Origin of the sequence: Streptomyces zaehneri (assembly GCF_032248645.1) — a bacterium.
Taxonomy (GTDB): Bacteria; Actinomycetota; Actinomycetes; order Streptomycetales; family Streptomycetaceae; genus Streptomyces; species Streptomyces coriariae.
This window is the reverse complement of sequence record NZ_JASTTJ010000003.1, coordinates 225,725-283,395: the sequence shown is the minus strand read 5'-3', so window position 1 is coordinate 283,395 and position 57,671 is coordinate 225,725. Positions and strand designations below refer to the sequence as shown.

Genomic DNA, 57,671 nt, shown 5'->3' with positions numbered 1-57,671 from the left:
CACCAGAGCACGGACGGCACCGGCGGCGGTGAACTGACCGTCCCCATGGCCTGGTTGTATGCCGAGTACATCGCCGACGAACTGCTGCGGACCGGCGATCTCATGCCGCCGACGTCCTTCGAGTTCCGCGCCGGGCGCGACGCCCTCGCGCTCACCATCTTCCTGTCCGACACCGACGGCGAACTGCCCGGCATCCGGGTCGTCACTCAGCTGGAGACGTGGCTTTCGCTCACGGCGTACGACCAGCCGTGGCAGGACTGGGTCGACGAACGTATGTCTCAACTGAGGGCCGAGGCAGCGGGGTCGGACGGACCGGCTCCCGATCTCGACCTGGCGGCCGCCGCCTGGCGCTGGCTGGAGGAGACGGAGCTGCTCGCTCCCGATCTCAACGCGGTTCCCGGCGGTGCGCCGGTGGTCGGCGAGGACGAGGGACCCAAGGTCTGGACACCCGCCTGGCAGCTCGGACTGCCCCTCGGCCACCTGGCGATTCATCTTTTTTAGATTCGCACCAATCCGCGGGCCGGACCGCTCCGAACATCTGGGTCACGATTCGGTACGTGGCTTGAGTGATTCGGCGGCCGGGTGCGTACCGGTGGGAGCAAGGAGTAACCCCACTGGCACTCAAAGGCACGAGGTTTCGGCATGAGGTCCCTGGAAAGGCATCGCGACGTCGGCGCGTACGCGCTCGGCGTGCTGGACGAAGCGGAAGCCTTCCGCTTCGAGGACCACCTCATGGAGTGTCCTCAGTGTGCGGCGCAGGTCACCGAGTTCGGCCCCACCGCACGGCAGATGATGCTCTACCGGCGCGCCACCCCGCGCGCCGTGCACCCCTTCGCCGGGCCCGGCCCGCAGCTGCTGGACCGGCTGCTCGCCGAGGTGGCGGCGCGCCACCGGGCCGTGCGCCGACGGGTGCTGTACGCCGTGGCCGCCTCGGTGGTGGTCGCCCTGGCCGGTCCCGTGATCGCGATGATGGCGGGCACCGCGAGCGGCGAGGGCGAGAGCGCCGTACGGGTCACCGCGACGGACGAGAAGTCCGGGGTGTGGGCGCAGGTCACCACCGAGAACGAGGCGTGGGGCAGCCATGTGGAGCTCGAGGTCAAGGACGGGGCGGGCCCCCGCGCCTGCCGGCTGATCGCCGTCGGCCTCGACGGCTCCGAGCAGACGGTCACCAGCTGGAACGTCCCCAAGCACGACGCCCGCCCCAACACCATGCAGGGCGCCGCGGCCTGGCATCCCGACGAGATCGCCCGCTACGAGCTGCGCACGTCGGCCGGGGAGCACCTGGTGACGCTCGAGGCCCGCTGACGCCGCACCGGAGTGAGTTCAGGTCACTTCGACAGCGGTCGGCGGGACCGGGTCCGGGCACGACAGCCGGACGCGGCACGGGCATGGTCCGGACGGGTCGGGCACAGTACGGGGCTTCCGGCTCCGTTTCCGCCCCAAAATAGTAGAAGTTGATACTTTCCATGTGATTTGCGACGGGGTGGCCGTCGGCGGAAAATGAGGTGAGAACAGGACGCGGAGCCACCGACGGTCCGACTCCGCGCCGCCCCTGCGCGTACGACCGAAAAGGGGCTGACCCGGTGGACAACACCTTGCGCATCCTCGTCACCGAGGACGGCGCGGACCCCGAGGACATCGCGGAACTCACCGGCTATCTGCGCGAGGAACTGCTCCAACTCGACGTGGACGACGTGCGGTCGGTGCCCGGCGAGCCGGCCCCGCCCGGGGCCCGGGTCGTGGAGGTGGCCGCGGTCGGAGCGCTGCTGGTGAGCCTGGGCAGCGCGGTCACCGGGCTCAGCCAGGTGCTGAGGGCGCTCCGTGAGTGGCGCGGACGCTGCCGGGACTCCCGCCCCTCGCTGCGCCTGACGCTGGACGACGACGTGCTGGAGATATCCGAGGCTACCGACGAACAGGTCACGGAGGCCTTCGACCTCTTCGTCCGACGTCATTCGACGGCGGGAGCCGAGCCATGACGGACGCCAGACATGCGCTGATCATCGCCAACGACCGCTACGCCGACCAGGGGCTCAAGAAGCTCAAGGCACCCGCCCAGGACGCCACGGCCCTCGCCGGGGTGTTGCACGACCCGCAGATCGGCGACTTCGAGGTGGACGTCGTGCGCAACGCGTCGGCCGACGCCATGCGCCGCCGCATCCAGGGCTTCTTCAACGACCGCCGTCGCGACGACACCCTCGTGCTGCACTTCTCCTGCCACGGTCTGAAGAGCGAGTCCGGCGAGCTGTACTTCGCCGCCAGCGACACCGAGCCCCGGCTGCTGGACGCCACGGCCATCCCCGCCCACTTCGTCCGCGGGTGCATGTCCCATACCCGGGCCGGCCGGACGGTCCTGTTCCTCGACTGCTGCTACGGCGGCGCCTTCTCCCGGGGCTCGTCGTCCGTGCGCGCTTCCGGGGACGTCGACGTCCTGGAGTCCTTCACGAGCGACAAGCCGCCCGGCGGGCGCGGCTGGGCCGTCATCACGGCGTCCAACTCGATGGAGTTCGCCTTCGAGGGCGACGAACTCGCCGAGAACTCCGCTCCGCGCCCCTCGGTGTTCACCCACGCGGTGGTCGAGGGCCTGGAGACCGGCGAGGCCGACCTCGACGCGGACGGCGAGGTCTCCCTGGACGACCTGTACGACTACGTCTTCGAGCACGTACAGGAGCAGAACCCCCACCAGACGCCGAGCAAGACGGTGGAGATGCAGGGGGAACTGCATCTGGCCCACAGCCGACGCGGGCGCATCAAGATCGCCGCGATCGCTTCGCCGCCCTCCCTGCTGGCCGCCGTCAACAGCGACAACGCCTTCACCCGGCAGGGCGCCGTGCTGGAGCTGCGCTCCCGGCTGCACAACGAGTCCGTGCCGCTCGCGGAGGGTGCACGCCAGGCCCTGGAGGAGGTCGCGCGCAACGACATCCGGCAGATCGCCGACGAGGCGTCCCGCGCCCTGCGCGACATCCGCCTGTCGCCGTCCCCCGACCACCTGGACTTCGGCCCGGTGGTCCGGGGTTCGACCCCTCCCGAGCAGGCCGTGACCATGGGCGGCCCACCGCTGGCCCGTCACTGTGTGGCGCAGCCCGCGCAGTCGTGGCTGCGCGTCGAACCGACGCCGAACGGTCTGCGGGTTCGCGTCGCCGCCACCACCGCGGAAGGGCGCCTGTCCGGTGACATCGCGCTGAAGGGGGTGGCCGACGAGGCGGTGATCCACGTCGAGGCGCTGGTGGTCCCGGCGCACGACACCCCCCGAACGGACGCCACCGACCCCCCGGAGGGATCGCCCCACGACCGGGACACGGTGGTCGTCGGGCCGTCGGGGGACCCCACGAGAGCGATGAAGCCGCCGCGCTCACGCCGGCCCCGGGCAGCCGCGGACGACACCCGCACCGGCCACGCGGGCCCGCACCGGACGGCCGCGCGACAGACCGACGGGGCGCGGACCGGCGACCGCCCCGCGCCCCGGGGGCGGCGTGCCCGGGCCCTGGCCGGCGCCGCCCTCGCTCTCGCCGTCACCGCGGTCATCACGGTGATCGTGGCCCTCCAGGCGGCCGTGGCGGCCGTCTTCGACCGCAGCGGCGACGGGCCGACGGGCAGCATCGAGGAGCGCGTGCACGAGCAGGGAGCGCTCCCGCCGCTCACCGTCGCCCTGATCACCGCCGCCGCGGCGCTCGTCGCCTGCGCGCTCGCCCGGTACGACCTCGGGACACCTCGGGGGCCCGACACCCCCTCCGCGGCGCACGGCACCCGGAGCATGACGGCGGTCGCGAAGGGCATGGCGATCCCGGTCCTGGTGCTGGCCCTGCTCGTGCTCGTCGCCTACCTGGTGGGCAGCGGCCACTGGTGACACCTGGCGGGCCGTGACCACTGGTGACTACTTCAGCAGTCTGGACATCCTCCGGTCCGCCAGCGGCTTGCCGCCGGTCTGGCAGGTGGGGCAGTACTGGAGCGAGGAATCGCTGAAGGACACCTCCCGGACGGTGTCACCGCAGACAAGGCAGGGTTCGCCGGTGCGGCCGTGGACACGCAGACCGCTCTTCTTCTCGGCCTTCAGACGTCCCGCCGCCAGACCCCGTGAGCGCTCGACCGCCTCCGTGAGCGTGCCGCGCAGGGCCTCGTAGAGGGTGTGCGTCTCCTCCGGCGTCAGGGTGGCCGCCAGCTTGAACGGGGACATCCTCGCCACGTGCAGGATCTCGTCGCTGTAGGCGTTGCCGACGCCCGCGATCAGGCTCTGGTCGCGCAGGGCGCCCTTCAACCGGCGTCGCTCACCGGCGAGGAGCGCGGCGAAGCGGGCCTCGTCGAAGGCGGCGGCGAGCGGGTCGGGACCGAGCCGGGCGATGCCGGGGACCTGCTGCGGATCGGGGACGACGTACACCGCGAGCCGCTTCTGGGTGCCGGCCTCCGTCAGGTCGAAGCCCGCCCCCGTCTCCAGGGCGACCCGCAGGGCCAAAGGGCCCTTGCCGGGGCGGGGCGGACCGTCCGGGAGTCTGTCCTTCCAGTGCAGCCAGCCCGCACGGGCGAGGTGCGTGACGAGGTGCGGACCGTCACCGGTCGCCAGGTCGAGGAACTTGCCGTGCCGGTGTACGGCGGTGACCTCGCGGCCCTCGACGGCGGTGACGGGCGGGTCGTACGTCTTCAGCACGCTGACCGCGACGGGCAGCACGCGGACGATCTCGTGGCCGACGAGATGTTCGACCAGGAAGTCCTTGAGCGCTTCGACCTCGGGGAGTTCCGGCATACGTCCAGAGTGCCATCCGCAACCCGAGCGCTCAGGTCCGTTCCGCCACCACGAACTCGCACCACACGCACTTGCCGCCGCCCCGCGCCTCCACGCCCCAGGCTTCGGTGAGCAGGTCCACCAGCAGCAGGCCCCGCCCGGAGACCCCCGACTCGCCCGCCTCACGGCGGCGTGGGAGGGCGCTGGAGGAGTCCTCCACCTCGACGCGCAGCCGGTGTTCGGCTCCGGTGAGCACCCGCAGGGTGACGATCGCGGCGCCCTCGGTGTGCATGAGCGCGTTGGTGATCAGTTCGTCGGCGACCAGTTCGATCTCGTCGGAGCGGTCCCGGGCGCCCCAGGTGCGGACCGCCGCGCGGATCATGTGCCGGGCCTCACGGAGGGCCTCGGGGTCACCGGGGGCCACATGCTGCTGGAGCCGGCTGCCGGCCTGGGGGCCGTCGGGGCCGCGCCGGCGCAGCAGGAGCAGGGCCACGTCGTCGTCCCCACCGCGCTCCTCGGCGACCTCGATGAGCTGGTCGGCCAGTTTCCGGACGTCCGCGGGTCCCGCGGCGATCAGCGCGGCGAGGGCCCGCATGCCGTCGTCGAGGTCCGTGCCGGGCTGCTCGACCAGCCCGTCGGTGCACAGCAGGAGCGTGTGGCCCGGGTCGAGCTCCACGGTGCCGACCGGGTACTCGAGGCTGCCGAACTCGGCGGACAGACCGAGCGGCAGCCCGCCGGGCACCGGGACGCGCCGGCAGGTCCCGTCGAGGCCGCGCAGCAGGGGGTCGATGTGCCCGGCACGGACCACCTGGACGACCCCCGTGGAGAGGTCGGCCTCCGCGTACAGACAGGTGGCGAAGCGGTCGGTGTCGAGCTCGTGCAGGAAGACCGAGGCACGGGCCATCACGGTGGCCGGGGTGTGCCCCTCCGCCGCGTAGGCCTTCAGGACGATGCGCAGCTGGCCCATGACGGCGGCGGCGTGCGTGTCGTGGCCCTGGACGTCGCCGATGACGGCGCCGACCCGGCCACCGGGCAACGGGATCAGGTCGTACCAGTCGCCGCCGATGTCCCGGCCGAGGGAGCCGCCGATGGTGGCGGCGCGGTAGCGGACGGCGACGTCGGCGCCCTGCACGCTGGGGATGGTGCGCGGCAGCATCGCCTGCTGGAGACCCTGCGCGATGTCCTTCTCCTGCTCGTAGAACATCGCGCGCTGAATGCTCTGCGCGATGCTGCTGCCGAGGGCGACGAGTATGTTGCGGTCCTCCTGCGTGAAGCCCCGGCGGTCGCTGTAGAGCAGGCCCATCGCGCCGATCGGGCGGGCCTGCACGATGAGCGGCAGATAGGCCGCCGAGGTGATCTTCAGGTCGGTGAGGTGCGGCCACAGCACGGGGTAGCCGCCCGCGAACTCCTCCGGCGACTCGATGAAGCGCGGGGTGAGGGTGCGCACCACCTCGCTCATCGGATAGGGCTCGTCGAGGCGGGTGACCAGCGTGCCGGGCACGAAGCTGCCCTCCGGGCCCTCGGCGATCAGCCGGATCCGCCCGGCCTCGACCAGCCCCATGACGAGGCTGGTCGCGCCGAGGTGGGTGAGGCCGTGGGTGTCCTTGAGGACGTCGATCACGTCGCGCACGGTGCGGGCGTGCGCCAGGGCCGCGGTGGTCAGCTGGACGACGTTGGTCTGCTCGCGACGCGCGTCGTCGAGGGCCGCCTCGTCGCGGCGGGCGGCCAGGTGGCTGAGCTCGTCGGTCGCGTCCCGCACGATGCCCACGATGCGACGCGGCCGGCCGGTCCCGTCGCGCCGGATGTAGCCCTGGGTGTGGGTCCAGCGCAGGGTGCCGTCGCGCAACCGCATACGGAAGTAGGCGCCGTAGTTCTCGCTGCCGTCCTTGATGGCCTGGGCGACCAGCTCGTCCAGGCGGATGCCCTCGGCCGGCGGGACCCGGACGGCGAGGGTCGCGGGGTCGCCGTCGTACTCGTCGGGCCGCAGGTCGAAGATCTCGTGGGCCCGGGCGTCCATGTGGAACTGCCCCGAGTCCAGGTCCCAGTCGAAACTGCCCATGCGGTTGAGCGCCAGGATCGGATCCGGGTGGGCGGGCCAGTCGTCCGGGAGGGACAGGGCGCTCGCTCCCCGATCAACCATGGGGCCACCTTGCCAGGATTTGCCCGATTCTTCGACCGGGGAACCGAGGCCCGGGACCACCCTCAGCCCATGACCACGTCGAGGGGGCTGCCGAAGATGCTGCCGGTCCGGTCCTGCGCGCCGGACTCGTCGGGCCCGTCGGGGACCAGCCCGCCGCCGTCGGGCAGGTCGGGGACTTCCGGGACGGTCTCGGGGCCGATCTCACCGGGGCCGACCCCGCGGTCGAGGCCGGAGCCGAGGTCCTCGTCGGAGCCGAGGTCCTCGTCGGGACCGGAGCCGGATGCCGCGCCGGGATCGGCGTCGGCGAGGGCGAGGGACGGACCGGAGTCCTGGCCGGCCGCCGGGGTGCCGGCCAAGAGGCCGGTGAACGGGTCGCCGGAGACGACGCGCCCCTCGGCCGCCGGGACGACGCCGTCCGCGCCCGGCATCGTGATCTTCTCCCCCGCACCACCGCGTCCGGCGACGAGGAGCGCCGCCGAGAGCGCGCAGGCGGTGAGGAGAGTGGCAGTGGGTAGTCGCACCACGTTCTCCCGCATCGTCTCGTGCATCGTCCCGATCCCTCACCCGGAGGTGATTCGACCACTATTGTCTGCTTCACCCGCCAGGGTCACGCAACCGGAGGACGCGACCACGCACAGTGACATGGCCCGACCGGAGAGAAGGAGCGCACGGCCGTGGACTGGTTCACCGCACCCGAGTACTGGCTCAGCCGCCTGGTCTTCCAGCGGGCCCTGGCCGGTGTCTACCTGGTCGCGTTCCTGACGGCCGCCCTCCAGTTCCGGGCGCTGCTCGGCGAACGGGGGATGCTGCCGGTGCCCCGCTTCGTCGGGCGCGTCCCCTTCCGGCGGGCGCCGAGCCTGTTCCACTGGCGCTACTCCGACCGCCTGTTCGCGGGCTGCGCCTGGACGGGCTGCGCGGTCTCGGCGGCCCTGCTCGCCGGTCTGGACGCGTCGCTGCCCCTCTGGGCGGCGATGTCACTGTGGCTGGTCCCGTGGGCGCTGTATCTGTCGATCGTCAACGTGGGCCAGACCTGGTACGGGTTCGGCTGGGAGTCCCTGCTGCTGGAGACGGGCTTCCTCGCCGTGTTCCTCGGCAACGACGAGGTGGCCCCGCCGGTGCTCGTGCTCTTCCTGATGCGCTGGATCCTGTTCCGGGTCGAGTTCGGCGCGGGCCTGATCAAGATGCGCGGCGACGCCTGCTGGCGGAAGCTGACGTGTCTCTACCACCACCACGAGACCCAGCCGATGCCGGGTCCGCTGAGCTGGTTCTTCCACCATCTGCCGAGACCGCTGCACCGCGTGGAGGCGGCGGCCAACCACGTCACCCAACTCGTGGTGCCGTTCCTGTTGTTCGCCCCGCAGCCGATCGCGACGGCGGCCGGGTGCCTGATGATCGCGACCCAGCTGTGGCTGGTGCTGTCGGGCAACTTCGCCTGGCTGAACTGGATCACCGTCGTCCTGGCCGTGTCCGCGCTCGAACTGCCCACAGGCCACCGGGCGGCCCCCGCCACCCCGCTCTGGTACGAGATCGTGGTCCTCGCCGTGGCCGCGCTGCTGCTGTTCCTCAGTCATCGCCCGGTGGTCAACATGCTCTCCCGCCGCCAGGTGATGAACCGCTCCTTCGATCCGCTGCACCTGGTCAACACCTACGGCGCGTTCGGCAGCGTGAGCCGGATCCGCTACGAGGTGGTGATCGAGGGCACGCTCGACGAGGTGCCGCGCGAGGGCTCCGACTGGCGGGAGTACGAGTTCAAGGGCAAGCCCGGCGATCCCCGGCACTGGCCGCGCCAGTTCGCGCCGTACCATCTGCGGCTGGACTGGATGATGTGGTTCGCGGCGCTCTCCCCCGCCTATGCCGGGGCGTGGTTCGCCGCCTTCGTGGAACGGCTGCTGGAGAACGACCGCGACACGCTGAGGCTGCTGCGACGCTCCCCGTTCCCGCCCGACGAGCCCCCGCGCCACATCCGCGCCCGCCTCTTCCGCTACCGCTGCACCACATGGCGCGAGCTGCGGGAGACGGGCGCGTACTGGCATCGGAGTTACGTGCGGGAGTATCTGCCGCCGACGCGGCTCGCGGGGTCGGCTCAGAGGTCGTAGACCCGGACGGCCGTGGTCTCGAAGATCTCGGTGTGCGCATCCGGGCCGGTCAACTGCCTTGCGATGTCGAGGACTTCACCGTAGGAAGCGGTGGGTGTGCACACCGGCCAGTCCGAGCCGAACATCAGCCGGGCCGGGCCGAAGGCCTCGAGCACCGTGTCCGCGTAGGGGCGCAGGTCCTCGGTGGTCCAGGACGCGGGGTCGGCCTCGGTGACCATGCCGGAGAGCTTGCAGACCGTGTTGGGCAGCGCCGCGAGGGCCCGGACGTGGGACGCCCAGGGCTCCGGCGCGGCGGAGGCGATCGGCGGCTTGCCCAGGTGGTCGAGGACGAAGGTGAGTCCGGGCAGGGAGGCGGCCGCCTCGACGCAGGCCGGGAGCTGGTGGGGCAGCACCACGAGGTCGTGGACGAGGCCGGCGGCGGCGAGGGCGGCGAGCCCGCGCTGTACGTCCGCCCGCAGCAGCCACCGCGGGTCCGGCTCGCCCTGGACCTGGTGGCGGATGCCCTTGAGGTACCGGCCGCCGGGGAGTTCCCGCAGCCGGGCCAGTTCGTCGGCGACGTCCGCGCGGGTGAGGTCGGTCCAGCCGACGACACCCGCGATCAGGTCGTTCGCGGCCGCCAGGGCGAGCAGCTCGGGGGTCTCCTCGGCCACGGTGACCGTCTGGACGAGGACCGTACGGTCGACGCCGGCCGCGCGGGCCTGCGGCGCCAGGTCGTCGACGGTGAAGTCCCGCCGGAGCGGGCTGCCTTCGGCGATCCAGTCCTGGTCCCGTACCGACAGGTCCCAGAGGTGGTGGTGCGCGTCGACGGTCACGGCAGCTCCCAGACGACGGGCAGGCCGGCGCCCGCTCCCTCGTCGGAGTAGTCGTGCACCACGTCGAGCAGCTCGGCCATCCGGGCCTGCCACACCACGTTGACCGGAAGCTTCTCCAGCTCGGCGAGGAGGCGTGGATAGTCCTCGCATTCCAGGACGTGGAACAGATCGGTGCAGCTGCGCCAGATCGTCCAGGAGGTGGCGCCGGCGGCGCGGATGGCGTCCGTCAGCTCCTTCGGCACCTCCCGGTGCGCGGCCTCGTACGCGGCGACGCGGTCCGCACGGACCCTGGTGTGCAGGGCGACCCTCATGACGGCTCCTCGGGGGGAAGCAGACCCGTGTCCCGCAGCTCCCGCCAGAAGGCGGCGGGCACCCGGGTCGTGAACTGTTCGGCGCAGTCGCGCACTTCGGCCGCCGAGCGGGCGCCGACCAGGACGCTCGCCACGGCCGGGTGGGCGGCGCAGAACGCCAGGGCGGCGGCCCGCAGGGTGATGCCGTGCCGGTCGGCGGTCTCCTTCATCCGCAGGGCCCGGTCCAGCAGCCCGGCCGGCGCCCGCGCGTAGTCGAAGGTGGCGCCGGGCCGGGGGTCGGCCAGCAGACCGGAGTTGAAGGCGCCCCCGACGACGACCGACACGCCACGCTCGACGGCGGCGGGCAGCAGCTCGGCCCCGGCCCGCTGGTCGAGCAGCGTGTAGCGGCCCGCGCACAGCACCACGTCGACGTCCGTGTCCCGGACGAAGCGGGTGAGCATCTCCGCCTGGTTCATGCCGGCGCCGATCGCCCCGACGACGCCCTCCGCGCGCAGTTTCTCCAGCGCCGGGTAGCCCTCCCGGAAGGCCTCTTCGGCGTGGTCGTCGGGGTCGTGCAGGTAGACGACGTCCACACGGTCGAGGCCGAGCCGTTCCAGGCTGGCCTCCAGGGCGCGTCGTACGCCGTCGGCGCTGAAGTCCCAGACGCGGCGGTGCGTGGCGGGGACGGCGAAGCCGTCGGCCAGGTCGTCGCCGCCCCGGTCCGCGGCCTCCAGGCGGCGGCCCACCTTGGTCGAGACCGTGTACCGCGAGCGCGGGTGCTCGCGCAGGGCCGCGCCGAGGCGGCGTTCGGACAGGCCGAGACCGTAGTGCGGCGCCGTGTCGAAGTAGCGGATGCCCTGCTGCCAGGCGGCGGCCACCGCCTCGTGCGCCTGCTCCTCGCCGACCTCGGTGAAGAGGTTGCCGATGACGGCGGCGCCGAAGCCGAGCGGACTGACCGGGACGCCGCTGCGCCCGAGGCTGTTCACCGGCCCGCCGGCCGCAGCCGCAGGCCCTGCATCCCGCCGTCGACGGCGAGTGAGGTGCCGGTGGTCGCGCCGGACAGGGGGCTCGCCAGATAGGCGATGGCGCCCGCGACCTCGTCGGCGCCGACCAGCCGGCCGCTGGGCTGGCGGGCCTCCAGGGCGGCGCGCTCGGCGGCCGGGTCGTCGGCCGCGTCGAGCAGCCGGCCGATCCACGGGGTGTCCGCGGTGCCGGGGTTGACGCAGTTGACGCGGATGCCCTCGCGTACGTGGTCGGCGGCCATGGCGAGGGTCAGCGAGTACACCGCGCCCTTGGTCGCGCTGTAGAGGGCGCGCTGCGGCAGACCGGCGGTGGCGGCGATGGAGCAGGTGTTGACGATCGCCGCGTGCGCGGAGCGCCTCAGGTGGGGCAAGGCGGCTCGGGCCACGCGGACCATGCCGAGGACGTTGACGTCGAGGACCCGGTGCCATTCGGCGTCGTCGTTGTCCTCGACGGTGCCCTGGGCGCCGACACCCGCGTTGTTGACCAGGATGTCCAGCCCCCCGAGATCGGTGACGGCCGCCGCGACCGCCGCCCGCACGGAGGCGTCGTCGGTGACGTCGGCGAGATGACCGAGCAGGGGCTTGCGCACTCCCGACGGGTCCAGGTCGAGGACGGCGACCCGGGCGCCGCGCTCGGCCAGGAGCTCCGCGGTCGCCCGGCCGATGCCGGAGCCGCCCCCCGTCACCAGGGCCGTCAGCCCTTCGAAGTCGCTCACGCCGCCTTCTCCTTCCGGATCACGAGGTCGGCGGCCCGGAAGTCGCCGGCGGGATACGTGCCGAATATTTATCAGACCACTTCCGCTCGCCGACACCCCCCGGGTAGCTTTTTGGCGAGTTGCATGCCCAAGTGGTCCGACCACTCTCGCTGGGGATCGCGGCGCATCGGCGACAGGAGAGGCCACGTGGAAGACACTCCGCGCAGCGGGACCGGCGTCCCGAAGGGCACGGTGACGCAGCGCGCCATCGAGCGGATCAAGGCGATGATCACAGACGGCTCGCTGGAGCCCGGCCAGCGGCTGCCGACCGAGCGCGATCTCGCGGTGGAGCTGGGCATCTCCCGCAGCTCGATGCGCGAGGCGATCCGGGCGCTCACGGTGCTGGGGGTGCTGGAGGCCCGGCACGGTTCCGGGATCTACGTCACCGCGCTGGAGGCGGGGGACCTGCTGGATACGTTCGGGGTGGTGGCGGATCTGTCGCGGGGCCCGCGTCTGGTCGAACTGCTCCAGGTACGCCGGATCCTGGAGTCGACGGCCACCGCACTGGCCGCGGCCCGCATCACCCCGGAGCGGTTGGCCGTCGTGGAGGGGCATCTGGCGGCGATGAACGCGACGGACGACGCGGAGGAGATCCTGGCGCACGACCTGGAGTTCCACCGGGTGATCGCGGAGGCCGCCGGCAACGAGACGATGGCGGCGATCCTGGAGGGCCTGTCCTCACGCACCTTCCGGGCCCGCGTCTGGCGCGGCTACCAGGAGGAGGGCGCCTTCGCCCGGACCCGCCGCGAACACGCCGCGATCCACCGCGCGCTGGCCGCCCGTGACCCCGAGGCCGCCCGGGTGGCGGCGGCCGCCCACGTGGGCGAGGTGGAGGAGTGGCTCAGGGGGCAGGTGGGGCCCTGAGCCACGGCCGCCTCTCGACGCGGGACTCCCGCCGGGGCAGAGTTCTCCTGCGTACTCGCCAGTAGTGCACGTATACCGAGGGAGCTGCCTGTGACCAGCTGGGTCGGCCGGACCGCCGCCGAGATCGCCGCCGCCGTACGCGCGAAGGAGGTCACGCCCCGTGAGGTGGTGGCCGAGCATCTCGCCCGGATCGAACGGCTGGACGGCCGGATCGGAGCGTTCCGCACGGTGCGGGCCCGAGCCGCCCTGGCCGAGGCCGACGCGCTGGCCGCCCGGGGCGACCTGACCGGACTGCCGCTCGCCGGGGTGCCGGTGGCGGTCAAGGACAACCTCGGCGTGCGGGGCGAGTCGACCCGGGTCGGCTCGGCCGCGACACCGGACACCCCGGCCGACGCCGACCATGTGACGGTGGCCCGGCTGCGGGCTGCCGGCGCGGTGGTCGTCGGCCTGACCAACGTGCCGGAGCTGTGTGTCTTCGGCACCACGGAGGGCGTGCACGGCACCGCCCGCAACCCCTGGGACACCTCCCGCACGGCGGGCGGCTCGTCGGGCGGCAGCGCGGCCGCCGTCGCCGCGGGCCTGGTACCGATCGCCCTCGGCAACGACGGCATGGGCTCGCTGCGCATCCCGGCGGCCAACTGCGGCCTGGTGACCATCAAGCCGGGCCACGGGGTGGTACCGGCCGGGATCGGCGAGGGCGACTGGTTCGGGATGTCGGAGAACGGTCCGCTGGCGACGACGGTCGAGGACACACGGCTGATGCTGTCGGTCCTCGCGGACACCGACGTCGCGGCGGCCGGGGAACCCGGCGCGCTGAAGATCGCCGTCTCCGTGCGCAGCCCGCTGGCCGGGGTCACGGTGAGCAAGCCGTACACCGGCGCCGCCCGGGACGCGGCGGGAGTGCTGGTCCGGGCGGGACATCACGTGGAACGGGCCGAGCCGCCGTATCCGCTGTCGCTGGGCGTCACCTCGCTCGCGCACTGGACGGCGGGCACGGCGGTGGACGCCGCGAGCCTCGACCCGCGGCTGCTGACCCGGCGCACCCGGGTGCACGCGGCCGTCGGCCGGCGCTTCCTGTCCGGGGTGCGGGGCGGCTCGGCACGGGACGCGCTGCGCCGGCGTCTCGAACCGTTCTTCACCGAGTACGACGTGCTGCTCACGCCGGCGCTGGCGCGACGCTCACCGAAGTCGGTGCCGTGGCACGAGCGGGGCTGGCTGCGCAACGTCCTGGTGAACACGAACTACTCGCCGCTGACGCCGCCGTGGAACCTGACCGGCTGGCCCGCCATGGCGGTCCCCTTCGGCACCCTGCCCTCCGGTGCTCCCACCGCGGTACAGCTGGTGAGCCTGCCGGGGCGTGAGGGCGAACTGCTCCGGCTGGCCGAGCAGTTGGAGAGCCTGCGTCCGTGGCGACGGACGGCTCCGCTCGACTGAGCGGAACGAGCGGGCCCGGCGTGGGCGTGCCTGGCGCACACCCAGGCCGGGCGACCGCGAGCGGTCAGTCCACGCTGGGCAGGATGTGGGGCTCGGCGAGGTCCTCCTCGTAGCCCGCCAGACGGATGGGGGCGGAGCGGGCCCACACGTCGAGGCTGCCGATCTCGCCGGGCCGACGGCCGGCCCGCTCCGGGCGTTCCTTGGGACGTTGCTCGCGATTCGTCTTCTCCGGTGTCACCGCGCACTCCTTATGTGTCGGGTCACCCTCGGGGCGTGCCGGCCAGTCTGCGGTCCGGCGCCTGACGCTCCCTCGGGCCTGGCTCAAGTCGGTCGAGGACGCGGTGGCGCCGGCAACTTCTTGGAGGGCGAGCCGTTGTGAAGCGGCCTGTCCCATGACGGACCGTGGGTGTGGGTGGCACTCCGTACTGCTGTCCGTCCGCTACACATTAACCAAATGAGCGGGTGGCCGCTCGATAGGGCTGAAAATTTGGGGTAACCATGGCAAGTCACCCGTATGTCACCGCAGGTGAATTGAACCTTTTTCCACCCTGATGCACCTTCTGGATTCACCCGACCGGGGGATATTGCTGGGCGTGGCGGACCAGGGAGGGCGCGCGTTCGCCCGTGAGTGCGTCGCGCAGTTCAGGTGCCGTTCGTCCCGTCGCCAGCAGGCCATGGTCTGCTGGCGACCGGCAACGGCGGTCTCGCGGAAGGACTGACGCATGGAGCTGCGCAGCGTCGAGGAGCTGATGGACCTGCTGTACGCCTGCCGGGGCGTGCGGGACACCGCGGACCACGGTGGGCCGGGCGTCGACCTGCACGACCACGCGCTCCGGACGGCGGCACTGCTGCGCCGCGGCCGCCCCGCCGACAAGGAGCTCCAGCTCGCCGGGCTGGTGCACCCCATCGGCCGGCTGCTGTGCCCCGCCGACGCCACCGGCCGGCCGGAACGGGCCGCCGAGGCCGTCCGCCCCCTGCTCGGCCCCCGGGTCTCCCGCCTCGTCCGCCTGCACCCCTGGCACGGGCCCACCACGGACGACGATCTGCTCAGCCTGCGCCAGGCCGACGAGGAGGGCCGGGCGCCCGGGTTCGACGCGGGCGTGCTGGAGGACTGGCGCACCGTGCTGGAGCTGGTGGCGGCACGGAACTCGCGTCTGGGGGCTGTCGACTGACGGACCGTCATGAGACGGTACGGCGATGACGTCGTCGTACGGGTTGCGGGGCAGGGCCGCCGTCGTCACGGGGGGCACGCGCGGGATCGGCTGGGCGGTGGCACGGGCGCTGGCCGACGCGGGGGCGCGGGTGTGCGTCAGCGCGCGGGATCCGGACGGGGTGCGCCGCGCGGCCGGGGAACTGGACGGCGCCGGGCTGGCCGGTGACATCGGGGACCCCGGGCACCTCCGGGAGCTGGCCGAGCTGTGCCTCGACACCTTCGGCCGGCTGGACGTGGTGGTCAACAACGCGGCGACCAACCAGCCGTACGGACCGCTCATGGACGCCGATCCCGGCGCCTGGCGGGAGGCGTTCACGGTGAACGTCGAGGCGCCGCTGCGGCTGGTGCAGTGCGCGTGGCGGGGCTGGATGCGTGAGCACGGCGGCGTGGTCGTCAACATCTGCACGGAGGGCGCCGGACACGTCGGCCCAGGCGTCGGCGCCTACGGCACCAGCAAGGCGGCCCTCCTCCACCTCACCCAGCAGCTCGCGGGCGAACTGGGCCCGGGAGTGCGGGTGAACTCGGTCTCCCCCGGCCTGGTGCGCACCGAGATGGCCCGGTTCGTATGGGAGCCGGGAGAGAAGGAGGTCGCGGCGGCCTTGCCGCTGGGCCGGATCGGGGAACCGGAGGACGTGGCGCGAGCGGTGGTCTGGCTGTGCTCCGACGAGGCGAAGTGGATCACCGGGGCCGACCTGCTGGTGGACGGCGGCACGAGGGTGCGCCGGGCGCACATCGCCACCTGAGGGGCGCGGGGACCGCGCGACCGGCCCCCCTCAGCCCGCCCCCGGCCACCGGCCACCGGCCACCGGCCACCGGCGTGGAACGGCCCTACCACTTACCGGGCGCGTAGTCCTTCAGGAACACCCCGTACAGATCCTCGCCCTGCTCGCCGCGCACGATCGGGTCGTAGACGCGGGCCGCGCCGTCGACCAGGTCGAGCGGGGCGTGGAAACCCTCCTCGGCGAGGCGCAGCTTGTCGTAGTGCGGCCGCTCGTCGGTGATCCAGCCGGTGTCGACCGAGGTCATGAGGATGCCGTCGGCCTGGAACATCTCCTGGCCGCTGGTCCGCGTCACCATGTTCATCGCGGCCTTGGCGGCGTTGGTGTTCGGGTGTCCCGCGCCCTTGTAGCCACGGCCGAAGACGCCCTCCATCGCCGAGACGTTGACGACGTACGCACGGCCGCTCGTCGCCTTCCTGGCGGCGTCGGCCATGGCCGGGCGGAGCTTGCTGATCAGGATGAACGGCGCCGTGTAGTTGCACAGCTGAGTCTCGAGGAGCTCCACCGGGGAGATCTGCTCGATGGTCTGCACCCAGGTGTTGGTGTCGACGACGTCGGGGACCAGACCGCCCGCGTCGATGGCGGTGCCGTCGAGGTGCCGGGCGATGCTGGCGTTGCCCGCGACCAGGGCGAGGTCGGCGACCTGCTGAGCGTCGATGCCGGAGATGCCGGCGGGCAGGGTGGCCAGCCCGTCGACCGCGCCGGAGCCGAAGGCGCCGATGACGTGGTGGGCGGGCAGCTCGCCGGCCGGCAGCGGCGCGCTCTCGCCGTCGACCAGGGCGGCGTACGCGGAGGGCAGTCGCCGTACGGTCTGCGTCGCGTTGTTGACGAGGATGTCGAGGGGGCCGGCCTCGGCGACCTGGTCGGCGAGGGCGACGGCCTGCGCCGGGTCGCGCAGGTCGATGCCGACGACCTCCAGGCGGTGCATCCAGTCCCCCGAGTCGTCCATGGCCTTGAAGCGGCGGATGGCGTCCTTGGGGAAGCGGGTCGTGATCGTCGTGTGCGCGCCGTCCCGCAGCAGCCGCAGCGCGATGTACATGCCGATCTTGGCGCGGCCGCCGGTGAGCAGGGCACGCCTGCCGGTGAGGTCGGCGCGCACGTCGCGCTTGTCGCGGTTCAGGCGGGCGCACGCGGGACAGAGCTGGTGGTAGAAGTAGTCGACCTCGACGTACCGGGTCTTGCAGGTGTAGCAGGAGCGCGGGCGCTGGAGTATCCCGGCGATCCTGCCCTCCTCGGTGACCGAGGAGGGCAGGATGCCCTCGGTCTCGTCGTCGATGCGCTGGGCGGAGCCGGTCGCGGTGGCCTCGGTGACCGCCTTGTCGTGGGCGGTCTTGGCGGCCCGGCGGTCCTGGCGGCGGCGCTGCTTCACGGTGCGGTAGACGCCGGCGGTGGCCCGGCGCACGGCGATCGCGTCGGGGTGGTCGACGTCCAGCCTGTCGAGCTCGTCCAGCACGGCGAGGCAGACGGCGAGCCGCTCCGGGTCGATGCCGGGCCCGTACACGACCTCGTCCACGACCTCCTCCGTGACCGCCGTCGAGCCGTCCTCTGTCACCGTCATCGCGCTGCCGCTTCCCTGATCACCCGTGCGGCGCTCCGACCGAGTCCGCCCTCGAAGGACGGATTTTACGGAGCGCCGGGCCCCTCCTCCAAACCCGTTCCCGTCAAGAGCCGCAGGCCGTGATGAGCGTCTCCACCTCGGCGGTCAGGGCGCGGGCGAACCGGTCGAGGTCGGGGACCGCCTCGGCGTCGGCGACGAGCCCGTAGTGGATCTGGCCGCGGTAGGTGGAGACGGCGACCGCGAGGGCCTGGCCGCGGGCGAGGGGGGCGTACGGGAAGACCTCGGTCACCGGGTTCCCGCCGAGCTTCAGGCCGAAGCTCGGCAGGGGCACGCTGGTGACGAGGATGTCGAACCAGAGCCGGGCGGCGTGGCCGACCAGCGGGCCGCCGAGGCGGTGGCCGAGGGCCGGGACGTGGTCGGCGAGCAGGGCGACGGCGCCGGCGCCCCGGCCGGGGCCCGCGTCCTTGTTGCGGTCCATGGCCGCGCGGACCGTGGCGAGGCGGCGCAGCGGGTCCGGGTCGTCGACGGGAAGCCGCATCAGATACCCGGAGAGCCGGTTGCCCTGGGGGTGGGCGGTGCGCGGGCGGCGCTTGGAGACGGGGATGAGCGCGCGCGGCACGACACCCTCGCTGCCGTCGCCGCGTTCGTCGAGCCAGCGGCGAAGGGCTCCGGCGACGACCGCGATCAGCACGTCGTTGACGGTGCCGCCGGCGACCTTGCGGATCCGGTGCACGTCGTCGAGGTCGATGACGACGCCGGCGGTGCGGCGGGTGCCGGTGGCCGCGGCGGTGAGGGCGGGGGTGGGGCGCATCCCGAGGGTGTGCACGGCGACGGAGGCGCCGATGTCGAGGGCGCGGCCCACGTCGGAGACGGCTCCGCGCAGCAGGCCGGGCAGTCCGCGCACGTCGGGGAGGCCCCCGCGGGCCGGTTCGGCGGGGCGGGGGCGGGGGGCGGGCAGATCCATGGGGTCGAGGACGGCGGCGGCCAGGGCCAGCGCGCGCAGTCCGTCGGCGAGGGCGTGGTGGAACTTGAAGAGCACGGCGAAGCTGCCGCCGTCCTCGCCGGGCAGGACGTGGGCCTCCCAGGGCGGGCGGCCGCGCTCCAGGGGGCGTTCCATGAGCCGCCCGGCCTCGGCCTGGAAGTCGGCGGTGGGCGTGTGCAGCGTGACGTGGTGCAGGGGGTCGAAGTCGGGGTCCGCCTCCCGGGTCGCGCCCCCGAAGGCGAGCGACCGGCGCAGGTCGAACGGTTCCGAGCGGTCGAACGGCCGCCACAGGTCCCGGATCCGCATACGCAGTCCGGGAACGGCGGCGGCACGGGCCGCGAGCAGGTCGGCGGCGTGGGCGCCCGCGGTGGGCGACTGCGCCGTGAAGACGCCGAGCGCTCCCAGGTGCATGGGGTGCTCGGCCGACTCGAGGTTCCAGAACGCCAGGTCGAGGGGGGCCAGCAGATCGTCAGCAGTCAAGGGCTTGCCTCGCGTCGGCTAAGAGTGGAGGCAATCAGTCAAGCGCGCCCGGGCGATTACGGTCAAGTACGATCAAGCTACACACAGTTAACAGCGCATTAAGTTCAGGGCACCTGCTGGCCCTTACCCAGCGCAATCACGCCGCCCTTCGACACCGTGTACAGCTCCGCGTCCCGCTCCGGGTTCACGCCGATGGTCGCACCCGGAGGCACCTCCACGTTCTTGTCGAGCACCGCCCCGCGCACGACCGCACCCCGTCCGATGTGCACGTTGTCGTGCAGGATCGAGCCCTGCACGACCGCTCCCGGGTCGACCACCACACCCGGCGACAGCACCGAGCGGGTGACCTGTCCGCGGATCAGGCAGCCCGCACTGATGATCGACTCGCCGGCGATGCCGCCCGCGTTGAAACGCGCGGGGGACAACTGGCCCGAGTGGGTGTAGATGGGCCAGCTGCGGTTGTACAGGTTGAAGGCGGGGCGCTCGGCGATCAGGTCCATATGGGCGTCGTAGTACGCGTCGAGCGTGCCGACGTCCCGCCAGTAGCCCTGGTCCCGGGTGGTCTCGCCGGGCACGTGGTTGTCGTGGAAGTCGTACAGCTGGGCCTCGCCGCGCTGGGTGAGCGCGGGCAGGATCGAACCGCCCATGTCGTGGACGGAGCTCTCGTCCTCGGCGTCCCGCTGGAGCGCCTCGATGAGCGCCTTGGTGGTGAAGATGTAGTTGCCCATCGACGCGAACACGCTCTCCGGGTCGTCCGCGAGCCCCGGCGGGTCGGCCGGCTTCTCCAGGAAGCGCTCCACCGTCAGCCCGTCCGAGCCCGGGGTGATCACCCCGAAGGAGGAGGACTCGCCGCGCGGGACCCGGATCCCGGCCACGGTCACGCCCGCGCCGCTGTCGATGTGCTGGGTGAGCATCTGGCGCGGATCCATGCGGTACACGTGGTCGGCGCCGAACACGGCCACGTACTCGGGCCGCTCGTCGTAGATGAGGTTCAGCGACTGGAGGATGGCGTCGGCGCTGCCGAGGTACCAGCGCGGGCCGAGCCGCTGCTGGGCCGGGACCGGCGTGACGTAGTTGCCGAGCAGGCTGGACATCCGCCAGGTGGTGGTGATGTGCCGGTCCAGCGAGTGCGACTTGTACTGCGTCAGCACGCAGATGCGCAGGACGTCCGCGTTGACCAGGTTGGACAGCACGAAGTCGACGAGCCGGTACGTGCCGCCGAAGGTGACCGCTGGTTTGGCGCGGTCAGCCGTGAGAGGCATCAGGCGTTTGCCCTCACCACCCGCCAGCACGATTCCGAGCACCGAAGGCCCACCACGACGCATGGCCGCTCCCCTCAACCTGGTTGAACCATGGTTGCCCCCGGCCGGGGGAACTAAGCCTGTTTGACGATCTCCTCGTACAGCCCGACCGTCCGCCGGGCCACCGCGTCCCAGCCGAACTCCCCCACCGCGCGGGCCCGCCCGGCCTCGCCCATCCGGCGGGCGGACGCCGGGTCGCCGAGAACCGCGTCCAGCGCCCGGGCGAGGCCCGCCTCGAAATCGTCGTCCACGTCCACGAGTGTCCCGCTCACCCCGTCCTCGACGACCTCCGGGATGCCGCCGACCCGGGAGGCCACGACGGGAGTGCCGCAGGCCATCGCCTCGAGATTGACGATGCCGAGCGGTTCGTACACCGAGGGGCAGACGAACACGGCTGCGTGCGTGAGGAGTTGGATCACCTCGGGGCGCGGCAGCATCTTCGGGATCCAGCGCACGCCGTCCCGGGCCCGGCTCAGCCCGGCGAAGAGATCACGGAACTCCTGGTCGATCTCCGGGGTGTCGGGCGCTCCCGCGCACAGCACGACCTGCGCCGCGGGGTCGATGTCCCGGACCGCGCGCAGCAGGTGGGGCACGCCCTTCTGCCGGGTGATGCGGCCGACGAACAGCACGAAAGGGCGGTCCGGGTCGAGGCCGATCCGGGTGAGGGCGTCGGTGCCGTGATCGGGACGGTACAGGGCGGTGTCGATGCCGTTGTGGACGACGTGGACCCGGTCCGGGGCGAGCGTCGGATAGCAGGCGAGGATGTCCTCGCGCATCGCTCCGGAGACGGCGATCACCGCGTCGGCCGCCTCCACCGCGGTCCGCTCGGCCCAGCTCGACAGGGCGTAGCCGCCGCCGAGTTGCTCGGCCTTCCAGGGCCGCAGGGGCTCCAGCGAGTGCGCGGTCACCACGTGCGGGACGCCGTACAGCTCCTTGGCGAGGTGGCCGGCGAGGTTGGCGTACCAGGTGTGGGAGTGGACGAGCTCACGGCCTTCGAGGGCGGCCGCCATGGCGAGGTCCACGGAGAAGGTGCGCAGCGCGTCGTTGGCGCCGTCCAGCGCGGACCAGGGGCGATGCCGCTGGACGCCCTCGGTGCGGCCCTCGCCCCAGCAGTGCACGTCGAGGTCGACCAGCCGCCTCAACTCACGTGCCAGGAACTCCACATGGACGCCCGCGCCGCCGTACACGTCCGGGGGATACTCCCGGGTCAGCAGTCCCACACGCACCCGGAACCCCCACTCTCGGCGATCGGCTTCCTTCATGGTCACCCAGACGGGGCGCGTGGGGAAGAGCGCGGGGGTCGTGTGAAGCAACAGTCGCCGCAGACGCCCCCGCCGGGCACCCGGTAGTACAGGCAGCAGCTGTGGCGGCGGAAGGCGGCGCCGGCCGATGTCCCGGTGTCGGTGCGGAGCGTCCCGGTGTCCGCGAGGAGGGGGTGGGTGAACAGCTCCGCGGTGAGGGCACGCGCGCGTGCGGCGACGTCGGGACGGCCGTGCGCGCGGGCCCACAGGTCCAGTTGCCGGGCGGCCCCGGCCAGCGCGGATCCGGAGTTGCCCCGCAGCAGGCCCGGCGCGACCCGATGGCGGGCGCGCAACGCGGCGGAGAGGGGTTCGAGGTGGCCGTCGAGGACCGTCGCGGCCACGGTCGCCGCGTCCCCCGGCAGCGTCCGCACCTCGGTCAGCCACAGGTCGTCCGGGGCCGCCGCGTCCGGGTCCCAGCACAGCAGTCCGGGAGCGAGGTCGGGAACGCTCCCGTACAGGGCGGCGCAGCCCAGCGCCACCGACCAGAGGCGGGCCGCGAGGCCCTGCTGCGCCACCGAGGCCCCGATCCGGTCCTCAGGGGCGCGCAGGGCCCGGGTCACCTTGCGGACCCGGAAGGCCAGCGGCTCCCCGTGGACGTCCGGCGCCGCGCTCCCGGAGGTCCTCCGGCGGGCCGGCTCCCCGTAGGCGCGGGCGAGGGCCGGCGGCGCCACGGCCGGCTCTCCTGTGCCGCCCGGTCGGGTGCGCAGGGCGAAGAAGGGGCCGAGCGGGCGCAGCGCGGCGAGATCGGGGTCGAGGTCCACGAAGTGCAGTAGTACCAAGGCCGTCAGGGGCCGTGCTCAGGGGGATCCCTGGTCCGTCACCCGCCTGAGGGAGGACAGCGGGCCTTCAGTACTCCATCGGTAGTAGGACCTATTGCGTGCTCAGGTACGACGACGGGAACAGATCGACAGGGCATCGTGTTGGTTATGAGAGCCGACCGTTCGCCGCGCCGGGCCCCGGGCCCCCGCCTCACGCAGAGGAGCTGCTGATGAGCGCCCTCGCGTTGTCCGTGGTCCTGTCGCTCGTCTCCGCCGTCGCGTACGCGGCCGGGGCGATCGTGCAGGAGCAGGTCGCGCTGTCCTCGCCCGACGAGGAGTACGCCCCGCTGCGCCGTCCGGGCTGGTGGGCGGCGGTGGCGTTGAACGGTCTCGGCGGAGTTCTCCACGTGGTGGCGCTCGCCTACGGTCCCCTCAGTCTGGTTCAGCCGCTGGGCGCGCTGACCATCGTGTTCGCGCTGCCCATGGCCGCCCTGTTCGTCGGCCGCAGGGCCGGGGCGACGGCCTGGCGCGGCGCGATCATGGCGACGGTCGGTCTCGCCGGTCTGCTGTCCCTGGTGGGGGCGGCCGACGCGCAGTCGCTGAGCACCCCGCAGCGGGTCAGCGTGGCCGTGGTCACCGCGGCCGCGGTCGTGGCCCTGATGGTGGCCGGGCGGGCGGCCCACCGGCACCCGGCGGTCCGCAGCATGCTCCTGGCGACCGCGTCGGGCATCGCGTTCGGCATGTCCTCGGTGTTCACCAAGACCGTCGCGGTCGACTGGACCGGTGGTGTCTCGACGGCGGACATCCCGTCCCTGGCCGTGATCGGCGTGCTCGCCACGGCCGGCATGCTGCTGTCCCAGGCCGCCTACCGGGGCGCGGGCCTCGCGGCCCCGCTGGCCACCCTGACGGTGGTCAACCCGGTGGTGGCGGCCGCGGTCGGCATCACGATGTTCGGCGAGACCTTCCGCTACGGCACCACGGGCACCGTGCTCGCCCTGGGCTGCGGTGTGGTGGCGGCGGGCGGACTCATCCTGCTCACGACGGAGCGTCTTCAGGGCGCTCGGCCCGAGACGGCGGCGGCTGCTCTACCGGACGCGCGGACTCCGGCGGACAGCGGCACGGCGGAGGTGTCGGCCACCGTCCCTGCGGACGGGAGGACCGGCGGGACGGTGGACGGGATCCCGTTCCCCGAGCAGCCACGCGCACTGCGTCCGCAGGACGTGCGGTCGGCGGAAGAGGCGCTGGAGGACCTGCGGCTCGCCGGAGCGGCGGCGGCCTTGGACAAGGCACGGTCGGCGGCGGCCCGGGAGACGGACGTACGGGAGACAGAGGTATTCAGGGAGCGGCTCGTCCTGGCTCCGGCCACGGTCGACGGCGAGGACCGCTACGAGGAGGACCCGTCCGGCGGGGACGCGCCTCCTTCGTTCTACACCCCGCTGTACGGGGGTCTGTACGTCCCGATGCCGGTCGTGGACCGGCATCGGGAGCGCGTCAAATCCTGACGCCGCCGGCCCGGAGATACGCCACCGGGTCGACGTCCGTTCCGAAACCGGGCCCGGTCCGCACCTCGAAGTGCAGATGCGGGCCCGTGCTGTTGCCGGTGGAGCCGGACCGGCCGATGCGCTGTCCGCCGCTCACCGACTGCCCGTCCCGTACGGAGATCGCCGACAGGTGTGCGTACTGCGAGTAGCGGCCGTCGCCGTGCCGGATGACCACCTGGTACCCGAAGGAACCGGCCCAGCCCGCGCTGACCACCTCGCCCGCCTTGACCGCCTGCACGGAGGTGCCGGTGGGCACGGGGAAGTCGACGCCGGTGTGGTAGCCCTTCGACCAGGACGAACCCGTGGCGTGGTACGGCGTTCCGGTGGAGGCGCTGACGGGCGACACGAGGGAACGGCCGGTCGTCGCCTTGTGGCCGGTGTCCTTCGCCTTGGTGCTCTTGGCCGGCTTGCTCTCCTTCGCGCCCGGGGAGGTCTTCGGCTTCTCGGTCCGGGGCCTGGTGCCGCTCGGGGCCTTGGCCGCGGCGGCCGTCCGGCCTTCCAGGCTGAGCCGCTGACCGGGCAGGATCAGGTCGGGGTCGCCGCCGATGGTCGTCCGGTTGGCGGCGTAGAGCCCCCGCCAGCCGCCCTTGACCTCCTCGGTGTCCGCGATCCCGGAGAGGGTGTCGCCGCGGACCACGGTGTACATCTGCGCGGTGCCCGCACGGGACTGAGGTGTGCGCTGCGGCCGTACGTCGTCCAGGGACGTCTTCGACGTCTTGGGAGCCGCCTTGGCGGACGGCTGGGACGACGACCGGGCCGACGACGGCGTGGAGGACTTCGTCGTGGTGCCGTCCGGGTGGATGTCGGGGGTGTCGCCGCCCCGGCTCAGTCCGGCCCGCACCGAGCAGACGGGCCAGGCGCCGGGCCCCTGCCCGTCCAGCACCTTCTCGGCCACGGCGATCTGCTCGTCCTTGGTGGCCAGATCCGCACGGGGCGCGTAATGCGTGCCGCCGTACGCTTCCCAGGTGGCCTGGGTGAACTGGAGTCCGCCGTAGTAGCCGTTGCCGGAGTCGATGTTCCAGTCGTTGGTCGACTCACACGCGGCGACCTTGTTCCAGGTGTCCACGTCGGCCGCTTGAGCTGCACCGGTGCCGATCAGCGGCAGCGCCATACCGGCACCGCCCGCCGTGACGGTGAGCGAGGCCCGGTTGATCCTGTTCGGCTGATACCGGCGGTGCCGGCCGCGTACGGCCATGGAGATCCCCCTCGACATGCGTCAGGAGGGGCAAAAATAAGGGCGGCGAACAGGCCATGACAAGGCGACAACCGGCCGCTCCGACGCGCGGGCGAACACCGGACGCCCCGGGCGGGAATCCGGCCGCGGAACCCGTCAAGATGGTCCCAGGACGACTGACCGAATGCACGGGCACACCCCTGGAGGAGCCAACCGTATGAGCACTTCAGCTCAGATCGGCGTCACGGGACTCGCGGTCATGGGCCGCAATCTCGCCCGCAACTTCGCACGCAACGGCTACACGGTCGCGCTGCACAACCGCACGGCGGCACGCACCCACGCCCTGGTCGAGGAGTTCGGCCACGAGGGCGAGTTCGTCGCCACCGAGACCGCCAAGGAGTTCGTGGCGGCACTGGAGCGGCCCCGCCGCCTGGTGATCATGGTGAAGGCCGGTGAGCCGACCGACGCGGTGATCCGGGAGTTCGCCCCGCTCCTCGAACCCGGCGACATGATCATCGACGGCGGCAACGCGCACTTCGCCGACACCCGCCGCCGCGAGCGCGAACTGCGCGAGCAGGACATCCACTTCGTCGGCACCGGCATCTCCGGTGGCGAGGAGGGCGCGCTGCACGGCCCGAGCATCATGCCGGGCGGCTCGCCGCAGTCGTACGAGTCGCTTGGCCCGATGCTGGAGAAGATCTCGGCGAAGGCGGCGGACGGGACGCCCTGCGTCACACACATCGGCCCGGACGGCGCCGGCCACTTCGTGAAGATGGTCCACAACGGCATCGAGTACGCCGACATGCAACTGATCGGCGAGGCCTATCAGTTGCTGCGCGATGTCGCCGGGTACGAGCCCGCGCAGATCGCGGACATCTTCCGCACCTGGAACACCGGCCGCCTCGACTCCTACCTGATCGAGATCACCGCCGAGGTGCTGTCCCATGTGGACGCGGCGACGGGCCGGCCCTTCGTGGACGTGGTGGTCGACCAGGCGGAGCAGAAGGGCACCGGCCGCTGGACGGTCCAGATCGCGCTCGACCTGGGCGTTCCGGTGTCGGGCATCGCGGAGGCCGTCTTCGCACGGTCGCTGTCGGGGCACGCGACGCTGCGCGAGGCCTCACGCGGCCTGGCGGGACCGACCGCGTCCGCGCTGGGCAAGGCGGAGGCGCAGGCCTTCGCCGACCGGGTGGAGCAGGCGCTGTACGCCTCGAAGATCGTGTCGTACACGCAGGGCTTCCACGAGATCGCCGCGGGCAGCGAGGAGTACGGCTGGGACATCGACCTCGGCGCCGTCTCCTCGATCTGGCGCGGCGGCTGCATCATCCGCGCGGCCTTCCTCGACCGGATCCGCGCCGCGTACGACAACCGCGCGGACCTGCCGAGCCTGCTGTCCGACGAGACCTTCGCCTCGGAGATCGCGGCGGCGCAGGACCCGTGGCGTGAGGTGCTGGTGTCCGCGACGCTTCAGGGCGTGCCGACGCCCGGGTTCGCGGCGGCGCTCGCGTACTACGACGCGTTGCGCGCGGAGCGGCTGCCGGCGGCGCTCACGCAGGGACAGCGGGACTTCTTCGGGGCGCACACCTACCGGAGGGTGGACCGCGAAGGCGCGTTCCACACGCTCTGGGGCGGCGACCGGTCGGAGACGCAGGCGTAGTCCTTCGAGGGCGTCGGGACATCACGGTGGGCGGCGGTCTCCCCGTCGCCCACCGTGATCCCGTCAGGTGAGGGGCGGGCCCGGCTCCGGGCTCGGGACCGGTTCCGGACCCGGCGGGACCGGGGACGGCGAGGGACCGGGGGGCGGGCCGGGCCGTGGCGGCGGCGTCGGGTCCGGACCCGGCGGCGGCTCGGGAACGGGCACCGGGCTGGGGAACGGCTCCGGAGGGCCCGGGACCGGCCCCGGCGGCGGTCCGGGCTGGACGGGATCGGGCTCGACGGAGTCGGGGTGGACGGGGTCGGGGTGGACGGGGTCGGCGTACGGGTTCGTCATGGTGTCCTCCGGCCGGATGCGAGGCTTGGCTCTGGACTCATCCCCCGCGTACCCGGGGCGGCCGCGGCCACTCACCCGGTCGGACCCGGCCGGCCACTCACCCGGTTGGACCCGGCTCGCCAGGCACCTCGTCGACGAGGTGCCGTGGGCACGTCGCTCAGAAACGGCCCGGGTGCGCGCGCAGCCAGTCCTTGGCCGCGCGCAGCAGTACGGGGTCGGCGGCCGGAGCCTCGTCGGGGTGACGCTCGGCCCACTTCACGACGTACGGGCAGAGCGGCGCCACGGGGATGCCCTCGCGCTTGGAGGCCGCGTACAGCTCCCGGGCCAGCGACCCGGCGATGCCCTTGCCCTCGTGGGCGGGCTCGACGACGGTGTGCACCGGCACCAGGGCGGGCGCGGGCGACTCCAGGACGAAGTACTCGATGCGGCCGACGACTTCACCGCCGTCGCCGAGCGCCTCCAGGCGGCCCGCCGCCCGGTCGTCGCGGATCTCGATGTCGCTCATGGGCACTCCCTGTGCGGTGTGGTGCGTACGCTGACTGCTGCGGTCAGACCGACACCGCCTGCGGGCTGCGCTCCTGGTCGGAGCCCGGTACCGGCTCCGAGGGGTCCGCCGCGAGGGCCACGATTTGGTTGTCACGGTCCACGTGCACGACCCGCGGCTCCAGGGCCCGCGCCTCGGCGTCGGTCACCTGAGCGTAACTGATGATGATCACCAGATCACCGGGGTGCACGAGATGGGCGGCGGCCCCGTTGATACCGACGACACCCGAGCCGCGCTCGCCCTCGATGACGTACGTCTCGAGCCGCGCCCCGTTGGTGATGTCGACGATGTGGACGAGCTCCCCCGGCAGCAGGTCGGCGGCGTCCAGCAGGTCGGCGTCGATCGTCACCGATCCCACGTAGTGCAGGTCGGCCTGGGTGACGGTGGCACGGTGGATCTTGGACTTGAACATGGTGCGCAGCATGTTGGACTCCTGGAGGACGGCTCCCTGCCTGCTTTGTGCAGGTCAAGGGCGGTGTCGACTGTACACCGGAACACGCCGGTCAAGAATTGTGAGGAACATCGCTCCGCTCGGGCGAGACGGCTTCATGCCTGGGCTTTCGCGCCGCACCGGCGTCTGTTCAAGCAATCCTCCAGGAAAGGCCGGCGGCTCATGCTGACCGGATGCTGACTTGCCTGACGACACTTCAGGTAGACAGGCGCTGCCTCGAGCACTGGGCCATCCTCGGCACCGGGCCCCGAAAATGTTCAAGCCACCCCGCCGCCTCGCGCCACCAGGTACCGGTGTCTGACTGCCCCTGTAGAACTGGCGCTCTCGGAGAGCACACGGGAGGACCTTGCTCAGTAGCAGGCAGACGAGGCACGGGTACGGCGGCTGCGGTTCTTGCGCACGAACCTGTACGAGCAGCCTGACCTCTTCGTGCCCGACCGGATCGAGCGGCAGGGCGATTGGCCGGGCGCTGCGCAGATTGCCGAAACTCGTTGAGTCAGGCCGGGAGGAGTGGTGATCAGCGTGGAGGACTGGGCGGAGCTCCGCCGGCTTCACCGGGCCGAGCGGATGCCGGTGCGGGCGACCGCGAGGAAGCCGGGGATCTCGAGGAACACCGTCTGCAGGGCGATCACGGACGACGCGCCGCCGAAGTACCAGCGGGCGCCGAAGGGCTCGATCGTGGACGCGGTCGAGCCGCAGATCCGTGAACCGCTCGAACAGTGGCCCGATATGCCGGCGACGGTGATCGTTGAGCGGATCGGCTGGGACCGCAGCCTGACCGTGCTCAAGGACCGGGTCCGAGATCTGCGGCCGGCCTATCGGCCCGCGGATCCGGCTTCGCGGACAGTCCTTGGGAGCGGGATGCAGTGTTTGACCGTTACCGCAGCCCAGCTTCGCCGTGAGTCCACTGCGGGGCATCGCTCAGCTGCCCCGCGCGATGCCCCCTTCTCAGGCGTTCTCGTCATGGATCCGCGCACCCAGATCCTCCGCCCACTCCAGTGCCCACGCCTTGAGTTCGTCGATCTGGCGGGAGGTGAGCCCATACGCGGTGTAGTCCTCATCCTCGTACCACTCCGCGCCAATGAGCCTGTCCCGGAGGTCTTCAAGGCTGAACTCGTCGTGGGCACGACGGCGGCCCAGGGATTCGAGGTCGGCGGTGGAGCGGTGGCGGGAGGCAGCTTGGACGTCGATGAGGTCACGGACGGTGCCGCGGTCGGCGAGGGCACGGACCTTGGTGCCGATCACGTCATCGAGGGAAAGAACGGGGCCGTAGGGGGTCTGAGCGGGAGGGGCCCAGAACGCCTCCTTGAGGACGTCGACCTCGCACTCCTCGCCGGTGTCCGGCTCGGTGACGAGGAAACGGCCGCTGAGCGGATCGGTCTGGACGTGCGTGGTCCGCCATCCGCGCTCGCTGAGACCCGCTGTGAGTGAGGCGACGATCTCCTGCATCGGAGCGGGGTTCTCGGTGGCGACGTCGAGGTCGCGGCTGAAGCGTTGGACCAGGCCGTGCGCCTGCACGGCGTATCCGCCGGTGAGGACCAGAGGGTAGGGGGAGCCGATGTCGAGGATGTCGGCGAGGAGACGCTCGTGGAGCGGAGTGAGCTTCACGCTGCGGTCGTGTCGGCCGGAGCGGCGCGGAGCAGCTCGGGGAAAGCGTCCTCCCAGACCTCGCGGATGTAGGGGCTGATCAAGCGCCGCAGCACGGGCCACTGCTCGGTGAGCAGCCGGTGCTGCAGGAGTGCCACCAGGTCCTCACGGAGTCCTTCGGCGAGGACGGTCCGGTAGAGCGTCATGCGGGACTTCGGACGGTCCAGGCTGTAGCTGGTCCGCCCGGACCAGACGATGTGGAGCGGCAGGTCCACGTTGCCCTCGACGGGGCCGGCCAGCTCCTGCAAGCGCTCGGGCAGTCGGCTGCGGTAGCGGTCCCGCAGTACCTCGGCGCGGGGGGCGGTGATCGTCGGGTCCATGCATCCAGTATCGCTGCTGGGAGGCGGCGGCATGGCGGAGACGGAGCTCCCCTGCCGTATGTACGGGTCGGGCGCCGCCCGCCCCTCCCTCGGACGCTCATCATGGCCTACCCGTACAACCCCAGGTGGCGTAGCAACCAGCTGCCCTGTCGACCTAGGACCAGCCCCGCTCGCGGGCGCGGGTGATCGTGGCACAGCAGGTCACGTGGAGGACCGCCGCGATGGAGTCGGCTGCGGCTTCCCTCCCGCCCTCGGGAATGACGACGGTCCCGAGGAGGCCCATGGCGCCGGCGCAGTGGACGAGAGGGCACCCGGCGGGCGACGGTCAGGGCATCCCGCGGGTAGCGGGAGCGGTCGGCCGCCCGCGCCGACGGCCTGATGCCATGCTCGCGGACCGCGGCTGCGGCCATGACAAGTACCGCCGTCTTGTGCGGGCTCTCAGCATCGCGCCGGTGATCGCCGAGCGTGGCGAGGACCACGGCAGTGGCCTGGACGTCGTCCGGTGGGTGGTCGAGCGCACGATCGCCTCCCTTTTCGGCACGACTTCCAGATAGTCCGTTTCTCCGGTCCTCGCTGCCGCGCATGTCGCGTTCCCATGTCGGAGAAGGAAACGGGAAACAGCATCGATCGTCTTGTCCGCCCCGGCCAGACTGCCGCACGCTACGTGCAGCGCCGACTCGGCCGATGGCGGGAGGGGTTGGAGGTTTCCGTGCCACAGCCGTCCACCGGGTTCGGCGAGGAGTTGAGGAAGCGGCGTCTGGAAGCAGGGCTCAGCCTTACCGCCCTGTCCGGCTCCGTGCACTACAGCAAGGCGCAGTTGAGCAAGGTGGAGCGGGGCCTGAAGGCCCCCAGCCGTGATCTCGCCCGCCTGTGTGACGCCGCCCTCGGGGCCGGCGGGGCCCTGCTGTCCCTGCTCGCACCAGAGACCACCGACCCGCCCGTCGATCCGGCGCCGGGCTTTGTCCACGAGGAGGACTGGATCATGCAGTTGTCGCCGGACGGCCCGAACACCTTCCAGCCCTTAAGTCGACGGGATGCCATAGGCGCCGGTGCCGCTTCGCTGATGACGTGGCGGTCCGACAGCGCGGGCCCGGCCTCGCCAGCCGCGGGCGCGGACATGATGGAAGCCTCCCGCTCGCTGTTCACCCACTACCGCAGACTCGGCCAGACGGTGGCGCCCGGTCTGCTCCTGCCCGTTCTGATCGCACAGACCCACACCCTGCGGGAACTGTCCGCCCACTGTGACAGCGGCACCCGTCGCCACCTGCTGGCCCTTGGGTCCCGGTACGCCGAATACGTCGGCTGGCTGGTGCAGGAGACCGGGGACGAGCGGGCGGCTCTGTGGTGGACGCAGCGCGCGGTCGATCTGGCGGCCGCCGGCGGCGACCGGGCACTGGCGGGTTACGCGCTGGTCCGCCGGGCCCTGATCACGCTGTACCGGGACGACGCCGAGCAGACAGTCGCTCTGGCCCGTCGCGCGCAGAGCAGGGCCCTGCCCCCGCGGATACGCGGGCTCGCTGCCCAGCGCGAAGCCCAGGGCCACGCCCTGGCGGGTGACCGCCGGGCTTGTCTGGACGCGCTGGACCGCGCGCGTGCGCTTCTTTCTCTCCAGGACGAAGGGACCGACGAGCCGGTGATCGGCACCATGCACCTTCCCGATCCGGTCGGCATGGTCACCGGCTGGTGCCTGGTCGATCTCGGACAACCACGGGAGGCGAGCGAGGAACTGGACCGACAACTCGCCCTGGTCGGCGAGGACGCGGTTCGCACCCAGGTCAGGTACGGCGTCCGCCGCGCACTCGCCTACGCGTCGGCCGGCGAGATCGACCACGCATGCGACCTGGCGGCGCCCCTGCTCGACGGAGTGGAGGCCGTGGGTTCCGCCACGGTCACGACCGACCTGAGACGGCTCGCCCGCGCCCTGGCGCGCCACGCGAACCATTCCTCCGTACGCCGGCTGGGACCGCGACTCGGCACGTTGTCGCGCCCCTCCACCATCTGAAGGAGCCACTGGTATGCCCCACGTGTTCATCAACTACCGCACCGGCGACGGCGAGCGGACCGCGGCCCTCCTCGACCAGGAGCTGTCACGTCGCTTCGGCCAGGACCGCGTCTTCCGCGCGTCCAGGTCCATCACCCCAGGGGAGGCCTACCCCGAGGTTCTCCTGACCGCGTTACGCCACAGCTGCGTGCTGCTGGCCGTCATAGGACCGGACTGGGCGAACTTCCGCAGTCGGTTGCAAGATCCCGACGACTGGGTGCGCAAGGAGATCGAGGCCGCGTTCGAGTGCGGGCTCGTCGTCGTTCCCGTGCTGGACGGCCGCAAGACCGACCGGCTGAACAAAGCGGCCATGCCCCCCGAGCTGGCGCGGCTCGCCGATCTGCAGTCCGTACCGTTCGACAGCACCCACGACACCGAGGCCGGCGTCCGGCGTATCGGCGATCTGGTCGCCGAGCTGGTGCCCGAGCTGCGGGACCTGACCGAGCCCGGCGAGCCGTCGCCGACGTCGACCAGCGTGCACAACTCGATCGGGGACGTGAGTGGAACGTCCGTCCAAGCGGGCGACTTCAGCGGTGACGTCGGCGGCACGATCGTGAAGAACTCCCACGGCACGGTCCACACGGGCAGCGGCAGCATCTACAACAACTCACGCCATGTGTCGGGCGACCGCTACGTCTCGGGCACCGGGACGACGTACACCGAGGGCGACCACCACGGGGACGTCCACCAGCGGTTCGGGGAGCCGGAGCGGCCCCAGGACGACCGACGGTGAGCACAGAACACACCACCCGGGTCGAGAGCACGCGGGGCGTCACGCACACGGGCGACGGCCACATCTACGTCAACCTCGGCTCCGCTGCCCACGAACCCCGAAAGCCGGTCTTCCGGCAGCTTCCCGATGACCAACTGCGTTGGACCCGGAGGGTGTTAGTCGCTCCGGTCAACATGGGAAGGGCACGCGACACGCTCGAGGAGACGGGCACCGTCATCCTCGACGGTGCTCCCGGCAGCGGCCGCTCGGCCACGGCTCGCGTACTGTTGCGCGAACACCACCGTCCCGGCGGTGCCTTCCGCGAACTCCTGCCCGCCGAGCGGGACGAGCTGCCGCTGTACGACCCGGCTTTCGTCGACCCGGGCGACCGGCTGCTGCTCGATCTGTCCACCGCGGAGGCCGGTCTGTGGCGTGCGGCCCGGGGCGGCCTTCCCGCCCTACGCCAGACGGTGCGCGAGCGGCGGGCCCATCTCGTCGTCGTCATGCCGCACGAAGGGGCTCTCGATCCCGACCTGCAGCACTTCCGTGTCGAGATCGGACCGCCGGCTTTCCCCATGGAGGTTCTCAGACGACACCTGCGCGCCCACGGCGTGCCGTGCGAGCAGTTTCTCCGGAGCGACGTCACTGTCGACGAGTTCCTGAGCGAACGCAAACCCATGCGGGAGATCGCCGACTTCGCCGACCGCATACGCCGTGCCCGCGAAACGGCCGGGCCCGGCGAGGGATTCCCCGAGTGGTGCGCGGCCGCGAAACGTGCGCGCGCCGGGCGCCGCGCCGAAGTCGCCGACCGCGTCGCAGGTTTGCCCGATGCCTCCCAACGCGCCCTGATGGTCGCCGTGTCCATGCTCCACGGCGCGCACGCCGACGTCGTCCACCGGGCGGCCGCACTTCTGCTGAGCACGGTCGGGGCCCCCGAGGAGGAGACTCCGCTCCTCCAGCGCAAGGACCTCGCCCAGCGGCTGTCGGAGATCTCGGCCCGTCCCGGGCCGGACGGTCGCGTGCGGTTCACCGAGCTGGACTACGACTCCGCCGTCCGCGCCCACTTCTGGGACCACATGCCCGACCTGCGGCCGCACCTCGGCGCGTGGGCCGCGCGGGTCGTCGAGTCGAGCGACCCGCATCTCGTGCCGGACGTCCGCGACGGCCTGGTGGCCCGGCTGGCGGGTGAGTATCTGCGAACCGGGCGGCCCGACACGCTCGCCGCGCTCGCCGAGCGGTGGAGCGCACAGGGAGCGGGCAGAGCCCGGTCGGAGGCCGCGGTCCAGGCGCTCACCTGCGGTCTCGCGGACCCCGCCCATGGCAGGGACTTCCGCGAGCGGATCTACCAGTGGTGCGCGTACCGCCAGCTGACCGGTGAGTTCGCCCAGGTGCTGGTCCAGGTCTGCGCCGACGTCCTCTCGCTGGACCATCCGGATCACGCCCTGATCCGGCTGCACCATCTCGCCCGGCGTGAGCGCGGCACGGCCCATGCGCTGCAGGCCCTGTGCCGCCTGGTGGCCGGCAGCCGACGGTTACGCCGAAGGCTGCTCGACCGGCTGGCACGCGGCGACCTCGCACCGACCGACCTGGCCATCTTTCTGCGCGTCAGCGATCCGGAGCCGCTCACGGACCGCTCCGTCACCACTCGCGCCCTGGTCGACGAGGACGGGGTACGACGCTCGCTGATCACGTGCTGGCGTGCCGTGCTGACCCACGCGGTGTCGCGGCCGGAAGGCCGACGCGTGGCACCACGGGCAGAGATACATAGCTGGCTGCACTGGGCGGCCGAGGGCGCCGGTGACCGGGGGGAGGTCCTCCTCGACCTGCTGGTCGCTGCCGCCGACCGATGCGGGGAGGACCGGGGCGCGGCGTTCGCCGCGTTGTACGCGTCCGCACGCCAGGCGGAGTTCACTTCTCCGGGCGCCGGCGCCCACTCCACCGAGACGACCGATCTGTTGCTCCACAAAATCGGCGTGGCACAGAACCTCGGTCCTGCCGCCCCGTCGGCATCGGCCAGAAGGGGGCGATCATGACGACCGCACGCAAGACGACGACCGTGTTCCTCACTGTTATGTGCGGCCTGCTGCTGACCATCGTCGGCCTGGTGCAGCGATGGCCCGGCTGGACCTGGCCGGCGCTGGCCGCGCTTCTTCTCGTGCTGCCCGCGGTGACCTTCCGGGTGGCCTCGCAGCGCCGCGGCCCGGTGCCGGTCAGCTTCGAGGAGCAGCTCACGGCTGCCCCGGTGGAGCGAACCGAGTACCGCGTCAACCGAGTCGCGCTCCCGAGCCTCCGGGACGACTACCACTTCGTCTTCTCAGCGACCGTACGGTGGTGCTTCGCCGACGGTCCGGGGCGCGGCACGGTCGTCAACCCGGCCGGCCTCGCCGTCGACGCGGTCCTCAGCCGGGCCCGCGCGATTGCCGAGAAGCGGGAACCCGGCCACGCCTCGCTCCTTCAGCACGAACTCGGTGGCGCCCTCAGCCGTATGTGCCCGGATTCCACGGGCCACCTCCGGGCGATGGCGGAGGACATCAACCTCACGTTGCCCGACGAGGACCAGGAGCGTCTGGATCGGCTCGCCGGCGTGCGCAAGGACGAGGCGGTCTGGGAGCACCAGCGCAAGTACGAGCAGAGCAAGCGCCGGTATCTGGGCGAGGACGCCCTCAAGGACACCGGCAGCGCCGTCGTGTGGTGGCTCACCAGGAACGACGAGCACGTAGCCAAGACCGTGGCCGACCTCCCCTTGCTGGCGCAGCTGACCTCCGCCGCCAACGACGCCGACATCCCCGAGCGCCTGCTCGAGATGCTGCCGAACCGGCGAGGAGGACCCTGGACGCCGGACATCGGCACGGAGTCTGCCGATCTCCCAGCCCGTGAGCCCTCGGCTGCAGACCACCTGTCGGGGTTCTTCGAAGCTATGGGCTTCACGGAGGACGACGACCGGCGGGCGATGCTGGCCCGACAGTTCTCGCAGCTCGTCGAGCAGCACAACCGCCACGAGACAGCGGAGGACCTCCTACGCCGATTCGATCCGCCGAGACCTCCCGCTCCCGAGACCGGAGCGGAACCGGCCTCCGACCCCGGGCCGCCGACCGACACGGTCTGACCGTCGACCGGAAGATTTCATCCCTGTGCATCCAGGAGGACGCGATGGACGCAGAACTGGCCGCGATGGCGGCATCGGGGGCCACCACCCTGGTCTCCCTCATGGTCACCGATTCCTGGACTCACGCCCGCGCACTGATGGGCCGGTTCCTGGCACGTGCGGGCGCGGACACCGTCGCGATCACCGGCCTGGACGACGCGCGTGCGCGGCTGCTCCTCACGGGCACCGCGGCGGATGGGCGCGCCGCGTCCGGCATCGCGGCCGAGTGGCAGACTCGTCTCTGCGGGCTGGTGGAAGCCGGGGCGCTCACCGGCGAGGAACTGAGTGCTCTCGGGGCGTCGCTGCGCCGACTGGCGGCCGCAGCGGGCCGCCCAGCAACGGTGCACAACACCGTCTCCGGCGGCACCCAGCACGGCCCGATCGTCCAGGCCGGCAACGTCACCGGCCTGGCCTTCCCGCCGGATCCGTCCCCGCGCCGGGAATAGTCGCAGGGCAGGGCAGCGGGCCCCCTGCCGCGGTACAGGTCAGCAAGCCGGACACCGTCCAGCCTGATGCTGACCGTTTGCCCGAGGGGCTGGAAGCGGACATCGACTCCGCGATCGAGGCCGCGCGCCGTACCTTCGACCAGCCGGGCGGTTGGGCCGCCTGGGAGCCGCAGCGCCGGGCGAGGTCATGGAACGCTTCGCCGAGCAGTCGGGGGCGACGCGTGTTCGCCCTGGCCGAGCGAGCTCGGCGAGCGGTTCACGGCCTTCCCGCCCCGACCGGTCACACGGCCTCGGGCCGGCCGGGCGCGCTTACGCCGTCCGGCGGGGGACGCCGGGTGCGTGCCGAGGAGTCGGCCGGCGAACGGCGGCACCGAGACGGACGGAGCGGCGGCGCCGAGCGCCGGCCACCGGGTCGCCGACGCCCTGCGCCGCGAAGCAACGGCACGGGGCGACGGAATGCGTTCGCGGTCCGATTCGCTGTCCTGCGGGCGGAACAGCCGTGCGGGGTCCAGTGCCTCGGGAATCGCGCCGGAGCGTTGGATCTCCGTACCCCGGACGGTGAACGCGTACAGTGCCGACGGACCGAGGCCTCGTACACCTCTCTCACCTGGGTACTTCCGGGACCGTCGGTGCCCGTCGGGGCAACTCGGCCTGCCCTGACGGCTCCTGACGGATCCCGTCCGTCCCCGTAGCGTCGAGCAGTGAGTATTTGGACTTCCCTCGAACCTTCCTCGGCCACGGTGGATCCCGGTGACAGCACGACCGTGCGGCTGCGCCTGCGCAACACCGGTGACGTGGTCGACGAGTACCGCTTCGAGCCCGTCGGCGACCTCGCGCCCTGGACCACGGTGGAGCCCGCTTCCCTGCGGTTGTACCCGGGGACGACGGGCACGGTGGAGCTGACCTTCGCGCCGCCGCGCACGCCCGACGCCACGGCCGGCCCGAACCCGTACGCGATTCGGATCACCCCGACCGAGCATCCGGAGTCGACGACCGTTCCCGAGGGGAATCTGACGATCGCGCCTTTCACGGAGGTGCGGGCCGAGCTCGTCCCGCCGACGGTGAAGGGCCGTTTCCGGGGACGGCCGAAGCTGGCTGTCGACAACCTGGGCAACACGAAGGTGACCGGGTCGCTGAGCGGCAGCGACAACGGTGACCAGCTGTCGTACGAGATCCACCCGAGCAACTTCCAGATCGAGCCCGGCCGTGCCGCGTTCGTGAAGGCCACGCTGAAGCCCCGGCAGATCATCTGGTTCGGGTCCAGGACGGAGCGGCCGTACACCCTCGCGGTGAAACGGTCGGGGGTGACGCCGCTCGCCGTCGAGGGCACCTATGTGCAGCGGAGTTTCCTGCCCGGCTGGCTCACCAGGCTGTTCGGGATCCTCCTGTCGCTCACGATCGCCTTCGTGATGCTGTGGATCGCCTACAAGCCCAGGGTCACCAGCACCGCCCGGGAGTTGCAGGAGGCCGCCGTGAGTACGCTGGCGCCCTCGCCTTCGGCTCCGCAGGCGCCGCCTTCGGCGCCCGCCGTGTCGGCCCCGCCCGCCGCGGCGGCCACACCTGCCGCGTCGGCCTCGGCGCAGAACGGCGGAGGCGGCGGCGCGGCGTCCCCGCCGGTCAAGAAGAAGACCCCGAGCGTGCTGCCGGCGTCCGACATCATGCTGCGCAACCCGACCACCAAGATGTGCGCCGACCTCCCCGCCGGCGACGACGCCGACTCGGCGGGCCGGGTGGTGCAGGCCACCTGCGACGAGAACACCGCCGGCAGCCAGCGGTGGAACCTGGAGGTGAAGTACCCGAAGCTGGGCCCCGGCGGCACGGCTCTCTTCCAGATCCGCAACGTCGAGGACCAGTTGTGCGTGGATCTGCCGGACTACGGCGCCAAGCCCATCAGGTCGCCGATCCTGGAGTACGCCTGCGCCGGAACGACCGCCGACAACCAGCTGTGGTGGCTCGACAAGCAGGACGACGGCAACTACTGGATCCGCAACTACGCGGGCAACAACGCGTGCCTGGACGTCGCCGGGTACAGCACCGGCGGCAACGGAGAACACCTCACGCTCTTCACCTGCTCCAACACCGACGACCAGGAGTGGCAGATCATCCGTCCGTCGGAATCCTGAGACACCGCCCGCCCCGGACCTGTCACGGTCGAGACCGTCGACGACGCCGGGCGACAGCTGCCCGGCTCGGGGTGTGCGGGGGTGGATCCGGGGGAGAGGTGGAGGGACATGAGCACACCGTTCGCAGGGATGACCGCGGGCAGGGCCGAGGACACGGCCGCGCCCTGCATCGCGCACACCCGCCCGCACCTCGGTACCCGGACGCACCGCAGTACCCGGACCCACCTCAGTGCCCACCCGTACCGCAGTACCCGGACGCACCTCAGTGCCCACCCGTACCGCAGTACCCGGACGCACCTCAGTACCCGCATGTACCGCAGTACCCGGACGCACCGGAGGTGCCATGTCCGCTGACCCGTACGCCGGCGAGGTACACCGCGCCTTCCCGCCCCGGGTGCCCGCCGCCTGGTGGCCCGCGCTGCGGCGTACACCGGTGTCCCTGTGGAACGACGACATCACGGACTACGCGGCGGCGCTGACGTACTACGCGATCCTGGCCGTGCTCCCCGCGATGATGGTCACCGTCCTCGCGTTCGGGCTGATCAGCCCGGACACGGCGGAGGAATTCGTCACCCACGTCACGATGTACGCCCCGGCCGAGTCCGGCGCCGACCTGCACGCCGTGCTGTCCCGTGCGCTGGGCGCCGACCGGGGGGCCTGGCCGTTGCTGGTGGCCGGAGCGACCAGTGCGCTGTGGTCGGCCTCCAGCTACCTCGCCGTCTTCCGCCGCGCCCTGCACCACATGCACCGGGTCGAGGACCGGCGCTCACCCTGGCGCAAGGCGCCCCGCATCCTGCTGACCGCCCTCGCCCTGCTGGGACTGCTCCTCGCCGGTTCACTGATCCTCCTGCTCACCGGTCCGCTGGCCGAGGCGGCGGGCCGGGTCGTCGGCGTGGACGCCACCGCGACCTGGGCCTGGAGCGTGCTGCGCTGGCCGCTGTTGCTGTGCCTGGTCGCCCTCCTGGTCGTGGTCGTCTTCCACACCGGTCCGGCCCCGGCCCGCCGGCGCGGGAGCAGTCTGCCGGGCGGCGTTCTGGCAGCCGCGCTGTGGCTCGTGGTCTCCGCGGGCTTCGCCTGGTACGCCTCCGGCCTGAGCGCGTACAGCAGGCTCTACGGCTCGCTCGCGGGCGTCGTCGTCTTCCTCGTCTGGCTGTGGTTGTCCAACCTCGCCCTGCTGACCGGGGCGCAGTTCGCCGCGGAACTCTCCGCGCCGCGCGGTCGGGACACGGGCAGGCCGTCACGCGTGGCGTAGCACTCCGCGGACAGCGGGCGGGCGCAAGCCACGGCCGCTTCGTGGCCCGTGCCAACTGGGTGACCAGAGGAGCCGGAGCGAGGTGGAGCAGCGTCCGGCCGCCGGGCACCACGGTGTGGTGCCCGGCGGCCGATGTGCCGTCAGCTGGTGGGCATCAGGACGGTGTCGATGATGTAGACGTTGGCGTTGGCGGTCTTGACGTTGCCGCAGACCACCTTGGCGGAGTCGTTGACGGTGTAGGACTCGCCGGAGCCGGAGGTGGTCAGCTTGGACTTCTCCAGGGTGTCGAAGGAGCCGTTCTCCAGGTCCTTCGGGGCGAGCTTCTGGCCCACCACGTGGTAGGTGAGGATCTTCGTCAGCTGGGCCTTGTCGCCCAGGACCTTGTCCAGGGTGGCCTTGGGGATCTTGGCGAAGGCGTCGTTGGTCGGGGCGAACACGGTGATGTTCTGGGCGTTGTTGAGGGTGTCGACGAGCCCGGCCTTCTTCACCGCGGTCACCAGCGTGGACAGGGCGGGGTTGTTGGACGCGGCGGTGGCCACCGGGTCCTGGGCCATCCCGTCGAACGAGCCGGCCCCGCTCGCGGGCACCGACGAACAGGCCGGGCCGAAGGGCTGGTCCGCCGTGGCGGTGCTGCCGGAGCCGGCCATGCCGTCGTCGGAGGCGGTCGCCGACGCCGCCGCCTTGCTGGAGGAGTCCGCGCTGCTCGAGTCGCTGCCGTCGTCCGAGCAGGCACTCAGCGCCAGCGGCAGGACGGCGGCGGCGGCCACGGTCATGGCGACACGACGGATTCGGTTGTTCATGGTGTTTCTCCTCTTGGTATCCGCAGCGAGCGCTGCGTTCATATGGGGGGTGGAAAGGTGGCTTGGGGACAGTTCCGCCGGGGCGTGCGCGAGGCAGGCCGACCGGGGGAAGGCGGCTCGGGCGGTCAGTCGACGGTGACCACGACGGAGTGCCGGCCGCTGGCGCCGTCGGGGACGGTGCGGGCGCGTTTCTCGGTCTGCACCGCGCCGGTGCGGTCGGTGGCGCGCACGGTGAGGGTGTGGCCGCCCTTGGTGGCCTGCCAGGGGAAGGACCACTGGCGCCAGGTGTCACGGGAGTCCTCGGCCGCGAGGCGGGCCTGTCGCCAGGGGCCGTCGTCGACGCGGACCTCGACCTTGTCGATGCCCCGGTGCTGGGCCCAGGCGACCCCGCCGACCATGACGGTGCCGGCCCTGGGGCGGGCGAACGGCTTGGGCGTGTCGATGCGGGACTGGGTCTTGACCGGCGCCCTGCGGGCCCACTCGCGCCTGACCCAGTAGGGGTCGTACGCGTCGAACGTGGTGAGCTCGATGTCCTTGATCCACTTGCAGGCGGAGACATAGCCGTAGAGGCCGGGCACCACCATGCGGACGGGGAAGCCGTGCTCGAAGGGAAGCGGTTCGCCGTTCATCCCGACGGCGAGCAGCGCGTCGCGGCCGTCCATGACGTCCTCGACCGGGCTGCCGATCGTCATCCCGTCCACCGACCGGGCCACCAGCTGATCGGCTGGTCCTCCCCCGGAGGGAGGCCGGACCCCGCACTCCGCCAGCAGGTCGGCCAGACGTATGCCGAGCCAGCGGGCGTTGCCCACGTACGGGCCGCCGACCTCGTTCGACACACAGGTGAGCGTGATGTCGCGCTCGATCAGCTCTTGCCGCAGCAGGTCGTCGAAGGACAACGTGACCGGGCGGGCGACCCCCAGGCCGTGGATGCGCAGCCGCCAGGCGGTCGCGTCCACCTTGGGCACCACCAGCGCGGTGTCCACCCGGTAGAAGCTCCGGTTCGGCGTGGTGAAGGGGCTGATCCCGGAGACCCGCGACCGCGCGCCTTCGGGCACCGCGGGGGCGGGCGAGGCCGGGGCGGGCAGGACGAGGTCGTCCCGGGAGGCGACCGCGTCACGGCCGCTCGACCCGTTCAGCACCCGGCCGAGCGCTCCGGCTCCGACGGACGCGGCCGCGGCCGCACTCGCCGCGAGCACGAACCCACGTCGTTCCCACTGCGGCCCCTCGAACGTGTCGCCTCCCGGGACGCCGGGCCGACCGGGCGCCGGGTCCCGGATCCCGAGGCGGCCGACGAGCAGAAACAGCAGGCCGGCCCCGACGACCGCGCCCGCGGCGGAGGGCAGCGTGTCCGTGAGCCCTGTGGAATCCGGACGGCCGACCGCCGCCGCCGCGCCCACGGCACCGAAAAGAAGAACTCCGGCGGATCCACTCCGCCGGTGCCGCAGCGCGAGAACACCCAAGGCGAGAGCGAACAGCGCAAGGACGAAAAGGATCCCGAACTCGAGGACGAGTTTGTCGTCGGTGCCGAAATTCCGGACAGCCCAGGATTTCACGGCCGCGGGCGTGCGGTCGATCGCCGCACCTCCGACGGCGATGACCGGGCCGGCCTGCGGACGCACCCACCCCGACACCAGTTCGGCGACTGCGAGCGCGGCGAACCCGGCGACAGCGCCACTGAGCGCGCCGAGCGCCGGCCGCAGCCGACCGTGGGGATTTCGCCGTTTCTTCTCACCGTTCGTCACGTGGGGAATCCGGGCCCGGACGCAGAACGGATTGGTCTCTCACCCGATCGGAGAATTTCTTTTCCCGGACCAATCCGCGTCCGCCTCCGCAACGGATCAACCCTTATCGCAAGTGCGGCGGACCGGCCGGACAAAGGCCCTTCACGGCCGCTGTGCGCCGGTCCGTACGAGCTTCGCGTCACGGCCTGGAAAAGTTACCGACCGGTCGGTATCGTGCCCGTCATGACCACCGTCGCTCCGGACCCGCGCGCGGGCCGCCACTGTCACAGCACACTCAACTCGCTGCACGCGACGCACTACTTCTCCCCCGACGTGGGCCGGGAGCTGGGCGCGCTCGGCGTCACCCACCCGCGGGCCGTCAACTTCGCCGTGCGGGCGGCCGCGTTGGGGCCGGTGGGGGCCGGCGCGGTGACGGCGACGTTCTACAACTACAAGCACACGCTCGTCGCCCGGCACGTGCCCGCGGTCTGGGAGTCGGCCACGCCCGAACAGGTCCTGGCGGCCCGCACGCGCGCCGTCGACACGACGCTGCGGCGCCAGCTGGGCGCGGACGTGGTCGCGTCCGCGCAGATGGCGGAGGCGGCGCGGCTCGCCCTGCGCGCCACCGAGGCCTGCTCGCGCAGCGCCCGGCCCCTGTACTCGGCCCACGCCGACCTGCCGGTCCCCGAGGAGCCGCACCTGGCGTACTGGCACGCGGCCACGCTGCTGCGCGAGCACCGGGGCGACGGGCACCTGGCCGTTCTGGTCGCCGCGGGACTCGACGGTCTGGAGGCCCTGGTGACCCACACGGCGACCGGCAAGGGCATGTCGCCCAAGTGGGTTCTCGACACCCGCGGTTGGAGCCGGGAGGACTGGGACGCGGCGGCCGGCCGGCTGCGGGAGCGCGGCCTGCTGAACGCGGACGGGGAGCTGACCGAGCAGGGCCGCGCGCTGCGCCAGGAGATCGAGCGGGAGACGGACCGGCTGGACCGCGCCCCGTACGCGCACCTGGGTGCGGAGGGCGTGGCCCGGCTGACCGAGCTCGGCACGGGCTTCGTACGCACCGCGCTCGCCGCCGGCGCCTTCCCGGCGGATCTGCTCGCCAGGCGCTGACCTTCCGGACGCACCGCGGGGCGCGGGCGGCCCGTCTGCGCGCCGCCCTCGCCCCGCCCTGCCCTGCCCCGCCCCGCCCCGCCCTGCCCCGCCCCGCCTCAGCGCACGGCCGCCTCCGTCATCCCCGGCTGGTCGAACTGCGTCCGGTGCAGCTGCGCGTACCGTCCGCCGGCCGCGAGGAGTTCGTCGTGGGTGCCGCGTTCCACGACCCGGCCGGACTCGACGACGAGGATCAGGTCGGCGGCGCGCACGGTGGACAGCCGGTGGGCGATGACGATCGCCGTACGGTCCGCGAGGGCCTCGGCGAGGGCTTCCTGGACGGCCGCCTCGGACGTGTTGTCCAGGTGCGCGGTGGCCTCGTCGAGGATGACGACGCGCTGGCGGGCCAGCAGCAGCCGGGCGATGGTCATGCGCTGGCGCTCACCGCCGGAGAGGCGGTAGCCGCGTTCCCCGACGACCGTGTCGAGACCGTCGGGAAGGGAGCGGACGAGGTCGTCGAGGCGGGAGCGGCGCAGGGCGTCCCACAGGTCGTCCTCGGTGGCCTCGGGACGGGCCAGCAGAAGATTCGCGCGGACGCTGTCGTGGAAGAGGTGGCCGTCCTGGGTGACCATGCCGAGGGTGGCCCGCAGGGAGCCCGCGCTCAGGTCACGGACGTCGATCCCGCCGATCCGGACGGCGCCCGCGTCGACGTCGTACAGGCGCGGCAGGAGCTGGGCGACGGTCGACTTGCCGGCGCCCGAGGAACCGACGAGGGCGACGGTCTGGCCGGGCTCGGCGCGGAAGGAGACGCCGTGCAGGACCTCGGCGCCGCCGCGGGAGTCGAGGGCGGCGACCTCCTCCAGGGAGGCCAGGGAGACCTTGTCGGCGGACGGGTAGCCGAAGCGGACCTCGTCGAACTCGACGGAGACGGGGCCCGGCGGCACTTCGCGGGCGTCCGGCTTCTCCTCGATCAGCGGCTTCAGGTCGAGCACCTCGAAGACCCGCTCGAAGCTGACCAGCGCGCTCATCACCTCCACCCTGGCCCCGGCGAGGGAGGTCAGCGGGGCGTACAGGCGGGTCAGAAGCAGGGCGAGGGCGACGACGGCGCCCGGTTCGAGGGTGCCGTTCAGCGCGAGGTGGCCGCCGAGGCCGTAGACGAGGGCGAGGGCCAGCGCGGAGACGAGGGTCAGGGCGGTGATGAAGACCGACTGCGCGGTGGCCGTGCGGACGCCGATGTCCCGGACGTGGGCGGCCCGGGCCGCGAACTGGGCAGACTCCTCCTCGGGCCGGCCGAACAGCTTGATCAGCGTGGCGCCGGGCGCGGAGAAGCGCTCGGTCATCCGGGTGCCCATCGCCGCGTTGAGCGTGGCCGCCTCACGCTGCATGCCCGCCATCCGGCTGCCCATCCGCCGGGCCGGGAGCACGAAGACCGGCAGCAGGGCCAGCGCGAGCAGGGTGACCTGCCAGGACAGGGTGAGCATGACGGCGAGGGTGAGCACCAGGGTGACCAGGTTGGAGACCACTCCGGAGAGGGTGTTGCTGAAGGCGCGCTGGGCGCCGATCACGTCGTTGTTGAGTCGGGAGACGAGCGCTCCCGTACGGGTACGTGTGAAGAACGCGACCGGCATCCGCTGCACATGATCGAACACGGCCGTGCGCAGATCGAGGATGAGCCCCTCTCCCAGCGTCGCCGAGAGCCTCCTGCCCAGGATGCCGAGCGCCGCCTCCAGCACCGCGATGACCGCGATGAGCAGCGCCAGGCGGACGACCGTGCCCGGGTCGCCGTGCGACACGATCGCGTCGACGACCCGTCCGGCGAGGACGGGGGTGGCGACCGCCAGCAGCGCGGTCAGCACCCCGAGCAGGACGAACAAGCCGATCCGGCGGCGGTGCGGGCGGGCGAATGCGCCGATGCGGCGCAAGGTCACCCGGTCGAAGGGGCGGCGTTCCTGACGGGCGTTCATGACGCTGTAAAGCTGCGTCCAGGCGGTGCTCTCCATGCTCATGGGAGTGACCGTAGGACCTCAAGCAACCTTGAGGTCAACTTTTTCCCCGCATCCGGTAGGACAACGGATCAGGCACAGGATCAGGCACAGGATCAGACGAGGGACCCGATGACCGTACGTAATGTTCCGTCCCCGCTTCCGCTACCCGCCGTTGGCGCCGTGCCGAGAACCTCTCCGAGTGTGACAGCGGTTCCCCTTCCCCTTCCCCCGGGCAGGCCGGCCCGGCGCGTGCCGGTGCGCCGGATCCTGTGTCTGCTTCCGCTCCTGCTCGTCACCGTGGTCGCGGTGCGGCACCGGTCCGTTCTCGTCGAGGGCTTCGCACAGTTGCGCAGCGCGCAGTGGCCCTGGCTGCTGGCCGCGCTCGCAGCGACCTGCCTGACGTGGGTGGCGGCGGCCGTCACCCGGCAGGGCGCGGTGGTGGAGCGGCTGCCCGGACGGCGGCTGCTGGCCGCGCAGTTCGCGGCAGGCGCGGCCAACCACCTGCTGCCGACAGGGCTGGGCGCGAGCGCGGTCAACCTGCGCTTCATGACCGTGTGCGGAGTGCCCCTGGCCCGCTCCTCCGCGGCCCTCGCGCTGTATCTGATGGCGGAGGGCGTGGCCCGGGTGGGCCTGCTGGCGGTGCTGCTGCTGGTCTTCCCCGACGCGCTGCGGCTCGGCTCCCTGCTGCCCGGCGGGGCGCTCGGCCCGCTGCTGGGCGTCCTCGGCGCGGCCGTGCTGGTGGTGGCGGGCGCGCTCGCCCTCGTGCGGCGGCTGCGGTCGGCGGTGTGCTCGTTCCTGCGCACCGCGCTGGGCGAGGCGCGCTCGGTGCACTCCCGCCCGGCGCGGGCGCTGGCCCTGTGGGGCGGCTCGCTGGCGTTCCCGGTGCTCCAGGCGGCCGGCCTGGCCGCGGTGGGGCAGGCGTTGGGGCTGCCGGTGCCGGTGGCGCACATGCTGGTCGCGTACCTGGCGGCGACGGTGGCGGTCGCGCTGGTCCCGACGCCGGGCGGGATCGGTTCGGTGGAGGCGGCGCTGATCGTGGCACTGGTGGCGGCGGGCGGTCCGGTGGCGCTCGCCACGGCCGTGGTGCTCGGCTACCGGATCATCACGGTGTGGCTGCCGCTGGTGCCGGGGGCGCTGACGCTCGGTGCACTGGTACGGATGAAGGTCATCTGAGGCACCCGCGAGGCCTCGGCCGTCTCACGGCCGGACGCTCACGTGAACGGGACCGCCTTCCGGGTCGACCCGGTGCGTCCAGCCGGCCGGCAGGCGCAGGGTGCGGTTCGGCAGGGCGGCCGTCCACAGCCGTTCCCTGTGCAGCACGCGCCCGTTCTGGGTGACGAGCAGCAGGACGGGGCGGGCCAGTCCCCTGGCGGTGCGCAGGACGTACGGCAGGCGGTCCGCCGCAGTGACGCGGTTCGGGGCGATCCAGCGCAGGGGCGGATCCACGAGGAGCGGCACGGCGTCGGCGCGGTCGGCGCCCGAAGGCCGACCGGTGGCCGCGAGACGGTCGGTGGCCTCGAGGTGGTCGGTGGCCTCGAGGTGGTCGAGGACGGCTCCGGCGGCGTGGGCGCCCTCACGGACCGCGGTCGCCGCGCTCTCCACGGCGTGCAGCACGCTGCCGACGGCGAAGACACCGGGGCGTGAGGTGCGCAGGGCACCGTCGACGGCCGGGCCACGGGTGCCGGGGTCCAGGGTGAGCCCGCCGCGCCGGGCCAGTTCGTGGTCGGGGACGAAGTCGCCGGTGAACACGACGGTGTCGCAGGGCAGTACGGCCGTACGGCCGTCGCGGTGCCGAACCCGCACGCCCGACAGGCGTCCCTGGCCCAGCAGTTCGGCGACCGTGGCGCCGGTGAGGAGCGGAGTGCCGTGGCGCAGCCGGGAGTCGGCGGCACGGGCCGGGGTGGTCTGCGGGCGGGGCAGGTCGGTGAGCATCGCCACGACCGTGGCGCCGGCTGCCCGTACGGTGTCGGCGGCGGCGTACGAGACGTCCTCCGCGCCGACCACCACCGCGCGGGTACCGATCCGCTGCCCGTAGAGGTGTACGGCCTGCTGGAGTTCGCCGGTGGTGTAGACACCGGCCGGGCGGGTGCCGGGCACCAGCCTGGCCGCCCGGGGGCGTTCGCGGGCGCCGGTGGCCAGGACGACCGCCCGTGCGGTGATCGTCCCGGGCCCCTCGGCGCCGAGGGTGTGCAGGGCGAGGGGGCCGGCCCAGTCGAGGGCCGTCACGCCGGTGCGGACGGTCGCCCCGGCCTGCCGGGTCGCGGTGACCAGCAGCCGGGCGTACGCGGGGCCGGTGAGGGGATGCAGCAGGGTGCCGTAGCCGCCGTGCGCGCAGTGCCGCGGCGCTCCCCCGGCCCGTGTCTCCCGGTCCACGATCTCGACGCGGCCCGCTCCGGCGGCGGCGAGCCGGGCGGCGGTCGCGAGACCCGCGGGGCCCGCGCCGACGACCAGGACGTCGACCCGGCGTGCTCCGGCCGCTTCCGGGCCGGTCCTGTCCGCGCCGTTCATGTCCGGGCCGTTCATGTCCGGGCCGTTCATGTCCGGGCCTCCTCCAACAGGGCCCGCACGGCCGCCCCGCAGTGGAAGCCCTGGCAGCGGCCCGCGCGGGCCCGGGTGCGGCGGCGCAGTCCGTCGAGGGTGCGCGGCGGGATCGTGTCGGCGAGGGCGTCGCGGATCGCGCCCCGGGAGACGCGTTCACAGTGGCAGACGAGGACGCCGTACTCGGGGCCGGTCCGCTGCCGGTTCATCCGGACCGGTCGCAGTGCGCGCACCGGCCCCGGGTCGAGGCCGGTCTCGGTCTCGAGCAGACCGACGACGTGGGCGGCGATGGCGAGGGACGCGGTCAGACCGGTGGAGCGGATCCCGCCGACGGTGACAACGGCCCGACCGGGGTGGGCGGTGATGCGGTAGTCGTCGTGCTCGGTGGCGGCGCGCAGTCCGGCGTAGACGGCGGTGACCTCCTCGTCCAGGAGCCCGGGCAGGATGCGGCCGCCCTGCGCGCGCAGCCCCGCGAGGCCGTCGGCCGTGGAGTGCGTGGCCCGTTTGTCGTCCAGGTCCTCGGCGGTGGGGCCGAGCAGGACGTTGCCGTACACGGTGGGGGCGACCAGGACGCCCTTGCCGAGGGCCGTGGGCACGGGCAGCAGGATGTGGTGGACGAGATCGCGGGCGAACGTGTCGAAGACGATGAGCTGGCCGCGGCGCGGGGTGACGGTGAAGTCGTGGTGGCCGAGCAGCCGGTCGAGCGCGTCGGCGTGCAGCCCGGCCGCGTTGACGAGGAAGCGGGCGCGCAGGATGCCCCGGCCGGTGTCGATCAGATGGGTGTCGCCCTGCCGGTCCACCTGCCGGACCGGGGAGTCGAGGTGCAGGTCCACGCCGTGCCGCACGGCCTGGGTGGCGTACGCCAGCGGGGTCGTCCAGGGGCAGATGACGCTCTCGCCGGGCACGTGCAGGGCGCCGAGCGCGCCCGGTCCCAAGTGCGGTTCGCGCGCGTACAGTTCGGCGGCCCCGATCAGGCGCGCGGCCCGGTACTCGTTGCGCTCGGCCTTCTGCGCCAGGCGGGGCAGGGCGGCGAGCTGCTCCTCGTCCCAGGCCACGAGCAGCGCGCCGACCGGATCGACGGGGATGCCCGACTCGGCGGCGTACGCGGCGAGCAGGGCGGCGCCCTCACGCACCAGGCGGGCCTCCAGCGAGCCGGGGACCGCGTCGAAACCGGTGTGCAGGATCGCGGTGTTGGCCTTGGACGTGCCCTGGCCGATGTCGTCCTGGGCCTCGACGAGGGCGACCTTCAGGCGGGGCCGACGGGCGAGTTCGCGGGCGACGGCACAGCCGACGACCCCGGCGCCGACGATCGCGACGTCGTACGGAGCCGTGGGCAGCGGCCCCTCGGAGGTCACCGTCATGCCGACTCCCGCTCCAGCAACACGGCTACGGCGGAACGGAATTCGCCCAGCCGGTGCGCCGCCTCCGCCGCCGGGACGCGCGGCTCGTACACGGCCGAGGGCCCGCTGCCGGGCAGCGGGTCGGCGACGCTCGGACCGGGGGTGACGCCGAGGCGGGCCAGGGCGCCCGCGCCGAGGGCGGTCGCGTCGGGCAGCGGGGACACCTCGACGCGACACTGCGCCAGGTCGGCCTGGGTCTGCATGAGCAGCGCCGAGCGGGTCAGGCCGCCGTCGACCCGCAGGGTGGACACGGGCGTGCCGAGGTCGGCCGCCACGGCCTCGGCCAGCTCCACGACCTGTGCGGCCAGGCCCTCGCACAGGGCGCGCACCAGGTGCCCCGGGGTGGTGTCCAGGCCGAGTCCGGTGAGGGAGCCGCGCAGGTCACCGCGCCACCAGGGGGCGGCCAGTCCGGCAAGGGCGGGAACGAAGGTGACGCCCCCGCTGTCGGGCACGGTGGCGCCGACGGTGTCGAGGTCGGCGGCGCCCTGGATGACACCGAGGCCGGCGAGCCAGCGCACGGCGGAGGCGGCGGTGTACACCTGGCCGTCGAGACAGTAGGCGGTGCGTCCGCCCAGCCGCCAGGCGACGCAGCCGACCAGTCCCGAGGCGCTGCGGCGGGCCGTGTCGCCGGTGGGGGCGAGGAGGAACGCCCCGGTGCCGTAGGTGCATTTGGCGACACCGGGTGTGGTGACGCGGTGGGCGAACAGGGCGGCCTGCTGGTCGACGGCGAGGCCGGTGAGCGGGATCTCCGGGCCGAACGCGCGGGTCGTGCCGACCGGTCGGGCGTTGTCGACGATGTCCGGGAGCCGTTCACCGGACAGTCCGTAGAGGTCGAGGGCGCGCGGCGACCACCGCGAGCGGTCCAGGTCGAGCAGCTGGGTGCGGCCCGCGGTGGCGGCGTCGGTGACAAACGCGCCGGTGAGGCGGTGGACCAGCCAGGCGTCGCTGGTGGTGACGACTCCCTCGGTGGTGAGGTGACGTCGTATCCAGGCCATCTTGGGGGCGGCGAAGTACGGGTCCAGGGGCAGGCCGGTGAGGTGGCGCAACTCAGCTGCGTAAGGCTCCAGTTCGGCGCAGACCGAAGCGGCCCTGCGGTCCTGCCAGACGAGGGCGTCGGTGAGCGGGCGGCCCGTGGCCGGGTCCCAGGCGAGGACGGTCTCGCCCTGGTTGGCGAGGCCGAGCGCCACGACGGGTTCGCGGGCCTCGGCCAGCGCGTGGCGGCCGGCCGCGACGACCGAGTCGTACAGCGCGCCGGGGTCGACCTCGGCCAGTCCGCCGGATGGGTAGCGGGGGTGCACGGAGGCGAACCCGCTCCCGATCACGCCGCGTTCGGGGCAGATCACCAGTGCCTTGGTTCCGGAGGTGCCCTGGTCGACGGCGAGGACCGGACCCGTCATCGTGCCTCCCTGGGTGATCGGTCGGTGATCACGGGGCGACAGCCTGCCGTCGGGCCACGGGTCCCGTCAAGAGGCCCCGGACCAGCGGCGACCCGGCCCTCGTTCGCTGGTTGATGGTCAGTCAAATGCATTGTGCAAAAGGAGAGTTGGATCGAGCGGGAAACGCGTGTGACGCCTTTCCCGCGCCTCTATAGTGACGGCCGTCCGACGCGATCTCCTCACCCGCCGCTCCATCCGCCGCCCCGAGGAGGGCTGTTGTTACTCCACCCTGCCGTCGTGCCGGTACCACGCCCGCGGGCGGGTGGCTGATGGCGAGAGACGGAGCACGGCCGGCCTACGACCCCGCCGGGCACGACGGCGATCTGCGTGCCGCTCTCCAGGAGGTCCGCACCGGGCGCTGGCTGTCGATGCGCGTCCTGCTGGAGCGCACCACCGCGTGGTGCCAGTGGACGCGGCGTACCCAGGTGCTGGCCGCCGCGGCGGCCGGGACGGACGTGGTGCGGGCCTGGCTGGCCGAGGAACCGGACAGCGTGCCGGCCACGGTGATGCAGGCCCGGGTCGCCGTCGAGCGGGCGCTGCGGGCGCATCGCGAGCGCCATCTGCGCACGCACGAACTGTGGATCGAGGCCTGGGACCTGAGCCAGTCGGCGGCCCGGACGGCGCCGCCGGACCCGGTGCCGTGGGTGTGTCTGCTGGCGCTGGCCCAGCTGGACCGCAGGCTGCTGTGGGCGGAGCACCGGGCGCGGCCGCCCGAGCCGGGCCTTCCGCCGGGCCCGTGGGGGCTGCTGGCCGAGGCCGGCCGACGCGACCCGCACAACCGCGAGGCGCACCACCGCATGCTCCAGTTCCTGTACACGCAGGCGGGTTCCGGACGGCTGGCGGGGGCGGCGGGCTTCGCGCACCGGGTCGCGGGCACCGCACCGCCGGGTTCCGCGCTGCACGTCCTGCCGCTGTACGTGCGGGCCGAGCGCTACCGGCGCGGCGGCGGGCGCGGCGCCGCCCTCGACCTGCACTGGGTGGCGGAGGACGCGACCCGGGAGGCGCTGCGGGCGCGGGAGGCGTGGTTCGACCGCGCCGGCCCCGCCGAGCGCTCGCCGCTCGACCTCAACCACCTGGCGCACGCCCTGTGGGGAGCGCTCCGCTTCGCCGACGCGGCCGAGGTGTTCGACGCGATCGGCCCGTACTGCACGCCGCTTCCCTGGGCGTACCGCGCCCCGGCCCCGGGGGATCACGCCGAGGCCGTGCAGGTGTTCCTCCAGGCCCGTACGCGCAGCCGGCCTCCGGCGCGGGGGCCCGGTTCCTGACACCGTCCGCGTCCCCTGCCCCCTGCCCCCCTACTACTCATCGCCCGCCACTCCCCCGACTCCCCCCACTCCCGCCTCCCTCCTCTTCTGCCCCGCGCTTCCTCGTGGCCCGTCTTCCTCCGGAGGTTTGTCATGTCCAGCGTCCCCGACCCCGCGGCTCTGCCCGGCTTACCCGCCGCACCCTCCGTACCCTCCGTACCCGGTCCCGACGAGGAGCAGCGGCTGCGCGAACTCGGCTACCGGCCGGTGCTGGCCCGCCGGATGGGCGGCTTCGGCAACTTCGCGATCAGCTTCTCCGTGATCTCGATCCTGTCCGGCTGTATGACCCTGTACGGCTTCGGCATGGGCGCGGGCGGCCCCGCGGTGATGCTGTGGGGCTGGGCGGGCGTCGGCCTGTTCGTGCTCTGCGTCGGGCTCGCGCTGGCCGAGGTCACCAGCGCCTATCCGACCTCCGGCGCCCTGTACTACATGGCCGACCGGCTCGGCGGCCGGCGCTGGGGCTGGTACACCGGCTGGCTGAACCTGCTCGGCCTGCTCGGCGCGATCGCCGGCATCGACTACGGCGCCGCGCTGTTCGTGGGCGCGTTCGCCAATCTGCGCTGGGGCTTCGAGCCGACGCCGGAGAAGACGATGCTGATCTTCGTGGCGATCCTGCTGCTGCACGCCGTGCTGAACCTGTTCGGCGTCCGCCTGGTCAGCGTCCTCAACTCGGTCTCCGTCTGGTGGCATCTGGCGGGGGTGGCGCTGATCGTCGGCGCGCTGTGGATCGTCCCGGACCACCACCGGTCGCCGTCGTTCGTGTTCACCGAGTTCGTGAACGACACCGGCTGGCACAACCCGGTGTACGTGGCCGCGATCGGGCTGCTGCTGGCCCAGTACACGTTCTCCGGCTACGACGCCTCGGCCCATCTCTCCGAGGAGACCTCCAACGCCTCGGTGGCGGCGGCCAAGGGCATCGTGCGTTCCATCTGGGTGTCGTGGCTCGCGGGCTTCGCGCTGCTGGCGGGGCTGACCTTCGCCGTCCAGGACTACGCCGCCACCCGCGCCACCGCCACCGGCGTGCCGCCCGCGCAGATCCTCCTCGACGGGCTGGGCACGGACGGTGCGAGCGCGCTGCTGGTCGTGGTGATCACCGCCCAGTTGTTCTGCGGGAACGCCGAGGTCGCCGCCGCCAGCAGGATGGTCTTCGCGTTCAGCCGGGACCGGGCCCTGCCCGGCTCGGCTCTGTGGCGCAAGGTCAGCAGCCGTACCCAGACGCCGGTCGCCGCCGTGTGGCTGTCGGTGGCGGTCGCGGGTGTGCTCGCCCTGCCGTCCCTGTACTCGGCGACGGCGTACGGCGCGGTCACCGCCATCAACGTCATCGGCATCACACCCGCGTACGCCATCCCGGTGCTGCTGCGGCTGCGCGCCGGGGACCGTTTCCGGCCGGGTCCGTGGCATCTGGGCCGCTGGAGCCGTCCGGTCGGGTGGGTCGCCGTGGTGTGGGTGGCCTGTGTGACGGTGCTGTTCTGCCTGCCCCAGTCGTCGCCGGTGACGGTGGACACGATGAACTACGCGTCCGTGGCGCTGGCCGTCGTACTGCTCCTCGCCACGGTGTGGTGGTTCGTGGCCCGCCGTTCGTACGGGACGCCCACCACGGCGGCCTACGGATCGGACCGCGAGCAGGCCGAACTGGCCGAGGGAATCGTCTGAGCTGCGGGATCCCGCCACCGCGAGCCGATCCTCGGGTACGAACTCCCGTGCCGGATACGGCAGGATGAGCGGTCGCGCCCGCTGCGCGAACGGCGGGCGCGACCGCACACCCCGGAACCGAACAGGTGACATCGTGACGAGACTTCACATCCGGCCGTCGGCGACCCCCCGTGCCGCGGATCGACTTCCCGGAGGTGACCGGTGAACCGCGCCCTGACCCTGGACGACGCAGTCATCGCCGGAATCGCCCTGGCCACCGGCCTGTTGGCCGCCTTCCTGTCCCGCACGCTGCTGCGCTGGCTGGCGAAGCACGCCAAGCGCACGAGGTGGAGCGGCGACGACGTCGTCGTGGACGCGCTGCGCACGGTGGTGCCGTGGTCGATGATCGCCGGTGGCGCGGCCGCCGCGGCCGCGGTGCTGCCGCTGACGAAGGCCGTCCAGCACACCGCCAACCAGTGCCTGACCGTGCTGCTGATCTTCGTGGTGACCGTGTCGGCGGCGCGGGTCGTCGCCGGCCTCGTGCAGTCGGTGACCTCCTCGCGCTCCGGGGTCGCCGGGTCGGCCACGATCTTCGTGAACATCACCCGGATCCTGGTCCTGGCGATCGGCTTCCTGGTGGTGCTCCAGACGCTGGGCATCTCCATAGCCCCGCTGCTCACCGCCCTGGGCGTCGGCGGTCTGGCCGTCGCGCTGGCCCTCCAGGACACCCTGGCGAACCTGTTCGCGGGCATCCACATCCTGGCCTCCAAGACCGTCCAGCGCGGTGACTACATCAAGCTGAGCAGCGGCGAGGAGGGCTATGTCGAGGACATCAACTGGCGTCAGACGACCGTGCGCGCCCTCTCCAACAACCTCGTCGTCATCCCCAACGGACAGCTCGCCAAGACGAACATGACCAACTACATGCGTCCCGAGCAGCAGTTGACGATCCTGGTGCAGGTGGGCGTGGCCTACGACAGTGACCTGGAGCAGGTGGAACGGGTGACCTCGGAGGTCATCGCGGAGGTCATGACGGGCGTCGACGGCGCCCTCCCGGACCACGAACCCGCCATCCGCTTCCACACCTTCGGCGACTCGCGGATCGGCTTCACGGTGATCCTGGGCGTCGGCGAGTTCAGCGACCAGTACCGGATCAAGCACGAGTTCATCAAGCGGCTGCACCGCCGCTACCGCGAGGAGGGCATCCGGATCCCGGCGCCGGCCCGCACGGTGGCGTTGCAGTCGGGCGCGGTCGTCATCCCGCAGCAGCGGACCGGCGACGACTTCGTGCACGGCGGGATGAGCGCCCTGCACGACTGACGGCGGCCGAGGGCGTCGGCCGCCGGGTCAGAGCGCGGCCGAGTTCTCGTGCGGGTGCGCGCCCGCCTGCCGGCGGGGGCGGTGAGGGACGGCGTCACCGGGGTGACCGTCCGGTCAAGGACGGCCGGGCGTCCTCGGTGTCGTCGTGCCGTACAGCCAGGCCACCGGAAGCCGGACACGTCCTGCCCGCTGGTGTGCGAGGCGATGCCGATGCAGTCCTGCGTCGACGCAGGCGAGGTGGTGGGCGTCGACGCGGTGGCCATCGTTGCCGAGGGCCGGGAGGACGGGGTCGCCGAGGGTCTCGGGGGCCGTCCCGGGGGCCGGGGCGTCATCGGTCCTCGCGCCCGCGCACGCCGTGTCTCCCCCGGCCGGAACCGCCGCCGTGCCGATCAGTGCGGCCGCCGGGGCCGTCACTCTGCCGCGATGTCTCATGGTCCGTTTGCGCTCGGGCGGCCGGGTGGTCGGTCCGGCCGTCGGACGAGGTGCACGCTGTGCACCCGCGTGACCACGAGAACGGACGCTTCGGTCGCCCCGCCGGACCACCCGGACATCCCGGGGTGTGGGAGACCCCTGTCGAGCCGACGCCGGTCACGAGATATCTTGATGTCGAGCAATGTTGCAGACGTGGAGCGGAGCACCCGGTGACTGACTCGACCATCATCTATACGCACACTGACGAGGCCCCGGCCCTGGCGACGTATTCCCTCCTGCCGGTGGTCCAGGCTTACGCCTCTCAGGCGGGTGTCGCCGTCCAGACGCGGGACATCTCGCTGGCCGGGCGGATCATCGCCCTGTTCCCGGAGTACCTGACCGAGGACCAGCGGATCCCGGACGCGCTGAGCGAGCTCGGTGAGCTGGCCAAGACGCCCGAGGCCAACATCATCAAGCTGCCGAACATCTCGGCGTCGATCCCGCAGCTCAAGGCCGCGATCGCCGAGCTCCAGGCGCAGGGCTACGCGCTGCCGGCCTACCCGGACGACCCGAAGACCGACGAGGAGCGGGAGATCCAGGCCCGCTACGACAAGGTCAAGGGCTCCGCCGTGAACCCGGTCCTGCGCGAGGGCAACTCCGACCGCCGCGCCCCCGCGTCGGTCAAGAACTACGCGAAGACCCACCCGCACCGCATGGGCGCCTGGTCGCCGGAGTCCAAGACCAACGTCGCCACCATGGGCGTGGACGACTTCCGCTCCACCGAGAAGTCGGTCGTGATCTCCGAGGCCGGCTCCCTGAGGATCGAGCTGGTCGGCGACGACGGCTCCACCAAGGTGCTGCGCGAGTCGGTACCCGTCCTCGAGGGCGAGGTCGTCGACGCCTCCGTCCTGCACGTCGCGCCGCTGCGCGAGTTCCTCACCGCGCAGATCGCCCGGGCCAAGGCCGAGGGCGTGCTGTTCTCCGTGCACCTCAAGGCCACGATGATGAAGGTCTCCGACCCGATCATCTTCGGTCACGTGGTCCGCGCCTTCTTCCCGAAGACCTTCGCGCGGTACGGCCAGACGCTCGCCGCGGCCGGCCTGACCCCGAACGACGGTCTGGGCGGCATCTACAAGGGCCTGGAGTCGCTGCCGGAGGGCGCCGAGATCAAGGCCTCCTTCGACGCCGAGCTCGCCGAGGGCCCGGCACTGGCCATGGTCGACTCCGACAAGGGCATCACCAACCTGCACGTGCCGTCCGACGTGATCGTCGACGCCTCGATGCCGGCCATGATCCGCACCTCCGGTCACATGTGGGGCCCGGACGGCCAGGAGGCCGACACCCTCGCGGTGCTGCCGGACTCCTCCTACTCCGGCGTCTACCAGGCCGTGCTCGACGACTGCCGTGCCCACGGCGCCTACGACCCGTCGACCATGGGCTCCGTCCCGAACGTCGGCCTCATGGCGCAGAAGGCCGAGGAGTACGGCAGCCACGACAAGACCTTCGAGATCCCGACCACCGGCACGGTCCGCCTCGTCGACCGGGCCGGCAACGCGCTGATCGAGCAGACGGTCTCCGCGGGCGACATCTTCCGCGCCTGCCAGACCAAGGACGCGCCGATCAAGGACTGGGTGAAGCTGGCCGTCGCCCGCGCCCGCGCCACCGGCAACCCGGCCGTGTTCTGGCTGGACGAGACCCGCGCCCACGACGCGAACCTGATCGCCAAGGTCAACGCGTACCTGTCGGAGCACGACACCGAGGGCCTGGACATCCGGATCCTCAACCCGGTCGAGGCGACCAAGCTGTCGGTGGAGCGCATCCGCCGCGGCGAGGACACCATCTCCGTCACCGGCAACGTGCTGCGCGACTACCTGACCGACCTCTTCCCGATCCTGGAGCTGGGCACCAGCGCCAAGATGCTGTCGGTCGTCCCGCTGATGGCGGGCGGCGGCCTGTTCGAGACGGGCGCCGGCGGCTCCGCGCCGAAGCACGTCCAGCAGCTGGTCCGGGAGAACTACCTGCGCTGGGACTCCCTGGGCGAGTTCTTCGCGCTCGTGCCCTCCTTCGAGCAGTACGCCGAGTTCACGGGCAACACCCGTGCCAAGGTCCTGGCCGACACGCTCGACCGCGCCACGGCGACCTTCCTG

49 protein-coding genes and 1 pseudogene (2 of these 50 running past the window's edge) are annotated in these 57,671 nt (G+C 72.4%); 26 read left to right on the top strand and 24 right to left on the bottom strand.

Going from position 1 to position 57,671, the window contains the following annotated elements:
- The 4 genes from QQM72_RS06915 to QQM72_RS06900 form a co-directional block, all read left to right on the top strand.
- Positions 1-501: the 3' portion of a hypothetical protein gene (locus QQM72_RS06915; protein ID WP_314219888.1), read on the top strand. It extends 15 nt beyond the left edge of the window; the window shows 501 of its 516 coding nt (coding positions 16-516); the start codon falls outside the window, past its left edge; the stop codon is at positions 499-501.
- Positions 502-642: 141 nt separating this feature from the next.
- Positions 643-1,305 carry a zf-HC2 domain-containing protein gene (locus tag QQM72_RS06910; protein WP_314219887.1) on the top strand — a complete coding sequence of 221 codons (663 nt, stop codon included), beginning with the start codon at positions 643-645 and terminating at the stop codon, positions 1,303-1,305.
- A gap of 278 nt (positions 1,306-1,583) precedes the next feature.
- On the top strand, positions 1,584-1,976 hold the full coding sequence (locus QQM72_RS06905; RefSeq protein ID WP_314219886.1) for a hypothetical protein: 393 nt from the start codon (positions 1,584-1,586) through the stop codon (positions 1,974-1,976).
- Entirely contained in the window at positions 1,973-3,844 is a 1,872-nt protein-coding gene (locus QQM72_RS06900) for a caspase family protein (RefSeq protein WP_314219885.1), read from the top strand. The genes QQM72_RS06905 and QQM72_RS06900 overlap by 4 nt, the downstream gene beginning before the upstream one ends.
- A 27-nt stretch (positions 3,845-3,871) precedes the next feature.
- Here QQM72_RS06900 and QQM72_RS06895 read toward each other — a convergent pair whose 3' ends face one another.
- From QQM72_RS06895 to QQM72_RS06885, 3 genes are all read right to left on the bottom strand, one after another.
- Positions 3,872-4,735, bottom strand: a complete 864-nt coding sequence (locus tag QQM72_RS06895; protein WP_314219884.1) for an Fpg/Nei family DNA glycosylase — start codon at positions 4,733-4,735, stop codon at positions 3,872-3,874.
- A 31-nt stretch (positions 4,736-4,766) separates the two neighbouring features.
- Positions 4,767-6,854, bottom strand: coding sequence for a SpoIIE family protein phosphatase (locus tag QQM72_RS06890; protein WP_314219883.1), 2,088 nt, complete (start codon positions 6,852-6,854; stop codon positions 4,767-4,769).
- Between the two features lie 62 nt (positions 6,855-6,916).
- Positions 6,917-7,402, bottom strand: coding sequence for a hypothetical protein (locus tag QQM72_RS06885; RefSeq protein ID WP_314219882.1), 486 nt, complete (start codon positions 7,400-7,402; stop codon positions 6,917-6,919).
- Between the two features lie 126 nt (positions 7,403-7,528).
- Between QQM72_RS06885 and QQM72_RS06880 the strand changes: the two genes are divergently transcribed.
- Positions 7,529-8,950, top strand: a complete 1,422-nt coding sequence (locus tag QQM72_RS06880; protein ID WP_314219881.1) for a lipase maturation factor family protein — start codon at positions 7,529-7,531, stop codon at positions 8,948-8,950.
- Here QQM72_RS06880 and QQM72_RS06875 read toward each other — a convergent pair.
- From QQM72_RS06875 to QQM72_RS06860, 4 genes are read right to left on the bottom strand one after another with little or no spacing between them, the layout of a single operon-like run.
- On the bottom strand, positions 8,938-9,762 hold the full coding sequence (locus QQM72_RS06875; RefSeq protein WP_314219880.1) for an amidohydrolase family protein: 825 nt from the start codon (positions 9,760-9,762) through the stop codon (positions 8,938-8,940). The genes QQM72_RS06880 and QQM72_RS06875 overlap by 13 nt on opposite strands.
- A complete protein-coding gene (locus QQM72_RS06870; protein ID WP_314219879.1) occupies positions 9,759-10,073 on the bottom strand; it encodes an L-rhamnose mutarotase in 315 nt (104 codons plus the stop codon). The genes QQM72_RS06875 and QQM72_RS06870 overlap by 4 nt, the downstream gene beginning before the upstream one ends.
- Entirely contained in the window at positions 10,070-11,038 is a 969-nt protein-coding gene (locus QQM72_RS06865) for an aldo/keto reductase (protein WP_314219878.1), read from the bottom strand. The genes QQM72_RS06870 and QQM72_RS06865 overlap by 4 nt, the downstream gene beginning before the upstream one ends.
- A complete protein-coding gene (locus QQM72_RS06860; RefSeq protein WP_314219877.1) occupies positions 11,035-11,790 on the bottom strand; it encodes an SDR family NAD(P)-dependent oxidoreductase in 756 nt (251 codons plus the stop codon). Before QQM72_RS06860 ends, QQM72_RS06865 begins: the two co-directional genes overlap by 4 nt.
- A gap of 186 nt (positions 11,791-11,976) precedes the next feature.
- Between QQM72_RS06860 and QQM72_RS06855 the strand changes: the two genes are divergently transcribed.
- Positions 11,977-12,693: a FadR/GntR family transcriptional regulator gene (locus QQM72_RS06855; protein WP_314219876.1), complete on the top strand. Its 717-nt coding sequence runs from the start codon at positions 11,977-11,979 to the stop codon at positions 12,691-12,693.
- Positions 12,694-12,783: 90 nt separating this feature from the next.
- Positions 12,784-14,127 (top strand): amidase, encoded by a 1,344-nt coding sequence (locus tag QQM72_RS06850; protein WP_314219875.1) that lies wholly within the window; start codon positions 12,784-12,786, stop codon positions 14,125-14,127.
- 64 nt (positions 14,128-14,191) lie between these two features.
- Here the strand turns inward: QQM72_RS06850 and QQM72_RS06845 are convergent, their stop codons facing one another.
- Positions 14,192-14,365: a hypothetical protein gene (locus tag QQM72_RS06845; RefSeq protein ID WP_020127513.1), complete on the bottom strand. Its 174-nt coding sequence runs from the start codon at positions 14,363-14,365 to the stop codon at positions 14,192-14,194.
- A 484-nt stretch (positions 14,366-14,849) separates the two neighbouring features.
- On the opposite strand from QQM72_RS06845, the gene QQM72_RS06840 reads away from it, so the two are divergent.
- Both QQM72_RS06840 and QQM72_RS06835 read left to right on the top strand, forming a co-directional pair.
- Complete coding sequence (locus QQM72_RS06840) at positions 14,850-15,299, top strand: hypothetical protein (protein ID WP_314219874.1); 450 nt, start codon at positions 14,850-14,852, stop codon at positions 15,297-15,299.
- A 25-nt stretch (positions 15,300-15,324) separates the two neighbouring features.
- Positions 15,325-16,083 carry an SDR family oxidoreductase gene (locus QQM72_RS06835; protein WP_314219873.1) on the top strand — a complete coding sequence of 253 codons (759 nt, stop codon included), beginning with the start codon at positions 15,325-15,327 and terminating at the stop codon, positions 16,081-16,083.
- An 85-nt stretch (positions 16,084-16,168) separates the two neighbouring features.
- Here QQM72_RS06835 and QQM72_RS06830 read toward each other — a convergent pair whose 3' ends face one another.
- The 5 genes from QQM72_RS06830 to QQM72_RS06810 all read right to left on the bottom strand — a co-directional run bounded on the left by QQM72_RS06830 (position 16,169) and on the right by QQM72_RS06810 (position 22,520).
- Positions 16,169-17,677 (bottom strand): SDR family NAD(P)-dependent oxidoreductase, encoded by a 1,509-nt coding sequence (locus QQM72_RS06830; protein WP_314219872.1) that lies wholly within the window; start codon positions 17,675-17,677, stop codon positions 16,169-16,171.
- 103 nt (positions 17,678-17,780) lie between these two features.
- Entirely contained in the window at positions 17,781-19,139 is a 1,359-nt protein-coding gene (locus QQM72_RS06825; RefSeq protein WP_314219871.1) for a wax ester/triacylglycerol synthase family O-acyltransferase, read from the bottom strand.
- 104 nt (positions 19,140-19,243) lie between these two features.
- Positions 19,244-20,464: a glucose-1-phosphate adenylyltransferase gene (gene glgC, locus QQM72_RS06820; protein WP_314219870.1), complete on the bottom strand. Its 1,221-nt coding sequence runs from the start codon at positions 20,462-20,464 to the stop codon at positions 19,244-19,246.
- 50 nt (positions 20,465-20,514) lie between these two features.
- Positions 20,515-21,666, bottom strand: coding sequence for a glycogen synthase (glgA, locus tag QQM72_RS06815; protein WP_314220145.1), 1,152 nt, complete (start codon positions 21,664-21,666; stop codon positions 20,515-20,517).
- Between the two features lie 38 nt (positions 21,667-21,704).
- Positions 21,705-22,520, bottom strand: coding sequence for a (2Fe-2S)-binding protein (locus QQM72_RS06810; protein ID WP_314219869.1), 816 nt, complete (start codon positions 22,518-22,520; stop codon positions 21,705-21,707).
- A 209-nt stretch (positions 22,521-22,729) separates the two neighbouring features.
- Here QQM72_RS06810 and QQM72_RS06805 point away from each other — a divergent pair, with 209 nt between their 5' ends.
- Positions 22,730-24,001, top strand: coding sequence for a DMT family transporter (locus tag QQM72_RS06805; protein WP_314219868.1), 1,272 nt, complete (start codon positions 22,730-22,732; stop codon positions 23,999-24,001).
- Here the strand turns inward: QQM72_RS06805 and QQM72_RS06800 are convergent.
- Positions 23,991-25,235, bottom strand: a complete 1,245-nt coding sequence (locus tag QQM72_RS06800; protein ID WP_314219867.1) for a transglycosylase family protein — start codon at positions 25,233-25,235, stop codon at positions 23,991-23,993. The genes QQM72_RS06805 and QQM72_RS06800 overlap by 11 nt on opposite strands.
- Positions 25,236-25,431: 196 nt before the next feature.
- Between QQM72_RS06800 and gndA the strand changes: the two genes are divergently transcribed.
- A complete protein-coding gene (gndA, locus tag QQM72_RS06795; RefSeq protein ID WP_314219866.1) occupies positions 25,432-26,871 on the top strand; it encodes an NADP-dependent phosphogluconate dehydrogenase in 1,440 nt (479 codons plus the stop codon).
- A gap of 490 nt (positions 26,872-27,361) precedes the next feature.
- On the opposite strand, the gene QQM72_RS06790 is transcribed toward gndA, so the two are convergent.
- Positions 27,362-27,709 carry a GNAT family N-acetyltransferase gene (locus tag QQM72_RS06790; protein ID WP_314219865.1) on the bottom strand — a complete coding sequence of 116 codons (348 nt, stop codon included), beginning with the start codon at positions 27,707-27,709 and terminating at the stop codon, positions 27,362-27,364.
- Between the two features lie 43 nt (positions 27,710-27,752).
- Positions 27,753-28,172, bottom strand: coding sequence for an aspartate 1-decarboxylase (panD, locus tag QQM72_RS06785; protein ID WP_314219864.1), 420 nt, complete (start codon positions 28,170-28,172; stop codon positions 27,753-27,755).
- 540 nt (positions 28,173-28,712) lie between these two features.
- Between panD and QQM72_RS06780 the strand changes: the two are divergent.
- Positions 28,713-29,069 (top strand): annotated as a pseudogene (locus QQM72_RS06780) (IS21 family transposase); the annotation flags it as partial.
- Between the two features lie 78 nt (positions 29,070-29,147).
- On the opposite strand, the gene QQM72_RS06775 reads toward QQM72_RS06780, so the two are convergent.
- Both QQM72_RS06775 and QQM72_RS06770 read right to left on the bottom strand, forming a co-directional pair.
- Positions 29,148-29,807, bottom strand: a complete 660-nt coding sequence (locus tag QQM72_RS06775) for a nucleotidyl transferase AbiEii/AbiGii toxin family protein (protein WP_314219863.1) — start codon at positions 29,805-29,807, stop codon at positions 29,148-29,150.
- On the bottom strand, positions 29,804-30,166 hold the full coding sequence (locus QQM72_RS06770) for a hypothetical protein (protein ID WP_314219862.1): 363 nt from the start codon (positions 30,164-30,166) through the stop codon (positions 29,804-29,806). The genes QQM72_RS06775 and QQM72_RS06770 overlap by 4 nt, the downstream gene beginning before the upstream one ends.
- 428 nt (positions 30,167-30,594) lie before the next feature.
- Here QQM72_RS06770 and QQM72_RS06765 point away from each other — a divergent pair, with 428 nt between their 5' ends.
- The 8 genes from QQM72_RS06765 to QQM72_RS06730 all read left to right on the top strand — a co-directional run bounded on the left by QQM72_RS06765 (position 30,595) and on the right by QQM72_RS06730 (position 39,885).
- Positions 30,595-30,720: a hypothetical protein gene (locus tag QQM72_RS06765; RefSeq protein ID WP_314219861.1), complete on the top strand. Its 126-nt coding sequence runs from the start codon at positions 30,595-30,597 to the stop codon at positions 30,718-30,720.
- A 155-nt stretch (positions 30,721-30,875) separates the two neighbouring features.
- On the top strand, positions 30,876-32,168 hold the full coding sequence (locus tag QQM72_RS06760; RefSeq protein ID WP_314219860.1) for a helix-turn-helix domain-containing protein: 1,293 nt from the start codon (positions 30,876-30,878) through the stop codon (positions 32,166-32,168).
- Positions 32,169-32,181: 13 nt separating this feature from the next.
- Positions 32,182-32,940 carry a toll/interleukin-1 receptor domain-containing protein gene (locus tag QQM72_RS06755; RefSeq protein WP_314219859.1) on the top strand — a complete coding sequence of 253 codons (759 nt, stop codon included), beginning with the start codon at positions 32,182-32,184 and terminating at the stop codon, positions 32,938-32,940.
- Entirely contained in the window at positions 32,937-34,952 is a 2,016-nt protein-coding gene (locus tag QQM72_RS06750; protein ID WP_314219858.1) for a hypothetical protein, read from the top strand. Before QQM72_RS06755 ends, QQM72_RS06750 begins: the two co-directional genes overlap by 4 nt.
- The gene (locus tag QQM72_RS06745) at positions 34,949-36,025 is read left to right on the top strand and encodes a hypothetical protein (RefSeq protein ID WP_314219857.1); all 1,077 of its coding nucleotides are present in this window, start codon (positions 34,949-34,951) and stop codon (positions 36,023-36,025) included. The genes QQM72_RS06750 and QQM72_RS06745 overlap by 4 nt, the downstream gene beginning before the upstream one ends.
- Positions 36,026-36,069: 44 nt before the next feature.
- Positions 36,070-36,510 carry a hypothetical protein gene (locus tag QQM72_RS06740; RefSeq protein WP_314219856.1) on the top strand — a complete coding sequence of 147 codons (441 nt, stop codon included), beginning with the start codon at positions 36,070-36,072 and terminating at the stop codon, positions 36,508-36,510.
- Positions 36,511-37,211: 701 nt separating this feature from the next.
- On the top strand, positions 37,212-38,633 hold the full coding sequence (locus tag QQM72_RS06735) for an RICIN domain-containing protein (RefSeq protein WP_314219855.1): 1,422 nt from the start codon (positions 37,212-37,214) through the stop codon (positions 38,631-38,633).
- Between the two features lie 343 nt (positions 38,634-38,976).
- A complete protein-coding gene (locus QQM72_RS06730) occupies positions 38,977-39,885 on the top strand; it encodes a YihY/virulence factor BrkB family protein (protein WP_314219854.1) in 909 nt (302 codons plus the stop codon).
- A gap of 140 nt (positions 39,886-40,025) precedes the next feature.
- On the opposite strand, the gene QQM72_RS06725 is transcribed toward QQM72_RS06730, so the two are convergent.
- Positions 40,026-40,685 carry a fasciclin domain-containing protein gene (locus QQM72_RS06725; protein ID WP_314219853.1) on the bottom strand — a complete coding sequence of 220 codons (660 nt, stop codon included), beginning with the start codon at positions 40,683-40,685 and terminating at the stop codon, positions 40,026-40,028.
- 125 nt (positions 40,686-40,810) lie between these two features.
- A complete protein-coding gene (locus QQM72_RS06720; RefSeq protein ID WP_314219852.1) occupies positions 40,811-42,427 on the bottom strand; it encodes a sulfite oxidase in 1,617 nt (538 codons plus the stop codon).
- Between the two features lie 222 nt (positions 42,428-42,649).
- Here QQM72_RS06720 and QQM72_RS06715 point away from each other — a divergent pair, with 222 nt between their 5' ends.
- Complete coding sequence (locus tag QQM72_RS06715; protein WP_314219851.1) at positions 42,650-43,519, top strand: SCO6745 family protein; 870 nt, start codon at positions 42,650-42,652, stop codon at positions 43,517-43,519.
- 98 nt (positions 43,520-43,617) lie between these two features.
- On the opposite strand, the gene QQM72_RS06710 is transcribed toward QQM72_RS06715, so the two are convergent.
- A complete protein-coding gene (locus QQM72_RS06710) occupies positions 43,618-45,498 on the bottom strand; it encodes an ABC transporter ATP-binding protein (RefSeq protein ID WP_314220144.1) in 1,881 nt (626 codons plus the stop codon).
- 186 nt (positions 45,499-45,684) lie between these two features.
- On the opposite strand from QQM72_RS06710, the gene QQM72_RS06705 reads away from it, so the two are divergent.
- Entirely contained in the window at positions 45,685-46,656 is a 972-nt protein-coding gene (locus QQM72_RS06705; RefSeq protein ID WP_314219850.1) for a lysylphosphatidylglycerol synthase transmembrane domain-containing protein, read from the top strand.
- Between the two features lie 24 nt (positions 46,657-46,680).
- Here the strand turns inward: QQM72_RS06705 and QQM72_RS06700 are convergent, their stop codons facing one another.
- Genes QQM72_RS06700 through QQM72_RS06690 form a run of 3 tightly spaced genes read right to left on the bottom strand, consistent with a single transcriptional unit; the run spans position 46,681 to position 50,818 of the window.
- Complete coding sequence (locus tag QQM72_RS06700; protein WP_314220143.1) at positions 46,681-47,991, bottom strand: NAD(P)/FAD-dependent oxidoreductase; 1,311 nt, start codon at positions 47,989-47,991, stop codon at positions 46,681-46,683.
- Positions 47,992-48,017: 26 nt separating this feature from the next.
- A complete protein-coding gene (locus QQM72_RS06695) occupies positions 48,018-49,382 on the bottom strand; it encodes an FAD-dependent oxidoreductase (protein WP_314219849.1) in 1,365 nt (454 codons plus the stop codon).
- On the bottom strand, positions 49,379-50,818 hold the full coding sequence (locus QQM72_RS06690) for an FGGY family carbohydrate kinase (protein ID WP_314219848.1): 1,440 nt from the start codon (positions 50,816-50,818) through the stop codon (positions 49,379-49,381). The genes QQM72_RS06695 and QQM72_RS06690 overlap by 4 nt, the downstream gene beginning before the upstream one ends.
- Before the next feature lie 308 nt (positions 50,819-51,126).
- Between QQM72_RS06690 and QQM72_RS06685 the strand changes: the two genes are divergently transcribed.
- The 4 genes from QQM72_RS06685 to QQM72_RS06670 form a co-directional block, all read left to right on the top strand.
- A complete protein-coding gene (locus QQM72_RS06685) occupies positions 51,127-52,122 on the top strand; it encodes a hypothetical protein (protein ID WP_314219847.1) in 996 nt (331 codons plus the stop codon).
- A 132-nt stretch (positions 52,123-52,254) separates the two neighbouring features.
- Complete coding sequence (locus QQM72_RS06680; RefSeq protein WP_314219846.1) at positions 52,255-53,814, top strand: amino acid permease; 1,560 nt, start codon at positions 52,255-52,257, stop codon at positions 53,812-53,814.
- 201 nt (positions 53,815-54,015) lie between these two features.
- On the top strand, positions 54,016-55,113 hold the full coding sequence (locus QQM72_RS06675) for a mechanosensitive ion channel family protein (protein WP_314219845.1): 1,098 nt from the start codon (positions 54,016-54,018) through the stop codon (positions 55,111-55,113).
- A gap of 641 nt (positions 55,114-55,754) precedes the next feature.
- Positions 55,755-57,671, top strand: partial view of an NADP-dependent isocitrate dehydrogenase gene (locus QQM72_RS06670; RefSeq protein WP_314219844.1) — the 5' portion only. Its footprint extends 303 nt past the window's final position; the window shows 1,917 of its 2,220 coding nt (coding positions 1-1,917); it begins with the start codon at positions 55,755-55,757; its stop codon lies beyond the right edge, outside the window.

What these genes read in the sequence shown, in the direction of transcription:
- QQM72_RS06910 (WP_314219887.1), top strand. Translation starts at nt 643, where the DNA reads ATGAGGTCCCTGGAAAGGCATCGCGACGTCGGCGCGTACGCGCTCGGC.
- QQM72_RS06900 (WP_314219885.1), top strand. Translation starts at nt 1,973, where the DNA reads ATGACGGACGCCAGACATGCGCTGATCATCGCCAACGACCGCTACGCC.
- QQM72_RS06895 (WP_314219884.1), bottom strand. Translation starts at nt 4,735, where the DNA reads ATGCCGGAACTCCCCGAGGTCGAAGCGCTCAAGGACTTCCTGGTCGAA.
- QQM72_RS06890 (WP_314219883.1), bottom strand. Translation starts at nt 6,854, where the DNA reads ATGGTTGATCGGGGAGCGAGCGCCCTGTCCCTCCCGGACGACTGGCCC.
- QQM72_RS06885 (WP_314219882.1), bottom strand. Translation starts at nt 7,402, where the DNA reads ATGCACGAGACGATGCGGGAGAACGTGGTGCGACTACCCACTGCCACT.
- QQM72_RS06870 (WP_314219879.1), bottom strand. Translation starts at nt 10,073, where the DNA reads ATGAGGGTCGCCCTGCACACCAGGGTCCGTGCGGACCGCGTCGCCGCG.
- QQM72_RS06840 (WP_314219874.1), top strand. Translation starts at nt 14,850, where the DNA reads ATGGAGCTGCGCAGCGTCGAGGAGCTGATGGACCTGCTGTACGCCTGC.
- QQM72_RS06835 (WP_314219873.1), top strand. Translation starts at nt 15,325, where the DNA reads ATGACGTCGTCGTACGGGTTGCGGGGCAGGGCCGCCGTCGTCACGGGG.
- QQM72_RS06830 (WP_314219872.1), bottom strand. Translation starts at nt 17,677, where the DNA reads ATGACGGTGACAGAGGACGGCTCGACGGCGGTCACGGAGGAGGTCGTG.
- glgC (WP_314219870.1), bottom strand. Translation starts at nt 20,464, where the DNA reads ATGCGTCGTGGTGGGCCTTCGGTGCTCGGAATCGTGCTGGCGGGTGGT.
- QQM72_RS06805 (WP_314219868.1), top strand. Translation starts at nt 22,730, where the DNA reads ATGAGCGCCCTCGCGTTGTCCGTGGTCCTGTCGCTCGTCTCCGCCGTC.
- QQM72_RS06800 (WP_314219867.1), bottom strand. Translation starts at nt 25,235, where the DNA reads ATGGCCGTACGCGGCCGGCACCGCCGGTATCAGCCGAACAGGATCAAC.
- gndA (WP_314219866.1), top strand. Translation starts at nt 25,432, where the DNA reads ATGAGCACTTCAGCTCAGATCGGCGTCACGGGACTCGCGGTCATGGGC.
- QQM72_RS06790 (WP_314219865.1), bottom strand. Translation starts at nt 27,709, where the DNA reads ATGAGCGACATCGAGATCCGCGACGACCGGGCGGCGGGCCGCCTGGAG.
- panD (WP_314219864.1), bottom strand. Translation starts at nt 28,172, where the DNA reads ATGCTGCGCACCATGTTCAAGTCCAAGATCCACCGTGCCACCGTCACC.
- QQM72_RS06770 (WP_314219862.1), bottom strand. Translation starts at nt 30,166, where the DNA reads ATGGACCCGACGATCACCGCCCCCCGCGCCGAGGTACTGCGGGACCGC.
- QQM72_RS06755 (WP_314219859.1), top strand. Translation starts at nt 32,182, where the DNA reads ATGCCCCACGTGTTCATCAACTACCGCACCGGCGACGGCGAGCGGACC.
- QQM72_RS06745 (WP_314219857.1), top strand. Translation starts at nt 34,949, where the DNA reads ATGACGACCGCACGCAAGACGACGACCGTGTTCCTCACTGTTATGTGC.
- QQM72_RS06740 (WP_314219856.1), top strand. Translation starts at nt 36,070, where the DNA reads ATGGACGCAGAACTGGCCGCGATGGCGGCATCGGGGGCCACCACCCTG.
- QQM72_RS06730 (WP_314219854.1), top strand. Translation starts at nt 38,977, where the DNA reads ATGTCCGCTGACCCGTACGCCGGCGAGGTACACCGCGCCTTCCCGCCC.
- QQM72_RS06725 (WP_314219853.1), bottom strand. Translation starts at nt 40,685, where the DNA reads ATGAACAACCGAATCCGTCGTGTCGCCATGACCGTGGCCGCCGCCGCC.
- QQM72_RS06715 (WP_314219851.1), top strand. Translation starts at nt 42,650, where the DNA reads ATGACCACCGTCGCTCCGGACCCGCGCGCGGGCCGCCACTGTCACAGC.
- QQM72_RS06710 (WP_314220144.1), bottom strand. Translation starts at nt 45,498, where the DNA reads ATGGAGAGCACCGCCTGGACGCAGCTTTACAGCGTCATGAACGCCCGT.
- QQM72_RS06700 (WP_314220143.1), bottom strand. Translation starts at nt 47,991, where the DNA reads ATGAACGGCGCGGACAGGACCGGCCCGGAAGCGGCCGGAGCACGCCGG.
- QQM72_RS06695 (WP_314219849.1), bottom strand. Translation starts at nt 49,382, where the DNA reads ATGACGGTGACCTCCGAGGGGCCGCTGCCCACGGCTCCGTACGACGTC.
- QQM72_RS06690 (WP_314219848.1), bottom strand. Translation starts at nt 50,818, where the DNA reads ATGACGGGTCCGGTCCTCGCCGTCGACCAGGGCACCTCCGGAACCAAG.
- QQM72_RS06685 (WP_314219847.1), top strand. Translation starts at nt 51,127, where the DNA reads ATGGCGAGAGACGGAGCACGGCCGGCCTACGACCCCGCCGGGCACGAC.
- QQM72_RS06680 (WP_314219846.1), top strand. Translation starts at nt 52,255, where the DNA reads ATGTCCAGCGTCCCCGACCCCGCGGCTCTGCCCGGCTTACCCGCCGCA.